Below are 57671 nucleotides of genomic sequence, written 5' to 3'. Positions count from 1 at the left end.
GGAATAAACCGAGCCTTTTTGGAAATAAGTTCATTTCGTCTATTTTATGTTTATGCTAATTGTGACCGTTTTGTGACAACTTTTTGTCTCTTTAGACGAAAAGTTGAAACAAAACTTTCAAAAAGGACAATTCTACATATCAAAAAAGGTTATGGAATGTTTCATCCATAACCTTTTTTCCTATATGTAACTAATAAATCTCAACCCTTTACTTAAAGACGTCGGCACAACAGATGCATGATTCTCCCCTTCAGCTTCATAAAACTTAAATTTAAGTTTATCGTGGTTTACTTGGAGAAGGCGCTCTGATAATTCATTTGCACCTACAACCATATGCTCTCGTTCTAGTGACCCAACTGTAAGGAACACTCCTGTTTCAAACTTAGCATTGTTTAATTCATTTATAAGGTTCTCTTCTTTTTCAAGTACGGATTTATTATTCCACCATATAGATGGACTACTAATAAAATAATTTTGAAAAGCATTTAAGTTTGTAAATAGTATATGGAGAGCAAATAATCCACCTAAAGAATGCCCAAATAACGTTTGCTTACCTTTATCAATCTCAAAATTCTTTTCAATTTGTGGTTTCAGTTCTTCTTCAATAAAAGTAAAGAAATTATGTGCTCCTCCTGTTTTAGGCCACGGTTTACCGTCTGGTTTTAAAGGGGCATCTTTTGAAATTACGCTAGGCGTAAAATCATAACATCTTTCTTCCCCTGAAAATGCGCCTTCAATTGGATAACCCACTCCTACTATAACAGCTGGTGAAACACCAGTTTTTTCCGCTCTTACTGATTGTATTTTAACTGCTTCATGAAATGTTTGAAAAAAGGCATTGCCATCTAATACGTAAATGACAGGATATCCTGAATCCGGTGCTGGTTGCCTCGGCTTTGAAATATGAATTTGATATTCCTTACCTTCTAATTTTGAATACATTTTCCACTGTTCTGTATTAGATATTATAATCTGCTGTTTTTCAACTGTAGTATTCACCCTATCCCCCCCTTTTTAACTTGTTACATATATTTCGATTTTTTCTTCTTGAGATACAACGCTATCATAACCGAAACAAACAGGAGCCCCGTTATACGGATCAATCATGACACGTGCATCAATATGAAATACTTCTTTTAATACTTCATTTGTAATGATTTCTTCTGGGCTACCAGTTGTAACAATTTCTCCTTCCTTCATTGCAATAATTTCATCTGAAAATCTTGCTGCATGGTTGATATCATGTAATACCATAACAACCGTACAATTATGTTCTTTATTTAACTTCTCCACAATTTGTAATACATCTAATTGATGAGACATATCAAGGTATGTAGTTGGCTCATCTAATAGCAACACTTCTGTCTCTTGTGCTAATGCCATCGCTAGCCATACCTTTTGTCTTTGACCACCTGATAAATTTGCAATTTGTCTCGTTCGAAATTCAGAAGTTTTCGTTATATTTAATGCCCAATCAATCATTTCTTTATCTTTTGTCGTTAACTTATTTACGTTATTTCGATGTGGATAGCGTCCATAAGAAATTAATTCTTCCACTTTAAGTTCACCTGGTGCAATTGGAGTTTGCGGGAGTAAAGCTAACTGCTTCGCAATTTCTTTCGTTGAAATTGTATGTAAATCTTGCCCTTGCAAATATACTTTTCCGCTTTTTTGTTTTAAAATTCTTCCCATTGTTTTTAACAATGTCGATTTACCGCAACCGTTTGGACCTATAATTGTCGTTACTTTTCCTTCTTGTATTTCCACATTTAAATCGCGAAACACTGTAAGCTTTTCATAACTTGTTTCTAAATTTTTTGCACTTAAAATACTCACTTTTATTCCTCCTCTTACGCTTTCGCCTTATAAAGTAAATATAAGAAATACGGTACACCGACAATAGAAATAACGATTCCAACTGGTAACTCTACAGGTGTGAAAACTGTTTTTGCAATAAAGTCTGAGGCAATTACAAGAAACATTCCGATTACGCCGCACGTAGGAATTATATACTTATGTTGAATACCGACAAGTCTTTTCGCTATATGCGGTGCCATTAAGCCAATAAAACCGATACTCCCTGAAACAGCAACACATGCACTCACAAGCCCGATACTGCTTAATAATAAAATCGATTTCTCTCTTTCTACTGAAACACCTAAACTTGTAATACTCGTTTCTTCCAATTGGAATAAATCTAATAAATAAGCTTTCTTTTGTATAAGTGGAATTAAGATAATAAGCCATGGTAACATAGCCACAATATACTTCCAGTTCGCACTATATATGCTTCCAGACACCCACACTGCAGCCATCTCGAAATCAGTTGACTTCATTTTGAGTGATAAGTACATAGAAAAAGCTCCAAATCCCGATCCAATTGCAATCCCTGTTAATAAAAGTCGCTGCGAATCTAATTTACCGTTTTTCCAAGAAAACAGATAAATGATGATAGCTGCACCTAATCCACCTACTAAACCAAACATTGGCATCATCATAATAGAAACCCAGTCTGTGCTTTTTAATTGTCCTTGAAAGAAAAACATAAAAATGACAATCGCTGTTCCCGCTCCGGCATTTACTCCTAAAATACCTGGGTCCGCCAATCCATTTCTCGTAATCCCTTGAATAACAGCACCTGCAACACCAAGGCCTAATCCTACTAATCCAGCAATTACGATACGCGGAAGACGAAACTCAAAAATAACTAAATCATGTTCTGGTACTGGATCAATTCTAAAAAGTGTTTTAAATACATCTGTAATCGTAATGTCGAACGTACCATTTGTTAAACTAATATAGATAGCACATAGTATTAAAAATATAATAATCCCCATCGTCATTCCGAAACGTTGACTTGAACTTTTAAGCATGTCTCTCTCCTCCTCTAGTACGGATTAAATAAAGGAAGAAAGGAATTCCAATTAAGGAGGTAACGACTCCAATAGGTGTTTCAAATGGATAGTTTACAAATCTACTCAAAACGTCACATAACGCTAAGAAAACGCCACCAATAACACCTGCACATGGCAAAATCCACTTATAATCTACCCCAATTATAAAGCGGGTAATGTGTGGAATAATTAAACCTACAAAACCAACTTTCCCCACTAAAGCAACTGCTGTTCCTGTTAAAAAAATTACCGATAAAATTGCCATCGCTTTAACTAGTTTTGTACGCTGTCCTAAATTAATAGAAACCTCTTCGCCTAATGAAAGAATGGTAATAGATTTTGATATTAACAATGCTAAAATTATTCCAATTATCCCAAACGGTATCGTGATTTTAATTATATTAGGATCTACTTGATCTAACTTTGCATTAAACCAAAAACTAACATTTTGAGAAATTTGGAAATACGAAGCCATTGCAGCCGATACACTGCTTAAAAATGTTCCAATAACTGTTCCTATAATCGCTAACCTAACTGGTGATAAGCCATTTTGAAGGAGCGAACCAAAACCAAACACGATACCGGCTCCGAGTGCAGAACCAATCATTGAACATATAACCATACCAATTGATGACATTCCTGGAAGAAAAATTATACAAAGTGTAATAACAAAGGCAGCACCATCCGTCACACCCATAATAGAAGGGGATGCAAGATAGTTTCTTGTCATCCCCTGCATAAGTGCTCCTGATATGGCTAGAAATGCTCCGACTAAAAGAGCTGCAACTACCCTTGGTAAACGTGAAGTAATAATAATATTATGATTTACATCACTTGAATCAAAATGAAATAATGCGTTCCACACTGTTTCAGCATCAATACTTTTCGCCCCATACAAAATCGAAAGTATAACTGTAAATAAGATGAGTATGGGTGCTATACATAATATAGTTACTGGTACTGCATTTGTTTTCTGCATATCATTCAACGCACCTTACTTATTGTATTATTTAGATAAATTTTTCACTGCTTCTTTTAAGAAGGCAGTTTTACTCCAAGCAGTACCACCTTGCGCCATTGGATCTACAACGTTTACAAATACTTTCTTTTCCTTCGCAGCATTCATACTTTGCCAAATTGGATTACTTTCAATTTCTTCTAACACTTTTGGATTTTTATTTTCACTTGCCTCATATTGTAAGAAAATATAATCTGGGTTAAGTTCAGCAAGTTTTTCAAATGAAATTTTCTCTTGTGCTTTTACAGTTTTCAATTGTTCTGGAGCAGTTAGTCCAAGATCTTTATAAATTACAGGGTTGAAGTATACTCCTTCTGGATATAGGAATAATTCGTTTGCTCTTAGTCTAATGACAAGTACTTTTTTATCTTTTAACTTATCTCCTAGTTTTGCTTTTGCTTTTTCAGCGTCTGAATTGTAGTCTTTAATAATTTTTTCTGCTTTATCTTTTTTACCAGTTAATTCTCCCATTAACTTTAAGTTATCTTCCCAATTTGTTGAAACGTGTGATACCGGGAATGTAGGAGCTACTTTCGTAAACTTTTCAGCTGTTTCTGCTGGGAATTTCGTACTTGATGTAATCACATCTGGTTTTAATTGTAGTAATGTTTCGAAATTGGGTTGCATTTTCTCACCAACAGATTTCGCACCTTCTAACTCTTTTTCCAGGTATTTTGGTAGTTTACCACCTACAGTAATGGCACCAACTGGTTTAATTCCAAGTACTGCCGCATCTTCCATTGACTCTAAACTAGCTGTCGCAATTTTATCTACTTTTGCTGGCACTGTATATTCTTTACCTAAATATGTAATTTTTCGTTTTTCATCTTTTTTCGTTTCCGTAGCTTTTGTCTGTTGTTTTTGCTCGCCTGAAGTTTTATCCGCACTATTACATGCCGCTAAACCTACACTTAAAACGGTAACCATCCCTAAAGTAAATAATTTCTTGTTCATCTTTATATGTCTCCTCTCAAATTTTCAAACTATATTCTCAATAGAATTTAACTATATGAATCTTATTCCATATATATATTTCATTAGATTAATAATTTTATCCAGAACTCATTCACGTTCACTTCCCCTAGACTATAATTCTTTTACGTCTTCATCACTTGATAATCATTTTCACTGATAATGATTATCGTTACTAAGTATATATTTAATATGAAATTATTTCAAGAATGATTTGAAAAATTTTAACAAACTGAATTAAAAAAAGAAGTATCTCCCTAATATTAGGGAGATACTTCTTTTTTTAGAAATTTATATGTAATTCAACTGGACAATGGTCTGATCCCATCACTTCACTATTAATTTTCGCTTCTGTCATCTGGTCTTTCATTCTTTCCGAAACAACAAAATAATCTAAACGCCATCCGATATTTTCACCTTTGTAATCTTGCTCTTACATTTATGAATACATACATACGCACTTTATTCAGGTTATACTAATTTCAGAGGTGATGTTCTTTGCACAATGAAGGAGTTACATTAACAAATGAGTATTGGCAAGCAATTATTCATAACGATTCTTCCTATGATAGCAAATTCTTTTATGCTGTGAAATCAACTGGAATCTTTTGCAGGCCATCATGCAAATCAAGAATACCAAATAGAAACAATGTACGAATTTTTCATCATGCAGAGCAAGCATTAAGTGAAAACTTTCGCCCGTGCAAACGTTGTAAGCCAAATGGGATCACTTTACCTAATGAAGAGTGGGTAGAACAAATTAAAGACTATATCGAAAAGCATTATGACAAATCCTTAACTCTCGACATGCTTGCGGGAATGTGTCACGGTAGCCCTTTTCATTTACAACGTACTTTCAAAAGAATAATAGGGCTAACTCCTATAGAATATATACAACAATTCAGGATTCTTAAAGCAACCAAATACCTTTTACACACAAATCAATCTATTAAAGAAATTAGTACTGCTGTCGGGATAGAAAACCCAGAGTATTTCGCAACTTTATTTAAAAAGAAAACCGGCTTTACTCCTACTGAATATCGAAAAAAGAACGAGATGAAAGAGGGATACGATAATGAATTCCTACAAAAATAATTATATATATTGGACGCTACTTACACATAAAAATTGGCGATTTCATATTGCTGCAACTGAAAATGGACTATGTTTCATTGGATCACAAGACGAAAACTTTGAAGAATTAAATATATGGGCTAGAAAAAAACTGCCCCAACATATATTGATTCATAGTCCAGATTACTTGCAAATATATACGCAAGAAGTTATCGAGTATTTAGAAAACAAGCGAGAAACTTTTACATTTCCTATCGATGCTTATGGAACTAATTTTCAATTATCTGTTTGGAATACGGTACGTGAAATTCCTTATGGAAAGACATATTCTTATACAGAAATTGCTGAAAGAATTCAAAAACCTAAAGCTGTGCGCGCCGTTGCTTCTGCTATTGCTGCTAACCCTCTCCTTATTACTATTCCTTGTCACCGCGTTATTGGGAAGAATGGGAAACTAACCGGATTTAGGGGTGGATTAGAAATGAAGAAAAAATTGCTTACATTAGAAAAGTTACAGGTGGAATTCATATGACAGCAGAATATAATAGCGCATTATCTATAGCAGTTCCAAAAGAATTTTGTTTCCAAGAAAATTTACGTTATCTATCACGTTCTAACAATGAATGTATGTTTCATATTGAAGATAACAAAATTTATAAAGTTATCCCTGTTCAAGATGTAAATCCTTTAGTTGAAATTAGTGTGAATACAGATGGCAATATTCAAATACGTTGTTTAGAAGAATCATATACATCTGAAAAATCGATACGTGAAGCTGTAGCTAACTATGTAAAAGAATGGTTTGATTTAACTACTGATTTAGCTCCCTTTTATACATTAGCTAAACATGATTTACTCCTTCAAGGACCAATTGAACAATATTATGGCCTTCGTAATTTAGGTATTCCAGACTTATTTGAGGCACTTTCCTGGGGAATTATCGGTCAACAAATTAACTTAACATATGCTTATACGCTAAAAAGAAGATTAGTTGAGCAATTTGGCAGTTATGTAGAATGGGACGGTAGAAAGCATTGGATATTCCCATCACCTGAAACAATTGCAAATCTACATGTAGAAGATCTCCAACAATTAAAAATGACGACTAGAAAATGTGAATATTTAATCGGTATTGCGAAGCTTATTACAGAGAGAAAACTATCAAAAGAGGATTTACTGCAAACACAAGATGTAAAGGTTGCTGAGAAACAATTAACCGCTATCCATGGTATAGGACCATGGACTGCCAACTATGTTTTAATGCGTTGTTTAAGATTTCCTTCAGCTTTTCCAATTGATGATGTTGGTCTGCATAATGCAATTAAATTTATAACAGGTTCCGAAAATAAACCGACTAAAAATGAAATAAAAGGTTTCGCGGCAAACTGGGCTAATTGGGAGTCTTATGCGACTTTTTATTTGTGGCGAGTACTATATTAAAAAAACCAAGTAGCACATTCGTACTACTTGGTTCTTTTTTAAGCTTGCTCCTCAAAACGTCTTGCAATTTCCACAATAACTTGAACGGCTTTTTCCATAGTATCTACCGAAACATATTCAAATTTACCGTGATAGTTTTCACCACCAGTGAAAATATTCGGCGTCGGTAATCCCATATATGATAATTGTGATCCATCTGTGCCTCCGCGAATCGGATGAATATTTGGTTCAATGTCTAAACTTTTCATTGCTTCATATGCAATATCAACAATTTCTCTCACCGGTTCAATTTTTTCAAGCATGTTATAGTATTGATCATTCATTTCTAAAACGACTGCATCTTCGCCATACTTTTCTTGCATAGTCTTCACAATATTTTTAACGTTATTTTTACGCGCCTCAAAATTTTCACGATCAAAGTCTCGAATAATATAATACGCTTTACTTTGCTCAACATCACCATTTAAAGAAAGTAAATGATAGAATCCTTCATAGCCTTCTGTATATTCTGGCGCCTCTTCTACTGGTAAATACCCGTTAAACTCCATAGCCAGTTTAGTAGCATTGCGCATTTTATTTTTCGCTGTTCCAGGATGTGTATTCGTTCCGTTAAACGTTAACTTAGCACCTGCAGCATTAAAACTTTCATACTCTAAACCACCTAATGGACCTCCATCCATCGTATAAGCGAATGATGCACCAAACGCTTCTACATCAAAATGCGCTGGCCCACGACCAATTTCTTCATCCGGTGTAAATGCTACTCTTATTTTCCCGTGCTTAATTTGCGGATTATGTATTAAATGGTTCATTGCAACCATAATTTCTGTAAGACCAGCTTTATCATCTGCTCCTAGAAGTGTTGTACCATCAGTTGTAATAATGGTATGTCCTTTATATGATGGTAATTCCGGGAACTGCTCTGGTGTTAACACAACATTTAGCTCTTCATTTAACGTAATTGCATTACCATCAAAATTTTCATGAATTTGTGGTTTGACGTTTTTCCCTGTAAAGTCTGTTGCTGTATCTAAATGGGCTAAAAATCCAATTACAGGAACATCCTTGTCCGTATTAGCTGGAAGTGTTGCCATTACATAACCATTATCATCCATCGTTACTTCTGTTAAACCAATTTCTTTTAGCTCTTCCACTAATAACTTACCAAACTCAATTTGTCCTGGTGTTGTTGGTACTGTATGGCTTTCTTCATTTGATTGCGTATCAATTTTTACATATCTCGTAAATCTTTCAATAAGTTCTTGTTTCAAGTTCATTCACTCCCTTTTATGTTTCTCCCTCCATTATAATCCTTAAAACGAAATATTTTAACTTTTTTGAATGTGAAGATGTATATTTCATTTACATTGTTAACACTTTTACATACTTTACATAACAAAAAGAAAATTAGTGAACATATTTAAAGTGCAGATTAATACAAATAAATCCACCCTATTTACGACTCTCACCGTAAATAGGGTGTTTCTGTTTTTATCTCGCAATTTAAGAATATATACTACTCATTTACAATAAAAGTATATACATCATCATAAATACAGCCATTTACTTTAATCACATACTTCCCAGGTTTATTAAAACTAATTGTGTATTTATTTAACTGAATTGCTTCTTTATCTCCAGAAAGAATATCAATACTTCTGCCACTTAATACATACAATTCATTTAGATTCATCGTTACATCAATTGTATTGAAATTTTCCACTCTCACTTGCTGTGCTTCCGCAACGCTTACACTTGGTTCTAAAAACAGTAGTCCACTTAATCCAATCGTCCCCGCTAAAGCAACTCCCGCAAACTTTTTAATCTGTTTCATTACAATGACCTCCTTATAGATTTTGTGTAAAGGCAATGTCCCCCTTACACCACAAAGCCTATATGTAATGAAATGAAAAGTAAACGGGGACTGTAAGACAAAATTCTACATCTTTTTCTCCTATTGAATATAAATCCAACGTTTGGAGTTTTGACACATTTAAAATTGTTTCCCTAAACCAATTTCTCCATAATTTATTCAAAGACTGAATAATTACTTATTTATTTAACATTCTAAAAATAGTTGATAAAGATGCTTTCTATTCAAAAAAAAGACTTTGCTATAAAAGTAACTTTTACAACAAAATCCATGCAACTAATTTTATTCCTCTTTCCATAATCTCTCTACATTCATTAATTGTTCTTCTTTAAACTCCATCTTATATATATCCGGTTTTGACGTATTCATTAAAAATTCAAAACCATATTGTTTATCAAAATAGTTCATCATTAATGTCATGACAAGCCCATGTGTACCAATTACAATTTTCCATCCTTGAAAATCCATTAAGATTTCTTTTAATACTTTCACTACTCTTCTCTGGCAATCTGCATATGACTCTCCTTCCGTTCGTGCAAAGTCCGGATTAGAGAACATCTTCTGTACAAGTGGATACACCTCTTTGTCTGATATAACCTGATCCTCACTTGAAAACATACACTCTTTAAGATTTTCATATACTACTATTTCTTTTTCATGGAAATTAGCTGACTCCTCTATCGTTAGCACAGCCCGATTATAAGGACTTGAAATAAAAGTATCAATCCTCTCCGCTTTTAATATGTCAGTTACTCTACGGGCATCCATATGTCCCCTCTCAGTTAACCCGCGCATTCTTTCATTTCCTTCTAGTTTTGGTGATTCACCATGTCTAACCATATAAATATATGTGCTCATAATTTCTCCTTAAAATTTTTTATAAAGTGAAACTTTAATTAGCCCTTACTAATCGGGCTTTTACAGGAAAATAGCGAGATAAGTTAATAAATCACGTTCATTTATCCCATTTCAACACTTAGGCGTAATACTACAATACTTTATAAACTGTGCTGATTTGTTCGTCTAATCCATTCTCCTACTAAACTCTCAAATAATTCAGGCTGCTCAATTTGCAAATTATGTCCTGCCATATCTAACACTGCTAATGTTGCCCTTGGATATTCTTCAATAATTTCTATAATATTTTGATAACCTACTGATATATCTTGTCTTCCAGTCAGTAAAAGAACGGGATTTTCATATTTTTTACGCTGAAAATCCATAGTAAGAGAGTAATTCTTTTGCAACCTTTCAATAAATTCATCATTAGCAACATCTAACCCAGGCTTAATTTCTTCTTTAAATCGCTTATATGTATATTCATTTGCTATTACAGCTAACTCACAAAATGCCTCTCTTTCTGTGGAAGTGAGCGTATTTAAAAATTCCTCATCTTGTACAATTACCTGTTTATCTGGAAGAATCCTTTTTTCTGGCTCCGCTACAACAACAGGACATACTAATAGTAATCCGCTAACTCTCTCAAACATCTTTGCAAGTATACCTTTGGCTAAATAGCCTCCATATGATTCTCCTACCAATAAAAATTTTTCAGTAGAAATGATTTCCTCAATAAATGTGATAAGCACTTCTACTATACGATCTGAACTATTTATCCAATTTGGAGCATTCGATTTTCCCATTCCAGGTAAATCAATATATATTCGCTTATAACCTTCATATTTCTGAAATACTGATTCCATACATTTCATCATTAACCTATGGTCAGGGGCGCAGCCATGTATGATAATGACCGGTTTACCCTCTCCCACAATTTCATAGTATATTTCTGCATCTTTAATTCGATATATCATAAAAAAGCCTCCCTATTTAGTGGCAATACTATTCCACTCTGTAAGAATACACGTTCTTATTTTACATCCTTTCTCAACATTTTCACAAATGTTAATTTTCAGATTAAAAATAAAAATCTCACAAAAAAAGATACTCATCATTTTATATGCAATTTTGCATCTCCACTTACAAATCACTAAAAAAACTTTACAATTCAAAGGATGACTAAATATACAATTTCTATTTAAAGTCTTGATACAGTCTATACTATCAACCGCAATATTTTTTTAACCTTAAGAATACTCACACTCTTTAACACTTTCCTTATAAACATGATTTTTATAAGGAAATCTGATACAATTCTTAAATAATATTATTATGTATAGATATAACGAACATAGTGCATAATTAAAGAAGGTGATTTCATTGAAATTAAATAAAAATTTACAATTATGTATATTAATCGGAACATTAATATGCTATTCAATCTATTTTATGTTTTTCTATCTATTCCCTACTCATTTTTCAAATTCAGATGTACGCTTCGCTTCACTTGTCGTTGAAGCCATTACATTTGTATCACTGATTTACTCTATATATTCTAAGAAAGTCAGTTCAAATCCGTTTTGGATATGTATTACAATAGCAATTGGTAGTTTTTTATTAGGAAAAATAGTATATACATATCAAGATAGCTTCTTCGAAATTCCAATACATCGTTTTACGGTTTCTGATGTATTTTACATGTTTTTTCTATTTTTCTGTCTTATCGCTTTCTGCTATAAAATCTTAAAGGAATGCAATAAATGGGAAAAAGCGTTCTTTATTTGTGATATATGCATAGTGCTTACTTCCATATTCACATTAGAATGGTATTTATTTAATCAACCAAATTTAAATATATTCGCTCTTTCACTAGGAGATGTTTTCCTTTCATTTTTATACCCAATTGCAGATTTATTATTTCTACTGCTAGGTGTTAGTCTCTTTTTCCGTCCAACAATTTTTAATTCCAAACGGAAAATTTATATCTTTATTTTTGTATTAATAAGTTCTGCAACTTTTAACTATATTTATTTTTACTTAAATAACCACTTATCAACTGAAACTATAATATTATTACGTCTTTTATATAGAATACCTATATTACTTATTGCAATAGCTGGCTCTATTTCAGAAGATCATAATACCCATAAAAATTATTTCCTTGTAAACCCTATAATAGGAAAAAAAGCTTTAGTTGTATTTCCCTATCTTGCTGTTGCAATACTAATCGGGTTTACATTAAAAGAAAAAACATCATCTTCAACTCTCATTACAGGAAATTGTATTACTTTTATTTTCGTACTCATTCGTCATTCTATCGTACGTATGCAAAACAATTCCTTAACAAAACGTTTGCAGGCATTTAATGCCCAACTAGAAGAAAAAGTTACTTTACGGACGTCTGATTTAGTTCATAAATCAGAGGCTCTTTCTCAAAAACAGCAAAAGTTTAAATCATTATATGAATATCATCCTGACCCTATCTTCACCATTGATTTAAATGGAATATTCTTAAATGTAAATAAGGCTGGGAGTGTACTACTTGGAGCACCAACGGATGAGTTACTAGGTGAAACTTGTTTTTCGATCATTTTAGATGAAGATAAGCATAAGCTAGCATTGGCATTAGAAAAAGTGAAACAACAAGAATCGGCATTCTTACAACTTAGTTCTCAATATAAAGATGGCTTTACTTATTTTTTATACGTTACAATCATTCCTATTATAATAGACGGACAAATTTCAGGAAGCTATATTATGGTGAAAGATATTACTGCACTAAAAAAACAGCAAGAAGAAATAAAATATTTAGCATTCCATGACACTGTAACGAAAATTGGGAACCGTGCCTTTTTCCATAAGAAATTAAAGAGAGTTATAAAAAATGCTAAAATAGCAGAAAGCGAGTTTGCATTATTATATTTAGATTTAGATCGCTTTAAAGCAATTAACGATACACTTGGACATTCATCAGGAGATTACATATTAGAAGAAGTAGCAAAGCGATTCCAATCATGTCTTCCATCACATACTCATCTTTCAAGAATCGGTGGCGATGAATTTACAATCATAATTGAAAACTATACTGACGAAGATTACTTATTCCAATTATGTAACCAATTATTTGAATGCATGAAAAAGTCATTTATCATACATGAGCATAAATTAACTTTATCACTGAGTATCGGCATCGCTATTTATCCACATTCCGGAATCGATACCGCTACACTTCTGAAAAACGCTAATGTTGCAATGTATGATGCAAAAGCAAAAGAGCTTAACTCTGTCTCTATTTATGACGATGTAATCGCTAAAAAAATTGAAAGACGATTACGATTAGAAAAAGATTTACCAAACGCACTACAAAATGAAGAATTGTTCCTTTTGTATCAACCTCAAGTTGATAGTGAATCTAATAAAATTATCGGTGCAGAAGCTTTAATTAGGTGGAATCATCCTGAATTAGGTATTATTTCTCCATACGAGTTTATTCCGATTGCAGAAGAAACACTACAAATTATTTCAATAGGAAAATGGACATTAGAGCAGGCTTGCAAGCAAATGAAACGTTGGCACGCACTCGGATATTCACATTTAAAAATAGGTGTAAATTTATCTGCTAAAGAATTTGAACAAGAGGATTTTGTAAAGTCTATTTCTTCTACTTTAACAAATACAGGTTTACCAGCAAGCTCTCTTGATCTTGAATTAACAGAGCGAATTGCAATGATGGATGAGCGAGAAACATTGATAAAACTGCGTACACTAAAAAGTTTAGGGATTCACATTTCTATCGACGATTTTGGTACAGGTTATTCTTCGCTAGCCTACTTACCTTTGTATCCAATTGATACGTTAAAAATCCCGAGAGAATTTATTACAATGTCTGAAACATGTGATGATGGAATGGAAATTATTAAAACGATCATCACATTAGCAAATACATTAGGAATGTCTGTCATTGCTGAAGGTGTAGAAACGAAAGAGCACGTAAATTTCCTTCAAAAAAATAAATGTCAGTTTATTCAAGGTTATTATTACAGTAAACCTATTCATATTCATGCATTTACTGAGCTATTAGAAAACGGCATTCACCGATAGTACATAACTAATTAGAATAAATAATAATGAATTTGAACAAATATAGTAAAAAGGAAAGAAAATACCTTCTTTCCTTTTGTTTTTCTATTTACATTTCTATTACTCCACCACTTCATTTATTATATCTATTATTTGATGAATTCCCTCATCATTTGTTTTCTTATATCCATTCATGTTTTGAATATATTTCTCCTTATTTGTATACAACTTATTTGCTGCATGTATAAATGTATTCGTACTTACTCTGTCTTGGAGTATAACTTCCGCATATCCTTGCCGTGAAAAATATTCAGCATTTAAAACTTGATCTCCCCTGCTGGAACTGTTAGTTAACGGGATAAGCAACATCGGTTTCTTCAAAAATAACAATTCAGAAATAGCAGTAGAACCCGCTCTGGAAACTACAACACTTGCCATATTTAGTATATGCGGCAACTCGTCGCCTATATATTCAAATTGCATATACCCCTCCATGCCAATAGATGGGTCTACCTTCCCTTTACCACATATATGAATAATATTAAAGTTTAATAGTATTGTATCTAAACATTCCCTTACCATATCATTTATCCACTTAGCACCTTGACTCCCACCCATAATTAATAATACTGGTTTATCTTGCTGAAATTCACAATATCTTCTTCCTCGTAATACGTTACCCTTCTCAATTTCTTCCCTTACAATTGGTCCTACATAAACCTTCTTCTCATTACTTACATTTTCTCCTGTCTGAGGAAATGTTGTGCATAGCTTTGTAGCAAAAGGTAATGCTATTTTATTGGCAAGTCCTAATGTGCTATCTGGTTCACGTATAATTATAGGCACACGATTTAACCATGCTCCTATAGCTACAGGAACTGAAACAAATCCTCCTGCTGAAAAGATAACGTCAGGCTTTGTTTTCTTAATTAATTTATAACTTTGTAAACAACCTCGTATAATTTTAAAAGGATCTTTAAAATTTTCCCAATCCCAATATCTCCTAAGCTTGCCCGTTGAAACACTATTGTATTTAACATTTTGCACTAATGATTTTTCAATTCCATTTTTGGATCCAATATACTCGACTCTCCAGCCTTTCTCTATAAATTTAGGAATTAATACAATATTAATCATAACGTGTCCGGCTGTACCGCCCCCAGTAAAAAGAATCGTTTTGCTCATAACTTATACCCACCTTTATTATTAAAAATCTAGCTTTATATTTACCTTTTAAATGTAAATAAAATTATTATTTTTTATATAAATCTTTAACTCCACCTCTATATCTTGTAAAAGATCTTTAATGAGTTCATAAAAATCATTTCCATACTCACTACACTCGTATTGAGCAAAGATTTGAATCACATATCTAGTTTCCGTCTCTAATGCTGACTTTATTTGATTAACCCTTTTTTCTTCTACATACGCTTGATATTTATGTATTGCCTCATAAAGACGCAATACATGCGCTTCTTCATCTCTCCAATCCAACGCATCAACAATTGAAAGAAATAGCGTATTTTGATTATCTATTATTTCATAATCATTCATATATTTTTTACACCCTTTTTTGTTTTTCATTGCATGCAGATGTCACTACACTTCGCATACTCAAGTACATCTTTTAATGATTGATGAAATTCAATTTCTGGGATCCAACCTAACCTTTTTATTTCCTCTATTGCTAAACTCTCATTTGAGTCGCTCCCACTTTTCTCTGTTTCCTCTATAAAAAAATTTAGCTGTGTTAATTCTTTATATTGTTCTAGTACATTTAACAAAGATCGTTTTACTCCTGATCCGATATTATATTGTTTTCCATTTATTCCATCTCGTAATAACACATGATACGCTTTAATCGCATCACGTACATCTAGAAAATCTCTACTATCTTTCAAACTGTTTACTTCAATAATGGCTTTACTTCTACCTGATTCTATATCTATCATTTTCTTTGCGAGAATCGAACAAATGCCATTCGATTCCCCTGGACCAATTAAGTTTGAGGGCTTTGCAATGATAATATTTGAATCCATTAATCCTCCCCAAGCCTCTGCAATAATAACTTGCATCGTTTTACTTAAACTATATGGATTTGAAATTTTTATTTCGTTCATACTATCTGCTTGCAAAGCAGATCCTATAACTAATGTTCTACAATGCGAGGCTTCTTGCTTAATTGCTTCTAATAAATATAATGTTCCTATTACATTAACCTCTATATATTCAAGGGCAGCTGTCCAAGATTCTATAACCGAATTCCTTCCTGCTAAATGCAATACGTAGTCTGGCTTTATTTGTTTCATTACCTTCATTACTTCGCTCTTATTAGTTAAATTACAAGTAATACCATTTCTAATTTTTTCTCCATATGCACGATTTTGAAACATAGGAATTACATGAAAGCCCTGCTGTAAAAAATAGTGGCAAGCATGGCGTCCTGTGAAACCATTTGCACCAGTTATTAAAAGGCTCGCATTTTTTTTCATCGCAAAAACCCTCCTTTTAATAGCATTTGTTTCACCTCATGTTTTGCAAGTAAATCTTGTTGAGAACTAAAACTCTTCACATCCACTAGAGGATAGCTTGAATAATATTGTTGAAGTCCTTGTATAGGAATAGTCGGTAGTACCACAAAATAATTTTGATCAAAACTTATACTTGTTTTACTCTCTACCTCAGATAGAAGCATTTCACTTAATTTTTCACCCGGTCTTATCCCTACCTCTTTTACCTTAACATTTTCTTTTCCGGAATCTTCAATTAATACTTCTGCTAAATCTGTTATTTTACATGCCGGCATTTTCATAACAAAGATTTCCCCGCCTCTACCTTGAGATACGGCTTTAAATAACAACCCAACAGCATCTTCAACTGTTAAGAAAAATCTAGTCATATTCGCATCGGTAATCCCTACTTGTGAAGATTTTTTAATTTGTTGTTTAAAAAGTGGTACTACACTTCCACTCGTTCCTAAAACATTTCCACCACGAACACAAATGAATTTTGTTTTCTTCGTTTGTATATTCGCATGAACCATTAATTTTTCACCAATTGCTTTTGTCATCCCATACGTATTTGATGGATCAGCTGCTTTATCAGTTGAAACATATATAACTTTTTCAACTTGCATCTGTATAGAGGCTTCAATTACATTTTGCGTACCATGTATATTGGTTTTTATAGCTTCATAAGGATAATACTCACATACTGGAACATGTTTTAAAGCTGCAAGATGGAACACATAATGTACACCTTGGCAAGCATAGACTAGTTGATCTTTATCACGAATATCTCCAATAATAAATTTTAACCTATCATCATTTATAAACTGTTGCTGCATTTCAAACTGAACCGTTTCATTTCTTGAAAAAATTCTAATTTCTTTCGGTGATTTTTCTAATAGTTGTTTTATAAGTTCATGCCCCCACGAACCTGTACCACCAGTAATTAAAATTATTTTATTTAACATTCTTCTTCCTCCTACGAAACATCTCAATTTAAATAATATTTATTGAATTATTTTCAATTGATTCAAATCATAATCGTCGTTTGTTACATTTAATTGACAAAATAAAAAAACAGAAACTATTAAACGTAGTTTCTGTTTTTCATTTCATCTCACAACAGTAAGATTTTTTATACTGTTTGCATGATAAATAAATTCCTTGTAAAAAAACACCGCTCATTTATTTCTTATACTCGTAATAAAATAAATAGAATGATTCATAGCCAATAATCATATTTAAATTTATGAAAAAGGGAGGTAACGGAATGGACCGAAGCAATTCAAATCATACATATAACGGACCTTCCAAAGCACTGCCTCTCTCCCTATTCGACGTAAAAAATGAATTGAAACAAAAAAGCAAACTTATTCCTTCTGACACCATGTATAAATTAACGAAAGAAGAACAACTCATCATCAACAAAATAAAAATACAAACAGAACAACTAAATAAAAATAATGTTACAAGAACACGCGCATACTACCAATTTTACATTCAATATCCAGAAATACATTGGGCACTGCTTGGGCATATGGTATCACGTAACGGCGGTTGGAATATGACTGATTTAAAGGGCGATTTATATACGAGAATTTTATCAGAGAAAGATCAATTCATATTTTTTTCTTTTTTAGAAAGAGGGAATTGGCTTATTTTCCAAGATGTATACCCTCAATTTTTACTTTACGAACAAAGTGTAAAGAGATCACAAAAGTTATTTCACCTTCTCCCTCACCTAAATGTTTCTACATTTATGGAAACGATGTGGAACCATTTTTGGAAAACAGGTAACAAAAAAACTTTAGCAATTGCAACTATTATTAATGAACAAAACTACTTAGAAAAAAGAGTAATTCAAAATGTACAATTTAAAAAGACTGTACTAAATAGTATTGGATTTAAACTCTTTGATTTCTTTCAGTTTAATCATATCCTTTTCCCATTCTACGAAAATGATAAGAAACAAAAAGTATTACTATTTGGTGATACAATGAAACATTTCACTTCCTTACATGAACGGATATTAATTGGAAAAAGATTGTACTCATTATTATTTCGAGATACACATGTTTTATCTCAAATAATAAGCTGGGCTCAACACCATCCACATACAGGATCTAGGAAAGATTACTGGCCCCATTTATTTTCAAGTGTAAATGAATCTTTTTCCCGTGAGTTTTATAAGCGCCGAATTAAGAAATGCCAGTTACGAAATGGCTCTTATCGTATATACAGCCCTGCACTCATCTATGCATGGCGAGATATGAAGCATGAAGAAGTTGACAGTGAAGATTGGTTTACCGATTGGCAAGTTGTAAATTACTTAGTTGATAAGGAGGAAAATATAAATGGACAAATTACAGAAGACTACTGCAAAACACTCGAAAAAATTGAAATCGCCATTCTCGCAAAGAAAAATGTCCTCCTCCGAGAAGAAGAATGAGTTTCTAGCATTAGTAGTTACAATCTTTCTCTCTTCTATTATTGCAACTTGCTTAGATGCCTTTTTTGTTCATAAACAAATATATTCCTTTCCGGCTAGGCCCTTCTCATCCACATTTTCTGTTAATATAGCTTTTACATTGTTCGTACTGCCGATTTTAACAGTTATCTTTATACACATTTCAAAAAAATTATCTAAAGTTTCTAGAATTTCATTTATTATTTCAATCGGTATTTGTGCTAGCCTTTTTGAACAGATTGCTGAAAGTTTAGGTTTATTTGTACATAGTGCGAATTGGAACCATACATATTCTTTATTTGGTTATATAATTTTTCATTCTTTTATTTGGAACGTATATAATTGGATAAAAAAATAAAGAGACCATTATAGGTCTCTTCTTAAGCATACTCTTCCGTTATTACTAATGGTGTCAATGTTTGAAGGCTTTTAGAGCGTAAACGATAGGCAACGACTTTCTTCTTATATTGCTTAATGACATCAACATGTTCCTCATAGCTATATAGCGAAAATCTAATCTCTTTACTCCCTTTCTTCGTATCAATGACTATTGGTGTCCCTTCTCCGTGCGGCGGGAAATAATGTTTATCTAAAAACAACGCCTCATTAAATTCATGAATAACTTGTAGTTTCATTTCTCCCTCTATATTTTTTCCATCTATCGATATAGAAGTATTTTCCGCCTCAAGCTTTTGATGCAATTCAAATCTACTAATAATTGATTCTACAACAGAAGTGGGCATGCTAGAAACTAATACTTTAATAGCTCCAAAAACAAATAATGTAACTATAAACCATGTTGTCATTGTTATCATCTCCATTACATTTAAAAAATAAATTTCGTTCCATACGGTATTAGTATACTAATAAGTATTCCAGTTACAATCATCGTTACCGAACCGATAGTCGCTTCTTTCTCGCCTTCTTTCACTAAACGACTCACACCGATAATATGTGATGCACAGCCCATTCCAACTCCTTTTCCAATCGTACTTGTTATACGGAAAAACTTAAGTACTGTTGGTCCGATCATAGCACCTGTTATTCCTGCAACAACTACAAAACTAGAAGTCATAGATGGAATACCACCAATTTGATCCGCTATTGAAAGGGCAATTGGCATTGTCGCTACCTGTGGTAAAGTAGTTAATATAAGTTCCTTATCTATATTTAAAATTCCGCCAATCACTACATTCATGCTCGTTACAGCCACTATACCTATCACTACTCCGATTAGTATCGATGAAAAATTTTTCATCAGTATCTTTCGCTCTTTAAATAGAGGTATGGCCAATGCTACAATTGCAGGGCTCAATAAGCTTGAAAGAATGTTTCCCCCATTTTCCCTATACTCATGATGAGAAATACCAAAAATCAAAAATAAACAAATCATAATTGCCGTAACTGTTAACACTGGTAACGTAAATGCAAACGTAAATTTTTTATATAGCTTTGTCGCCAAGAAATAAATTGCTACAGTAATAATAATTAAGACCATTTGAATCGTGCACCTTGTCGATTTTATTTTTTTGATGTGACTAATAATTGACTTATATACCCTGAAACAATCAAAGTTACTACAGTACTTGCAACTACTAAAAGGAATATAATACTTCCCTTACTGAAAAGAAAAGACCCGTATTCCATGAGCCCTGTTGTCGAAGGGATTAAAAATAACGGTAAAAATACGATTAACTTTTCCGAACCTAACTCAAACCATTCTAACGGTAAAACGCGAGTGGAAAGGAGCAGGAACAGTATTAACATCCCTATTAAATTCCCCGGTATTGATAGATGGAATATTTCCTGAATCCACGTACCCACTAGGCTAAATACATATAGCACGCCTACTTGAAGTAAAAGCGTCACGTACTTCATTTCTTTCCCTCATTTCACTATCACACATCCATATTATGAAATCTCATTTAGCGTGTCGGCAAACCGTTTAATTCCAAGTTGAATTTGTTCTATATTCGCTCTACCAAACGTAAATCGTATATATTCATTTTTCGAACCTAAAACACTGCCCGGAACAAATGCGACACCATTCCGTATAGATTCACCTAATAAGTGATATTCATCAAACTTTCCTGTTACTTTACACCATACATGTATTCCACCCTCTGGCACGAAACATTCAACTCGTTCTCCCAATGTTCCTTCAAGCTCTGCAATTAATTCATCTCTTCTTTGCTTCAATTGTCCACGAAGTATCGTAATATGTGTATGGAAATCCTTTGATTCTAAAAATTGATTTGCTACCCACTGCGTAAATACACTATGGCCAAAATCAACTTGTTGCTTTGCATCTGCTAAACGCTCAATTACGCGTGTAGGACCAATTACCCATCCAATACGTAATCCTGATGCAACAATTTTTGATAGTGAACTTATATAAAGAACATTTCCATTTTGGTCCATTGATTTTAATGTTGGGTTCACTTCTCCATTAAAGGAGATTAAACTATACGGATCATCTTCTACAATTGGTATACCGAACTCAGAAGACAGTTCTAAAATTTTTTTACGTCTCGCTAATGAAAGCACAGTACCCGTCGGATTCTGATAATCTGGATTCAAAAATACCATACGAATGCGATGCTTTTTGTGCAAATCGATTAAGTCATCTGGATTCATTCCATGCTCATCAACAGGTAAATGAAATATGTTTAAACCGGCCGATTTAAACATTGGAAGCGAAAAACAATACGAAGGATCTTCAATCGCGATCGCATCGCCAGGTTTTAATAAACATTGAACGATAAGATTAAGCGCCTGTTGTGCTCCTGACGTAATAAGAATAGAGCTTGAATCTGCTTCAATTTGTTTATATTGCTGAACATGTGCTGCAATTGTTTTTCTCAACATCTCATTTCCAAGTGGATGGTCATAACCGAGGTTTTCCATAAATGTTTTCTCCGACAAAATTGTTCGAAATCTATCACTTGGAATTAATTCTGGTGACAGTTCACCACTTGCTAAATTAATTAAATCATCTTTTTGTGTTTCCGTTCGAATTTGTTGAACGAGTGGTACGTTAGGTAAGAACGATCCATCCTCCACGTACCTACCCCAGTTCGGTATTCGTTTATGTGAGACACCCCATATGTCTGTATTCACCCGTGTTCCGCTTCCCTTTTGCCGTTCTACTACTCCAAGTGATTTTAATTCTTCATACGCAGCTACTATTGTACTCCGGTTCACCTGTAATTCCTTTGCTAACATACGCTCAGAAGGTAACTTACTATCAGAAGGAAATTCGCCTGAAGAAATACCTCTTTCAATATAATCAGCAATTTGTTTATATACAGGTGTCTTATCTGCACGATTTGGTTTCCATTCCATATAGTTCCCTCCTTTCAAAACGAACTATCCTCATTTTTTACTAACAGTATTCACCGTAAAAATAGTATTAATTAGTCACATTTTCTTATCCGTAAATGGATATATCCAAAATGGTTCTCTTTCTGATTACTCGATAGCTTCTAAAATTCCAACTTCATACTCTCATTTCAGTTCTTTTACAAACTATCAGATCATGACCGCATACCATGTTACCCCAACTAGTAGAACAAAAAGAAGAAGAATATAGATTGCAGATAAGTTTTTCACATTTCTTTTTGTAGACTTACCGTAATTCTCCTCCACGTTTCTTGCAACTAGTACAGTCCCAAATAGCGATACAATTACAATAATAACGACTAGTGAAATTGCAAAACTCATTGTCTTTTCACCTCTCTAAGACCCATCTATTTTAATTAAAGAACTTACATAAAAACCTTCCTCTTTAAAACGTTGATAACATACTACCTTTCTTCTCTTATCATAATAGATGTTTGCAAAAAGCGGACCAACCACTTTCGTGTTTTTTTGCTCATCCACTTAAAAAATAAAAAGCAACTGATCACTTAGGACCAGTTGCTTTTTTCACACAATAATTTTTCATTTAAAATTAATTCGATTTAAAAGTTTCGCCTTTTCATAATGAAACATCGACTGAGATAACTCAAAAATTGTTCCATTTACAAGATACACTGTATTTTCAATAAGAAGCGCCGGATCACCTTCATTTAATTCTAAAAACTGTGCATTTTCTTTATTTACTTTTTCACAACTAATAACTTTATCAGCAAAACCAATATTTAATCGTAAATCTTCAATGAAATAACTGTATACAGAGCTTAATGCTATTTCTTCGTTCAAATATGGAATAATATCCTTTTTGAAATAACTTACTTCAATAGAGAATGGTTTAGCATCTACAATTCTTAAGCGCTTCAAAAAATACAACCTAGTTCCAGCTTCGCATTGCATCTGCTTTGCTATCTCTTCGTCCGCATCTATTACTTCAAGCTCTAACACTTTCGTTTCAATATTTTGTGAAACAAGATTTTTCGTTAATCCACGTAAACTTCCTAAATTAATGTAATCTGTTACAGAAGTTTCGCGTAAAAACATGCCACTACCTTGCACTTGAAAAATATAACCTCTATTCACAAGCTGACTAATTACTTTACGTATCGTATTACGGCTTACTTCAAATCGATTCATCAACGCTTCTTCTGTAGGTAGTTTTTTCGTTTCATTAAAAAGCCCATCTCGAATGTTTTGCTCTAACACATCTGCAATTTGTTTATACTTTGCACTCATACACTTTCTCCTAAAATACTCTTTTATCTGTTATAACTCTTCCCCTCTCGTTTCGATCACACGTTTATACCAATGAAACGAAAGTTTCTTCTTACGTTTTAAGTTATCATTATGATCGACAAAAATAAAGCCATATTGCTTTTTATATCCATTTAACCAACTTAAAAGATCAATCACTGACCATGCATAATAACCTTTTAAGTTAATTCCCTCTTCAATTGCACGCTTCATTACTTTTAAATGCGCTTCAATAAATTTAATTCTCGGAACATCTACAATTTCTCCGTCAATGATCGGATCTTCATCACCAAGTCCATTTTCCGTTACATACATCTTTATGTCACCGTAACGTGCTTTCAACATATGCAATCCCTCTAAGAAACCTTCGGGAGATATTTCCCATCCCCATTTTGTATATGTTTTATCATCCATTTTAACTGTTCGATAAAAACCATCAAAAGAAGAGTTACCTGGAGCAAGCGTTGAGTTTTCTCGAGAATGTTCCTCACTCTTTATATCCATATCGTATCTTTCTACTCGTATTGGTTGATAATAATTCAAGCCAATAAAATCATTTTCTTCTGCATTTTGTTTAATGATTTCTAATTCTTCAACCGTCCAATTAGGAGTCCATCCTTTTTCCTTTAATTGTTGTACAACATAAGACGGATACTCGCCTTTTAAAATTGGATCATAATACCAATACGTTTCATATTCATTCGCATGATTTGCTGCTTGTATATTTTCTTTTTGATCATCCACACTATAAGCTGGTAAGAAAACATGTGTAATCCCAATTTCACCATATTGTTTCAGCTGCTTGTACACCGCAACTGTTTTCGCGTGTGCATAAAATACATAATGAGTAGCTTGAAAATACTTTGGAACATCATTTTGTATTCCTGGTGGATGTGCACCTTTTAAATAACCTAATCCACAAAACATTACGGTCTCATTAAAAGTAATCCAATGCTTAACTCTGTCACCAAATGCCTTAAAACAAGTTTCTGCATATTTTACGAAAGCCTCTGCTGTTCTTTTATTCGTCCATCCACCATCTTTTTCTAACGGTAATGGTAAATCCCAATGATATAAAGTGACAAACGGCACAATCCCGTATTTTAAACATTCATCAATTAAGTTGTTATAAAATTCAATCCCTTTTTCATTTACCTTTCCATCTCCAGTCGGCAATATTCTCGCCCAAGAAATAGAAAAACGATACGATTCTAATCCCATCTCAGCCATTAAGCGAACATCTTCCTTATATCGATGATAATGATCAACAGCTACATCACCATTTGTTCCATTGTATGTTTTGCCAGGAATTTTTGAAAACTCGTCCCAATTCGTAACACCTTTTCCATCTTCATTCCATGCACCTTCTACTTGATAAGAAGCTGAAGCAGCTCCGAATAAAAAATCATGTGGAAACTTCATAGTATATACCTCCATTTCATTACAACAAATCAAATTCAATCATACATATAAAATTTATAGGTACAAATTTTATATGTATGATTATATCTTATGTTTTTATTTTTTTCTATTATAAAAGTACAATTTATATTGTTGGTTATTGGAAAAGAAAAAGAAGCGATATATTTTATCGCTTCTTACTCTCATCATCTTTATTCTTTTATTAATGACTTATTCGCTCTTATAACTTCTTGATACAATAATGGTGACCACTTTTCATTTATGTAGTCTTGAATTACCCAGCCCACTCTCAAAGGATTCTTTTGTTTTATATAGTTTGCAATTTCAGGATTTATATAAGAAGCATAGTAATATGGACTATTCCATGCTGTACCACCAGAAGACAAGCTTGTAAAATTAATATATAGATGATTTAAATCCTCGCTATTGTTCATCGTTTCATCCATCGTATCTTTAATAGATTTTACTTTCTCATCATAGCTCACTTTATATTTATCTTGTACTGTTACATTTGCATTTTGGTTTACAGTTGTGGTAAACGTCTCATTATCTGGCCAATAAAAATTATTATATCCTCCAGGTTCATTACTACCACTATATCTTTTTAGTAGTACAATTTTCCCACGAGCATCTCCAAGCTTTATATTTCCTTCTGTTTTTAAAAAAATAGGATCAACAAAATATTTTTTTTCAAACGTGCTACTAAATGAATCTTCTGCCCCTTTCATATCCTCATACTCTTTTTTTAAAGACATAATAATTGTTTCACTCGGGTTATCTTTTAAAAATTGTTTCGCTTCATTTATGAATTCATGCAGTGTTACGTAAAGATATAATGGCCCATGATGAAGAACTATCGTATTATCATCTGTTAAACGTCCTCTTATATCAAAAATGCGAGCTCCATGGTCCATTTGATAGCGAAAATCATATTCTTGCGTCATTCCCCATACTTGCTTAATCGGATTTTGCAACTTGAACGTCCCACTATCGTGTGTTCCTGGAATTGAAATTCGTGCTAACGGGATATTATTAGGTATAGGTTGCATCCATTTTGACAAATTTTCAAGCTCATTAACAGAGCTAGCTGCAACTACTCTCTTATCATGTAAAGCAAATACAAATGTGATAAATATTGTACTACATATGAATAATTTCAAAATTAACTTCTTATTGCTCATTATTATCCCTCTCTCTTTCTGTTTTTATATCAAACTTATTGAATATAATATAAGCTAGCTCAGAAAAAATAAATAACATTTCATCAATATGAAATATTGCATAGAAGTAAAGTTAAAAAATCATTCACATATACTAAATTAGAAAAATTTAAAGGAACTTCATCTGAAGTTCCTTTTACTTATTTTATGTTCAATACGTATGAACCATTTTTATTCTCATATTTATAGACGTATAAATAATATTTACCTGGCTTTGCATTATAAGTTCCTTTAACTACATTGCCTTCATTTTCACCATATGCTACATAGTTATTTAAATCTGATTCATGATGAAGTACCCATGTCATTCCAATATTTTGTTCATTTAGTAGAGAAATATTAATATTTTCCGGCGAATCAATTTGGAAAGTAAATACATCTACTCTATCACTATTATGTAGCGTTCCTTTCACCGGTGTATGAAAGTTAACTTTATTTGCCTGTCTAGGCTCATTATTTGGTTCATTTTCTGTTACTTGTAATTCATTCCCACCGTTTGGTTTTCTTTGTTCATAGCCTAAGTTTGCTAGTATAGACTTCAAATCTGGTAAAACACCAATTTTATCTGCATATGGATCTTTAGATTTTGTTCCTGTGCTCTGGTTACTTAATATTGCTCTTAGTTCACTTGGTCTATATGGTTGTCCTAAATTTTCTTTAGCAATGCTTTGTACTAAAGTCGCTGCCCCAGCAATAATTGGCGAAGCACTAGATGTTCCGCTAAAGCTTGAAGTATAAAGATTTACAGCACTTCTACTTTGCTCGGCTGTAGTTGTATCTACATTTTCTCCCCATCCGTACACATCAATACGGCTTCCATAATTCGAAAACCACATACGTTCATGAGGGAAAGATGAAGAGCCAGCTCCTACCATAATTGCACCCGAATCTTTAAAATCTTTACTATTACGATTTAAGACTTGCTTACCTTTTCTATCTTTGAACTGGTCTAAATCATTCCACCCATTTGCTCCGGCCTCTATAATTACAATCCCTTTATCTGTACCAGCACGAATTGCATCAAAGATATCTGGTTGTACTTCAACAGGTAAATATTTATCACCATATCCATCGAAAGATGCTTGTGCCTCTAACAATAAAACATCCCCAGCTTCTAACTGATTTACAGCGCTTAATATTGCATCAGCCGTATTATACTGTCCATTATCTCTTATTTGAGAGATAACCTTTGCTTTCGCTTTTGGCGCAATCCCAATATTCCCAACTTCATTGTCCTCAGAGGATACAATTCCTAGTACAGACGTCCCATGACCGACATGCTGATCTATATTTCTTCCAGACATTAACTCAATTTTTTGATGTAATAAATCCTCATGATTTAATAACCATCCGTATTCCATATCAACAAAAGTGATACCATTTCCATTACCGCCTTGAATTCCCCAGGCGAAAGGCGCATTAATACCGTATGGGGCCGCTTCAAGATAACCTTGTTTTTTAAATCTAGGATTGTTACTAGGATTAAGAGCTACACTTGATGATTGCACTTCAGGTGGCATTATTTTCTCTTGTTTCTTCATATACGCATCTTCTATTAAAGAAGATGCCTTTAACTTATCTACTATTTCTTCTTCATACCCACTATTTTGATTTTGCAGAATATAGTAGTTTAATAAACTTGTAGATACATGATTAGGTGCTTTCACTTCAAGGTTTTGTATTTGTTCCGGGCTTACAGATGTGAATAAACGAGTAAATGTTACATCTGGATATTCTGTCAAAAGATCTTTTATTACTTTATCATTCGTTTGAGATTGTATTTGTTTTTCAATACCATCTTCATATGGCAAATCCAAATCCGCTTTAAATTTTACAATGATTTGCTTATCTGTTTCTTGTTCTATCCCTGATTTAATCTGCTGTTCTATAGAATCAGCATGTACACTATTGATAGTACCCCCTGTTCCTAAAAGTGTTGTAATGATTACAGTTGACGCACACATTTTTTGAAATATTTCCATTGCATTAATCCTCCTATTAATAATTAATCATTATATTAATCTATAATGATTTCGTTTCTATAACGTATTCCCTTTCTACTAAATAGATTATAGTAATCAGAAATATGAACTTCAATGTATTTTCATATGCAATATTTCATATTCGGACTCTACACTACACGAATATGAAACTTATAGTGATTATTTATTTTATATGTGCTAATATACTTACATTAATATATTACGCATATATACATTTCAAACTACATTACTTAATAGTTTCACCTTAATTTTTTCTTAGGAGGATTTACAATGAAATTACTAAAACTAAAACATATAATCCCTTTATCTGCAGCTGCAATTACATTCGTATGTAGTCAAAGCACAGCTGAAGCTTCTACCATTCATACAGTAAAAAAGAACGATACACTTTGGGGCATTAGTAAACAATACGGAGTTTCAATACAATCCATTAAACAGGCTAATAATAAAGGAAACGATCAAACCTTTATTGGCGAACAGTTACATATTCCAGGGTCCGTGAAATCAAATGAAATCACTGTTCCTCAAAACGCCAAGCCTGCGAACATTTCTGGACAAATTATTTATCAAGTACAACCGGGAGATTCATTAGAAACGATAGCAAGGCGTTACAATGTCACTGTCCAATCTATAAAACAAATTAACAATACAATCGGAAACAAGCTTTATACAGGACAACATTTAAAAATCAACTCAAGTATTTCACAAAAAGAAAAAGACTTAATGGCACGCTTAGTTACCGCTGAAGCAGGTGGCGAATCCTATAAAGGAAAAGTAGCAGTAGCGAAAGTTATACTAAATCGTGTAAATGCAAAAGGTTTTCCAAATACAATAACAGGCGTTATTTATGAACCTATTAAATACGGATATGCATTTACTCCTGTTACAGATGGAAGAATTAATCAGCCTGCAAGCGCAGAAGCAAAAATGGCTGTAGAAGAGGCTATCTCCACAAATGGAGTACATTCTGACTGGCTTTATTTCTACAATCCAAAAACATCAACAGACAAGTGGATTACGACACGTCAGACAGTAGCAGTAATTGGTAATCATGTGTTTGCTAAATAAGATTTAAAATCATTAACAGACCTCTTCACTTAAAAGGTCTGTTTTTTTTCTATGTAAGATGTTATTAATCATATGACATAGTTATTTTTTAAACTATTTCTTCTTTCAAATAAAAATTTTTGTATTTACTCCGCCACTCGTAGAAATTAATAAAGCATCAAGTTCAAAAACTCCCACTTTATTAATAAAAGCTATTTCTTAACTTCATAAAATTGTTATACACTAGAAAAATAAAAAACAAACTATTCGTTAGCAGGTGGAAGAATATGTATGATGTTACAATTATCGGCGCTGGAGTAAGTAGCATTTTTATGGCTTATTCACTAGCTAAAAGTAACAAAAAAGTTTTAATTCTTGATAAAGGTAAAGCGCTAGAAGATCGCCATTGTCCTTTAGACGAAGGAAAAGTGTGTAATTGTACTACATGTGATAAATATTTCGGGTTTGGTGGTTTAGGAAAATCTGAAGGGAAATTTAATTATACAAACGGATTTGGCGGAGAACTTGAGAAAAAAGTCGGTAAAGAGGGTTTTATACAACTCATGGCTGAAGTAGATGAAATTCTATGTCAGTTTGGTGGAAGTTCGGTTTCAAAATATTCTACTGAAAATTCAAGTCTCACTAAGAGAGCTGAAGCGTGTGGTTTACAAATGCTAACAACAGAAGTAAGACATCTTGGTACTACACTTTCCAGTAACATTTTTCAGCAGCTCTATGAATTTTTACTGACGAAAATAAAGATCCAATTTCATATAGATGTACAACATATTCTGAAACAGGAAGATCATTTTACAATAGAGACAAATCAAGGAACAGTTCAAACTAAGCAACTTGTATTTGCAACTGGGCGCTCTGGGGCCGATTGGTTAAAAGAAATATGCAGTTCCCTAAATATTTCTCAGGAGCAAACACGTGTAGATTTAGGAATTAGAGTAGAAATGAAAGAACATCAATTACGTTCTATATTAAAAGATACTTTTGAAACAAAACTTTCTTATCAAGGTGAGCATTTCACAGCAACTACTTACTGTATGAATCCACAAGGCCGCATCATTCGAAAGTACGAAGAAGGTTTAGTTATGCCTGACGGTCAAAATTTTCGGGAACAAGGAACTGGCACTTCTAACTTAAATTTCACTTTATTTATTCCTCGCTATTTTCCAACTCTCAAAGAAGCAAATGCATACGCAAGTTCAATTATTGAAGGCATTAACCAAGGACGAGATCGGATTGTTATACAGCGCTTAGAGGACTTACTAAAGAAACAACCTACGGTGGAAAACAGCATGGAGCATAATCGTATACAGCCTACACTACAGGGGGATTATGGAGATTTGAATCAAGAAATTCCTCAATCATATATTGAAGGGCTAAAAGAATTTTTATTACGCTTAGAACAATTTATACAGGAGCCTATCGATCAACATACTTTACTATATGGAATTGATGGAAAGTTCTATGCTCCTACGATAAAAATTAATAATCATTTTGAAACTAGTATACATGGGCTATTTTTAATTGGAGATTGTTCAGGCGTTACGCATTCATTATCTCAAGCAGCTGCAAGTGGTCTGTATGTTGGAAAGTACTTATCTGACATTTAATTTCTATCATTAAAATATCAGTCAAATATTTTCAATTTCAAAACACTTTACTTATATATAGTAAAAGTATATTAATAAGACCCCTATCCTTCCCTGCTAATGATTAACCGACAAAAAATCGGGATTTTACAAAATACATATGTAATATAACTGTATATTTAAAACGATTGGCATTCAATTCTAATAAATTGAATGTCAACAGTTTTAAAAGTCTCTATCCATTTTCACTTTTATTTGTTCGATATTTTGTAACATCATCATAGTGTTTAATATGGTAGGATGTCTATAAGTCAATTTCACTACAACTATGACTTTTTCTGCCTGTTTCTCAAAAAAGAGTTATATTTATGCTACTACGCTTTAAAAATCCCCATTGTATATATATGAATACTTCAAATTATTCCCTTTAGAAAACAAAGTCTAAATGGTTCATTACAGTCTAATAGTTATAAAAACATAATATATAACTTTAGTTAAATAAATTATATAAAGAAGGTGTAAAAATGAAGAACAAAATAAATTTACAAATGCAAAATATAAGTTTTGTTATAATAATGGCTTTAGCAGTATGGTTAAAAACATATCTTATTACGCGATTCAGTTTTGATTTAAAAATCGAGTCTTCAACGCAAGAGCTCATTTTGTTTATTAGCCCTCTAGCCGCATCATTAGCATTTGTTGGATTAGCATTATTTGCAACTGGTGAAAAGCGAAATTATATAGCGCTCTGTATTAATTTCTTATTAACAATCGTGCTTGTTGGAAATGTAATGTTCTATGATTTTTATAGTGATTTCGTTACATTACCAGTACTTGGACAAACCTCAAACTTTGGCCAATTAGGCGGCAGTATTATAGAAATATTAAACTACAAAATTATACTCGCATTCGTAGACATTGTTTTCTTCTTTATTTTATTAAAAAAGAAATCATTGGTCTTTAAAACAGAACGTGTAACTCATTCTACGCGCTTGTTATACTTTCTTTTAACGATTGGTGTATTCTTTGCGAATCTACATCTTGCAGAAAAAGAGCGCCCTGAATTATTAACAAGATCATTCGACCGAGTCATGCTTGTCAAAAATTTAGGCTTATATACTCACCAAGTATATGACTTAACACTGCAAGTAAAAGCTGGGTCACAAAAAGCACTTGCTGATAGTAGTAAATTACAAGAAACTGAAAACTACGTAAAAGCAAATCAAAGCGAGCCAAACCCTAATATGTTTGGTGCAGCGAAAGGAAAAAACGTAATTGTCGTCACTCTTGAATCCTTGCAGACCTTCTTAATAGGCGCATCAGTGAACGGGCAAGAAGTTACACCATTCCTAAATGAATTCATAAATGAAAGTTATTACTTTGATAACTTTTTCCATCAAACTGGTCAAGGGAAAACATCCGATTCAGAATTTCTAATCGATACGTCGTTGTATCCATTAAATCGAGGAGCTGTATTCTTCACACACGGTAACAATGATTATACTGCAACTCCAGAAATTTTACGTCAGCAAGGTTATTTCACTTCTGTATTCCATGCGAATAACGCAACATTTTGGAATCGTAATATCATGTACTCTGCTCTTGGTTATGATCGTTACTATAATGAGCTTGATTACAAAATTACACCAGAAACAAATTTAAATTGGGGATTAAAAGATATCGAATACTTTGATCAATCAGTAGATATATTAAAAACTGTTAATCAACCATTCTATGCTCGTTTCCTTACTTTAACAAACCATTATCCATTTACGTATGATGAAGATACAAAATTCATTGAACCATACAACTCTGGTAATGGCGTATTTGATCGTTACATCGTAACAGCACGTTACTTAGACGAATCCATTAAAAAATTTATTGAACGTCTAAAGGCCGAGGGGCTTTACGATAATTCTATTATTGTGTTATACGGTGATCATTATGGAATTTCCGAAAAACATAATCGTGCAATGGCACAGTTTTTAGAAAAAGATCAAATAACAGAATTTGATACTTTAAATTTACAACGTACACCTTTATATATTCATATTCCTGGACAAACAGAAGGTCAAACTATTTCAAAGCCTACGGGACAAATCGATATGAAACCTACGATTCTAAATTTATTAGGTGTTGATTCTACGAATGATATCCGTTTTGGCCATGATATGTTTTCAGATGAATATACTGGCTTTGTTGTTTTACGTGATGGTAGCTTCGTTACAGATAAGTATGCATACAAAAACAACACTTTCTACGACCGTATAACAGGTGAAATTGTAGATTTACCAAAAAAAGAAGCTCAAGCCCTCATTAAACGTGCACAAAATGAATTACGAATGTCTGACAAAATTATTGAAGGCGATTTATTACGTTTCTCAGAAAGCAATAAAATTAAAACTGGCGAAGTACAAACTAAAATTAAAGAAACAGAAAAATAATCTATATGAAAAAGGAGCAACTTATTACAGTTGCTCCCTTTTACTTTTATTCTACACTTGTTTCTAAAGCTACATCTGTATAGGTATTATCATCACCTATATTTAAAATTACTTCACATTGACGCAATCTCAATTCAAAGAGCATGATAGAATCATGATAAACTTCAGGATTTGATTTCATTTTATGTAACATCTCTTGTTTTTCTTGTATTTCTAATTGCGTATTTTCTACAGCTTGCTTTAAGGAGTTAAATGGATTCCTAAAGAATATATGAATATCCCTCTCTTGTGTGTTTTCAAACAGCTCAAATTGCAAGAAAAATTTCTTCATAATAGAAGCCGTTACTTCAGTATAATCTTCATTTTCTACATACTGTTTATATTTGTTATATAGCATAGATTTATTTTTAGGAAGAACTCCAAATAATTTACCGGCACTTTTTAGTAAAAATTGTGCTGGCGTAAATCGACGTAAAATATTTACTTCATCCATTTGTATTCTAGTCGTCATCCTGTCAGTATCTCTGCGCCAGTCATCAAGCACTTTAAAGTCACATTCTAACTGTATTTTATTTTCTCCAAATAGTGAATTAAGCCCTTCACTAAGTTCTTCTAAATACGTTTGACTTTGAAGAAGCTCATTATTAGAAGTTGCAATCCAATTTTGCATAGAAAGAGCAAGATTAGGTAATACAGTTTGTTCTAAATATTTATGCACTCTTTCATTCATTGCTTTATTTAGTTCCGTATCCATGTGCCCGAAATCACTTTCTTCACTAATTAAATTAGAACAGCTCTTTAATATCTTCGGAATATTTTCGGTAAGATCATTTGTAATTTCAGTCTTCATTGAACGATATGATTGTGTAATGAAATGAATTTTTTCCCTTTCAAATGCAGTAAGGTTATTAATGCTACCGTTTAGTTTCACTAGCATATCTTCATTCCAATTAATAGCATCCACCAGGTTATTTTCTTTCTCAACACGTTTATCCAAAAGATATGTAATTGTTTTTCGAATGAAAAATAATAACTTTTCAGTACGTTCTGCATCGATATTTTTATGATTAAAGTTAAAATGAATAAACTCAGTTAAACCATTTAATTGTTGACTACTTGTATATAACGAGGAATAAGGGAAAATTCTCGCATACGGGAAATATGTGTTTATTCTCGTTGCCGTATCATGTAATACCCTTTTCACTTCTGCTTCACTGTAAATGTTATCGATTTTATTTAATAAAAAATGAATTTGTAAATTTGGCGTATGTTCTTGAATACTTAATAAAATATCACGTTCTTTATCAGTAAAAGGTGAATCCGCATTCAATACGAATAGTAATTCGTCTACAGAATTTAAATATTCGAATATTTCATCTCTAGTGTCGTTATTTCTATTAAAGCCAGGTGTCACTACAAATGTAAGTTTATTTTCATTTAAAAATCTGCATGGTAATTTAAATTCAACACACGCTCTATCTCTATATGTTTGATGGTGCTGAGACATCATATTATGGTAATCAGAGACATCTTCCGTTGTTGTAATTGCTGAGTCTGTTATAGCGTTTATTTCTATATGAGCATCATTTTTTAAAACTACTACATTTGAAATTGATTTTTCTAATATATTTTCTCCTAATATAGAGTTAATAAATGTAGTTTTTCCGTTCCCTGAAGTTCCCGTTACTAAAATACGATTTGTTCTTAAATCTGCGAGCTCGTCAACTAACCATTTAAATCGGTGACCTATTTCTATATTCTGCTTTTGTGCCCACTGTGTAATAGATTCAAAAAGGTGTAAGCTGTACTCTAAGCCATTTACATGATTAATAGAATGTGACAGTAAGTTTTCCGCATGTTCTATATTTGCTGAATCTATTTTGGAAGGGAAAATCTCATCCCATGCCAATACAGCTGCAGATGGAAATACAGCATAAGATGGATTGACTACCTTTAACCAGTTTGCTAACAGATTTGGTATGATATCGTCTAATTGTCTAAGCGTATATTGACCTTGAATTAATGTAAAGTACGTTTCTTCGTAAAGAGCAGAAACTTTGTTCCATATATCGGACGAATGTATTTCAATATGTAAGAAAAATTCATTTATTGTATTAAGCCATAATAAATAATTTGGTTCATCTTTATAACTGTTCCAAAGTGCTGAAACCATTTGTGTAAATTGTACTTGATCTACATTATTTAATGTAGCTAATGCATCATAAAAATAGTCTGGTGAAATATGTTTAGTAAACCCTTTATCGATATATCCTTTTAACACCTCAAACCACGGATACGACTCTATTCGAATTAACTCATTCACAGCAAGCTCTACTGCACTATCAAAATCTTGCTGTTCCTCATAAAAGGAACGGGCAATTTTTGTGACGTTCGGATAATCAGGATTTAAAGAAACTGCTTCTTTAATAACACCGAAAGCTGAATCAAAATTATTTTGCTCAATGTAAAGAGAAAGTAATTGTAATCTAATTTCGGTCATCAATATTTTATTATCAGTAGTAATGGAAGTATAAATATTTTCAGCATATGGTAATTGATTAAGTTCGAAATAAGCATCCGCAATATTTTTTTGTGCCCATGGTGCTAATTCATTACTAACCTTCTCCCATTTAAAAATAGCTGCTTCAAAATCTTGATGACGATAATAAAATTCACCTTGTGCAAAACGAATATAAGACCCATCAGAAATCTCATTTTTTTCTTCGTTTACATAAGCTTGTCCAAGTACGTCAAGAGTTGGTTTTGTTTCATTCTCCATTAGGAACGTTTCATAATACATCTTTTTTATTAATTGTTTTTCTAATCTCATCTTTTCCCCCACTATATCTTGAAAATAAATTTTTAAGATATGTCAATGCTTTTTGTATGTATGCTTTTTATCTTAACAAAGAATATCTTTTGGAAAATTTCATTTTCCTTTCATTTTTCAAGTTAGATTGAATTTTTATGAGAAAAGTTTCAGTTTTTTTTCAATTCCCTTTCAGTTATGAAACAGCATTAGATGTTCCTAATAACCTAATAACACTATAATATTCCACATTATATTATCAGGAAAACCCCATATAAACCATATTATAAAAACAATCTATAATGAATTTATATGCACAATTCACTGTGCTGTTAAACAAAAAAATAACAATAGGAGCCAACATCTATCATACCATTTCTTTCTCAAATTGTTTTCCTTTAAAATGTTTCATTAGTTATGTAATTAAATTCCATTAACCTATATAAATAACTAGTCCAAAAAATATCTATATGCATATCATGTTATAGTAAAGAATTTAGGAGATCCTAAAAGGAGGCATTTTCATGTTTGAAGATAAATCTAAAATAAATTACCCATATGAATTTACTGAAACTACAACAGTTCCTCTAAAGAACCCCATTGACAAAAAATTCAAGAACGGCACAGGTACACATAACTTCCCAATTAAGAAGCACTATAAAGAGCAAGTTCTATACACTGAAAAAATTAATAATAATAAAAATAAGTAATTGTATAGATCCTTATGACAATTGGCTAAATAAGAAGCAACATTTGGCCATGCATAGTTATTTAGTTAGTAATGATACAATTCATGCACCTTTTAAAAAGTGCTGTATACAGCGCTTTTTTATACATAGATAAATTTAAGTTAACGCAACCAAGAAATACACTACAAAATTACTCCACCATATTCTCGTTTACAATTAAATCTACATATTAAAAGGGAGCAACAGTAAATGTTGCTCCCTTTTGAAATGTAATCTATTCACTCTACATAACCCTCTTAAACATCTTCTCCAACTCATAAGTAGAATGATGCACAAGAATTGGTCTTCCGTGCGGGCATGTGTACGGGTTTGTTGTTGTACGTAGTTCTTCCAGTAAAGCAAATATTTGATCGTTCGTTAAATATTGATTCGCTTTAATAGATGCTTTACAGCTCATCATGATGGCTGCTTCTTCACGTAACTTTTTAATATCAACTTTTTTTAGTTTAACAACTTGCTCCATCATTTCATCGATGATTTCTGTTTCTTGTCCTTTCGGGAACCATGTTGGATGCGAGCGGACGATAAAGGATTGATGGCCGAATTGTTCTAAAAATAGCCCGACTTTTTTTAGTTCTTCTAACTGCTCTTCGACACGTAAAAATTCAGTAAGAGATAGATCAATACGGTACGGTACAAGTAACTCTTGTACTTCTTGCGCTACTCTTCCTACTTTATCACGGAAGTATTCATAATTAATACGTTCCTGCGCGGCATGCTGGTCAATCATATATAATCCTTTATCATTTTGAGCGAAAATATATGTTCCATGCATTTGTCCAATTGGATAAAGCGGTGGTAAGTCATTCCCGTTCATCTCAATCTCTTTTATTTCCCGAACTTCTTCTTCTAATTCCTCTAGTTCAAAGTCCTCTTCATTACTGTCCCACGATTTCTCTTCTTGAATTGGCTCTTCGATTATCGGTTTAGTGGATGGTTGCCAACTTTGTTCTTCTCTCACGAGCGACTGTGGTGGTTGCCATTCTTGCTTCGGTGGTTGCCAAAGCTGCGCAGGCTGTTTCACAGCCTGCGGTTCTTCTTGTTTTGCATCCATGCCAGTCGGTAAAACGATGTCCGGCATAGATGGTTCTTTCGGCTTCGCATGCTCAAACTGGAACTGTTCTTGCACACTTTCGTCTTTTTCTTTTTTCTTCGTTGTTACACCTGCATCTGGAATAAGCTGTATTTTTTTAAATGCAGCTTGCAATGTTTCTTCGATCAGCTTTAGCAATTCTTGTTCTTTACTAAAACGAACTTCTAATTTCGCTGGATGTACGTTAACGTCAACTAGCATTGGATCCATTTCAATCGATAAGAAACCAATTGGATACCGGCCAACTGGCAGTAATGTATGGTATCCTTGCTGAATTGCTTTCATTAATACAAAGTTTCGAACGTAACGACCATTTACAATCGTTGACATATAATTACGAGATGCTCTCGTTACTTCTGGTAATGTTACATAACCTTTAATTGTAAAGTCTAAAGATTCAGCTTCAATTGGAACAAGCTTCTTCGCAACTTGAATACTGTAAATCGATGCAAGTACTTGTCTTACATCACCGTTACCTGACGTATGAAGCAATTTCTTTTCATTATGAAATAGTTTTAACGATACTTCTGGATGTGACATTGCAATACGATACACGATATCTGTAATATTTCCGAGCTCTGTATGAATGGTTTTCATATATTTAAGACGTGCTGGTGTATTAAAGAATAAATTTTGTACTGTAATATCTGTTCCTTTTCGGCTCGCAGTCTTCTCTTGCTTTATAATGTCTCCACCTTTAATAATAAGGTGTGTACCAGGCGCATCACCTGTGCTAGTAATTAATTCTAATTCACTAACTGAGGCAATACTTGGCAATGCCTCACCGCGGAAACCGAGTGTTCTTATGCGGAACAGATCGTTTTCATCTTTAATTTTACTCGTTGCATGGCGTTCAAAAGCGACGATACAGTCTTCTTCTGCAATACCATCACCATTATCAATGATACGAATTTTCGATAACCCAGCTTCTTCTAAGTGGATTTCAATAGATGTACTATTCGCATCGATAGAATTTTCCACAAGTTCTTTTACGACTGAAGCAGGGCGCTCTACTACTTCCCCTGCCGCAATTAAGTTAGAGAGTTGGTCATCGAGTTTGCGAATTTTCCCCATCTACTTACTCATCCTTTCTTTAACTTTTTCTGTAAGCGATACAATTCGTTCATCGCTTCTAAAGGTGTCATATCAAGTAAATCGATTTTTTTAATTTGCGCCAGTACTGCTGTTTCTTTTTGATCTAGCAGAGGCTTTTCTTGTTTCTTCGAAGACTGTTCTCCTCCAAAGAAAGATAGTTGCGATTCTTCTTCAGTCTCTACTTTCGTTTCCTGTATTTCTGCTATTTCTTCTTTTACAACTACAGGTTCTGGAGTAGCTTCTTGTACTTTCACTTCTACTCGTTTTGGAATAATAATTTCTTCCTGTCCTTCTAGCTGTGCTAACACTTCTTTCGCACGAGCGATTAGGCTATCTGGAAGCTCCGCAAGTTGCGCAACGTGAATTCCGTAACTTTTATCAGCTGCTCCATCTTGAATTTTATGAAGGAATACTACTTTTCCATTCTCTTCAATTGCTGAAACGTGTACATTTTTCAGTTGATTTAAACTCTCTTCTAACACCGTCAATTCGTGATAATGCGTAGAGAATAACGTTTTTGCACCAATTTGGTCATGAATATGTTCAATAATCGCTTGTGCAAGTGCCATACCATCATACGTAGATGTACCGCGTCCAATTTCATCGAATAAAATTAAACTTCTTTCTGATGCGTTTGCAATTGCATTTTTCGCTTCTAACATTTCGACCATAAATGTACTTTGACCTGAAATTAAATCATCCGCTGCACCAATTCTCGTAAAGATTTGGTCAAATACAGGTAATACTGCTTCTGTTGCTGGTACGAAACAACCGATTTGCGACATAACCGTTACAAGTGCTAATTGTCTCATATACGTACTTTTACCAGACATGTTCGGCCCTGTAATTAAAAAGACATCCATATTCTCTGGCATAATACAATCATTCGGTACATACAATTTCCCGTTCAATACTTTTTCAACAACAGGATGACGACCATCTTTAATAAAGATTTCGCGCTTCGTTGTCAGTACAGGTTTTACAAACTGTTCTTCTTCACTAACTGTCGCAAAACTTTGCAGTACGTCTAATTCACTAATTACTTTCGCTAAATGTTGTAATTTCGGAATAAATACTTTTACTTCTTCACGAAGTGCTGTAAATAAATCGTATTCTAGCTGTACAATTTTTTCTTCAGCTTCTAAGATTAACGTTTCTTTTTCTTTCAGTTCATCTGTAATGAAACGTTCAGCATTAGCAAGCGTCTGTTTACGCTCATAGCGACCTTCTGGAAGTGCTGCAAGATTCGCTTTCGTTACTTCAATGTAGTAACCGAAAATACGGTTGTATCCGATTTTTAACGATTTAATTCCGGTAATATCACGTTCTCTTTTTTCAAGCTCAGCAATCCACGTTTTCCCGTTTTTACTAACGTAACGATATTGATCAAGCTTGTCATTATAACCATCTTTAATAATATCTCCATCTTTAATCGAAAGCGGTGGGTTTTCTTGAATACTTCTTCCTAGTAATTCTGTTAAGCTTTCACATGGATCTGCACCTTGAATTAATCTCGATGCATAAGCGTTATCTAACAAACTAATTGCTTCTAAAATAGCTGGTACTTGAAGCAATGAACGTCTTAATTGTAATAAGTCTCTTGCATTTACGTTACCAAATGCAACTTTTCCTGCTAAGCGTTCTAAATCATATACTTCTTTTAACTTTTCCTTTAAATCTTCACGTAAGAAGTAATCATTTACAAACGTTTCAACCATTTCTAAACGCTCTTCAATTCTTTCTTTCTGTATAAGTGGACGTTCCATCCACTGTTTTAACATACGACCACCCATAGCTGTTTTCGTCTTGTCCAATAACCATAATAGTGATCCTGTTTTTTCTTTCGTTCGAAGTGTTTCTGTCAGTTCTAAATTTCGCTTTGAATGTACATCAATTTTCATAAATTGATTCGTATAATAAATTTCTACTGGTTGCAAATGATCTAAAGAACGTTTTTGCGTTCTTATTACATAGTTAAATAAACGTCCAACTGCTTTAATTAATTTTGCTTGTGAAACATTTTTCACAAGATGTTCTAATCCTTCCGGAATTGCCGTTGCATCTTCATACGAAATCGTCATTTTCAATGTTTCAGTTAACTTGTTTAGTTCATCTTTAGAAAATGAAGAATCAACAACAATTTCTTTCGAACCAGTTGCATACACTTCTAATAAAATATCTTCTACTGAACCAGTCAATAACGTTACTGTATTTTGTCCAGTCGTTAAGTCGTTACAAGCTAATGCATATGATCCATCTTCAAAATGTGTTAATGCGGCTAAGAAGTTATTTTCTTTCTCATCAATTGTACGCCCTTCCATCATCGTTCCTGGCGTAATTAATTGTACTACTTCACGACGTACTACACCTTTAGCTGTTTTCGGATCTTCTACTTGCTCACAAACAGCTACTTTATATCCTTTTTCAACAAGTTGTTCAATATAGTTTTTAGCCGCATGATACGGTACACCGCACATTGGTATACGTTCACTACTACCGCCATCTCGGCTCGTTAATGTAATTTCAAGTTCATGAGCTGCTTTTACAGCATCCTCAAAGAACATTTCATAAAAATCGCCTAAGCGAAAAAATAAAAAGGCATCTTGATAATCTGCCTTAACCTTTAAATATTGCTGTATCATAGGCGTATATTGAGTCATACTTTTCCTCCATAATTCTTACATGATAATCTATTTTCATATATGTCGCATTTCACGGACACTCTTATCTCCTATTTCAGGAGTCTTTCTTCATTATAACATATTTCATAAAGAATCATGTTCATTCAGCCCCACTTATGTAAAGTAAAAAGCTAGGAAGAACTTCTCCCTAGCTTTCTATTACTCTTCTTCTGCATCAACTATAAAGTTCGGATCTAATTCTTCAAATTCATCATCAGCAATTTGGAAATCATCATCTGATTCTACGCAGCCTTCAGGATTTACACTTACACAAATTTTCGTTTCTCCAACTACTTCTGTTACAAATTCACGTTCTACAGTTACAACAATTTTATTACCATTTGGTGATACAAGTGCTTCTAAACAATTTGGCGGCTGAATAACACGAGCAATAATTTCTAAATCGTCACCAGAAAAGTTTTTATCACGATAACCAATACTTACTTCGTCCGTGTAGTTCACACGTTCTGTTACAACTTCAGTCTTTGTATTTCCATCAAATGAATACCAAGTGTTCACATCATAGAAACCTTCAATTTCCACATGTTTTCCATTCTTTCTTGCTTCGTACGAGTGGTTAATTACCCAGCACCCTAAAATACTTGTTGGCTCATTATTCGATTCACATGTATGCGTTGACTTTGTATACTTACGTCCTTTTCCAACCACTGCTTTTGTAATAATCTCTCTAAATTCGGACATTCGTAACCCTCCTCAATCACTATTCACTTAATCATATGCGTGACAATAGCGGAATGTGTCATTCTTTTTTTGAGAAGAACTTACGTTTAATCCACAAAAAAAAAGAGATGTCAATATGACATCTCTTTAACAACCACAATTTCCTTTTTTACTTTCTACCGCTGCGCCAGTTTCACCCTTTAGTACATCGCCACCAGTTGAAATTAATATTTCATCTGTTACGTTGTTAGAAATTGTACTAGCAACTAACTGTAATAAGTCATTTACGTATGTTTGTGAAGATTTAAATTGTTGTACGACTGGAATACTGTCTAACTTATCTTGCAATGCATCAATTTCAGCTTCTACCTTTTTTAAAGCTTCCCATTTCCCGTAATGTTGCAAGTTTACTGCTTGTTTTTGCAGTGCTTTAATTTCATCGATTGCGCGCTTTACATTTTCATTTTTATGAATTTGCGCCTCTGCTTTCTTAAAAAAATCAACTTCTTCTGTTTCAGAAATCATTTTTGCTAATTCTTTCGCTTGTTCAACAATGTCATCTTTCGAATATACTTTCATCTATTATTTCACCTCAATCGGCTCTTCAACTAATTCCCCGTTAAGAGACCAAGTTTTTGCTTCCGTTATTTTCACTTTCACAAGCTGACCAATTAAAGATTTTGAAGCGACGAAGTTTACAAGTTTATTCGTACGAGTATAACCTGCAAGTACTTCCGGATTATTTTTACTTTCCCCATCAACTAACACTTCTACAATTTGACCTTTGTAACGACTATTCTTTTCAATTGCCAACGTATTTACTAGTGTATTTAAGCGCTGAAGACGTTCTTTCTTTACTTCCATCGGTACATTATCTTTCATTTTTGCAGCTGGTGTACCTTCGCGAGGAGAATAAATAAATGTAAAGGCAGTATCAAACCCTACTTCACGATATAACGACATCGTTTCTTCAAATTGCTCATCTGTTTCATTTGGAAAACCAACGATAATATCTGTTGTTAATACTACATCTGGAATTGCTTCTTTAATTTTTCTTACAAGTTCTAAATAATGCTCACGCGAATATTTACGTGCCATAATTTTCAGCATATCTGTACTTCCAGATTGAACTGGTAAATGGATATGTTCTACTAGGTTGCCACCTTTTCCAAGCACTTCAATTAAGTGATCATCGAAATCACGTGGATGGCTCGTTGTAAAACGAATACGGGCAATATCAACTTTACGAAGTTCGTCCATTAAATCGCCAAGACCGTATTCTATATCTTCAAAGTCTTTACCATATGCATTTACGTTTTGTCCAAGTAAAGTAATTTCTTTATAACCATTTGCAGCTAAATGACGAATCTCTTGGATAATATCTTCTGGACGTCTACTTCGCTCTTTTCCGCGTGTATACGGTACAATACAATACGTACAGAATTTATCACAGCCATACATAATATTTACCCACGCTTTAATATCACCACGACGTACTTTCGGAAGGTTTTCAATTACGTCACCTTCTTTTGACCATACTTCAACTACCGTCTCTTTCGAGAACATCGCATCTTTTAGAATATACGGTAATCTATGAATATTATGCGTTCCAAATACCATATCTACATGCTGATTTTTTTGCATAATTTTATTTACAACAGATTCCTCTTGAGACATACAACCACATACACCAATTAAAAGGTCTGGATTTCTTCGTTTGAGTGACTTTAAATGGCCTAGCTCACCAAACACCTTATTTTCAGCATTTTCACGAATTGCACAAGTGTTTAATAAAACTACATCTGCATCCTCAGTTGAAAAAGTTGGTTCATATCCAAGTGCTGTGAAAATACCTGCCATTACTTCCGTATCATGCTCATTCATTTGACAACCATATGTACGAATATAGAACTTTCTTCCTGTACCAAAATTGCGAAACTCTTCAGGTAAGCCAAAATCCCGTTCAATTTTAACTTCTTCTTTCCCACGCTTTTTCGCATCCTTTAAGGAAGGTGGTTGATATACACTTTCAAAGTATTTACTATAATCTTTCTCTTCTTTTTTCGTAGAGGAATTTGCTTGTTGACTTGCTAATCGTTGTTGCTCGTTCATCGGTAATCTCCTTTCACCCTTAACTATACACACTCTATAGTCCATTTTAATGCGCTTAGACTCACCTCAAAAATGGTTAGATAGCTTGAGAGATAACTTGTCCTTTGAAACTTGAGTAATCAATCTAATCATTCATAAGAATGAAGTCTTCCCCACGCAAATAGACATTCCCTTTTTATCATTTCTTGTTGTCCTACCCAAAAGCATATTGCTTTATCCCTATAAACATTACCATAGTACGACGTGTTTCGCCAATTTTAACAATAAAGAGGCCCTTTATTATCTTACATTTCATAAGCAATGAACTTGCCATTTTCATACAACGATTTATATATTATTTTATCATTCTGAATTTTCCAAGTAAATAAGACTACCCTATATTTTTGTATATAAAAAAAGGTTGCCAAATCGGCAACCTCCTCTTCTTACATTACATAAATTCAGCAACAAGCTCATCAAACATTTTCTGATCCATATTTAAATCAGATTTCACTAAAGGCTCTTCACTATAGCCTTTAACAAGTTCTTGATATGATGGTTGCTTAGTATTTTGATAAATTAACCCTGTTACTAAACCGTTATTTTCCATTAAAGTTTGCATAGCCATCATGCGATTAGATGGATCATATCCCTCTACTGTGCTTAGTTTCGTTAAGTTCTCTTTAAACCAATCGTAAGTATTTACTTTATTGTAAGTAACACATGGGCTAAATACGTTAATTAATGAAAATCCTTTATGGTTAATACCAGCCTCAATAATTTGTGTTAATTCTTTTAAATCACTCGAAAAGCTTTGCGCCACAAATGTCGCACCAGCTGTCAAGGCCATTTCCATTACATTTAGTGATGGTTCAATTGAACCTTGTGGTGTGCTTTTCGTTTTAAATCCAGCTTCACTACGTGGTGAAGTTTGCCCTTTTGTTAATCCATAAATTTGGTTATCCATTACGATGTACGTAATGTCGATATTACGACGAATAGAATGGATTGTATGACCCATACCAATCGCAAATCCATCACCGTCACCACCTGAAGCGATAACTGTTAAATCACGATTTGCCATCTTCACACCTTGTGCAATTGGAAGGGCACGACCATGAATACTATGCACACCATATGAATTAATATAACCTGAAATACGGCCTGAACAGCCGATACCAGAAATAACAGCAAGTTCATCTGGATTTAGGCCAACGTTAGCTGCCGCACGTTGAATTGCAGCTTGCACTGAGAAGTCTCCGCAACCTGGGCACCAGTTTGGCTTTACACTGTTACGAAAGTCCTTAAATGTTGCCATTTAATACAACCCCTTTTTTGCATTCGTTGTAAATCTCTTTCGGCAAGAATGGGTTTCCATCATATTTTAAAAGACTAGAAATTTTCTCACCATTACCAAGATTCATTTTCATAATGTTAGCAAGCTGACCTGTTGCATTGTTTTCTACTACTACAACACGCTTCGCCTTTTTCACAAGTGGATCGATTTCAGCTGTTGGGAACGGGTGAATTAAACGCACATGAGCATGGTTTACTTTCATACCCTCTTGTTCTAAACGCGTCATTGCCTCTTCGATCGCACCACGAGTTGAGTTAAATCCAACAAGCAATACGTCTGCTTCTTCATGCTTAACATTTTTATAAACAGGGGTATTAAACTTCAAGTTCTCCATTTTACGGAAACGTTTGTCCATTTGATCTTTACGGTTTATTGCTGATTCCGATGGTTTTCCAGTTTCATCATGTTCTACACCTGTAACATGGTGAACACCATTTTTCATACCAGGTAAAACACGAGGTGAAACGCCGTCTTCTGTTACTTCATAACGCTTGAAGTATGCTTTATTTTCACGTTCTGGTAATTCTGCTTCTAAATCAAGCTTACCACGACGAATTTCTACTTTATCTAATTTAAGTGGTTCTACTGTTTGTTTTCCTAACGAAAGCTGTAAATCTGTTAAGAAAATAACAGGAACTTGATATTCTTCAGATAAGTTAAATGCTTCTACAATGTCATAGAAAGCTTCTTCAACTGTACTTGGCGCCATTACGATTTTTGGAATTTCACCATGCGTACCGTAAATCATCGCCATTAAGTCAGACTGTTCTTGTTTCGTTGGTAATCCTGTACTTGGGCCGCCACGTTGTGTATCAACAATTACTAATGGGGTTTCTGTAATACCTGCTAAACCGATTGCTTCCATCATTAATGAAAGACCTGGACCAGCAGATGCCGTTAATGTACGAACACCAGCATAGTTTGCACCGATTGCCATTGTACAAGCTGCGATTTCATCCTCAGTTTGGATTACTGTTCCGCCGACTTTCGGTAATTTTTTAATTAAGTATTCCATAATTTCTGATGCAGGTGTGATTGGGTATGCTGACATAAAACGAGCACCACCAGCTACCGCACCAAATGCGATTGCATCGTTTCCAATCATAAACATGCGTTTTTTACCATCAGCTTTTTCAAGCTGCATCATGTTTACTTTCTCACCTAGTAATTCTTTCATATATTGAGAGCCGCGTTTAATTGCGTCCATATTCTTTTGAACGACTTGCTCTCCTTTACGACCAAAGATTTCTTCAACAACATCTAAATAAGCTGTTTCATCTAATCCTAATACTGCACTTGATGCTCCAACAGCAACCATGTTTTTCATTAATGATGTGCCTAATTCTAAAGCAATATCTGTAAACGGTATCACATATAGATTTACATCTGTATTGTCAGGTATTGTTGGATTAAATTTCGCATCCGCAACTACAATTCCACCTGGACGTAGTTCGTGGAAATTAAAATCGATTGTTTCTTGGTCAAAAGCAATTAAAATATCTAAATCATCTGAGATCGCTCGTACTTCTGTTGTACTTACACGAATTTTATTATTTGTATGGCCGCCTTTTATACGTGATGAGAAGTGGCGGTAACCGTATAGGTAATATCCTAATCGGTTTAATGCAATACAGAAGATTTCTCCTGTACTTTCAATTCCTTCACCTTGTTGGCCTCCAACTTTCCATGAAAGTTGACTAATCATCTCCTACACCCCTTTTGGCTGCATTCATTGTAGTGTATTTTTTTACAGTAATAGTTTAGCATTTTTTATGCAAATAAACTACAACGGACGCAAATTATGCCTCTTCTGATTTCCCTGAATCTTTAGTATAAAGCTATTTTGTTTTTCATTCTAGTATTAGGTCTTAAAAAAAGCAATAAAATCAAATGAATTAATTTTAATTTTTCTGAATTTTAAATCAGAATTTAAAAACTCATATGTTCTACAAAATTATCATATAAAAATCGTTCTACAGTAGATGCAGCATAGTGTTTACAAAGCTCATTCATTACATTTTCATAATCTCGATACGCTGATACATTTACAACTGTATCTACAATCCCATCAAAATCTGAACCAAACCCTATATTGTTTTCTCCACCTAGCAAGCAAATATATTCGATATGTTTTATTATATCTGCTACATTCGCTTGTTTTTCATTTGTTAGAAACTGCGGTACAAAAGTGACACCAATCATGCCATTTCGCTTTATAAGAGCTTTAAGTTGTTCATCGTTTAAATTACGTGGGTGCTCGCAAAGTTTCATACAATTTGAGTGGGAAGCAATAGGATTTTTTGCAATCTCTATAACATCCCAAAAACTTCTTTCATTCAAATGAGACACATCAGTCCATACATGTAACGTATTCAGTTCTTGTACAACATGTTTACCAAAAGTCGTTAAACCCGCCCCACGTGTCTCTAGCGCACCATCAGCTAAGAGATTGGCATAATTCCATGTTAGTCCAAAAGAACGTACTCCTAGGCGATACAACAACCGTAATTTCATTGCATCTTTTCCAATTGTTTCGCATCCTTCTATTGTTAATATCGCTCCAATCTCGTCCTGTTTTAATATGTTAATATCATCTTTTGTCTGAATAAACTTCACACCTTGTAGGGATAAAATTTCATTATAAAAAATATCTACCATTTGTAATGCTACTTCAAATCGGTTTTCATATGCCACTGTTTCTGGTACATATATAGCAAAACATTGTATACTTCCTTTTCTTCTCTTTAACTGTTCAAATGTAATATGTAATTGTGAATCATCTTTAAAATTCCTTTTCCCTTGTGCACTCCATAACTGAAGAAGCACGTCACAATGAGCATCAAAAATTTTCATTTTCATTCCTCCATTATAAAAACAACCTGTTTGCATACTGCAAACAGGTTGTTTAAACTTAACGAGGTTCTACAATTAATTTTATTGCTGTACGCTCTTCGCCATCAATCATAATATCTGTAAACGCTGGGATACAAATCAGGTCCAAACCACTAGGCGCTACAAATCCTCTTGCGATTGCTACTGCCTTTACAGCTTGGTTCAATGCACCAGCACCAATAGCTTGAATTTCTGCTGTTCCGCGTTCGCGAATAACACCTGCAAGTGCACCAGCTACAGAATTAGGGACCGACGTTGCTTTAACTTTTAATATTTCCATTCCGCGTTTCCTCCTCGTTTCTTTAAAAAGTATTAGCAATTATTTCACTTTAACTTATATTCACGAGGAATGGCGCGTATTCCTGCTAAATTTTCGTAATTTTTCTAAAAAATTAAAATATAATAACTTATCTAAAATTTGACGGAAATTTACTCAAAAAATGGTTGATCGTCATTAATTAAAATACGTTCAATTCTCTTTGCTTTTCCTGTATTTGGATCCACATCAATTAACACTGCACTTAATTGCGTTCTGCCATTTGTTACTTCAAATCGTACTGGTAAGTTTGTTAAAAACTTCTTCAATACTGCTTCTCTGTCCATACCTAATATTCCGTCATACGGCCCTGTCATCCCAACATCTGTAATGTATGCCGTTCCGCTTGGTAAAATACGGTTATCCGCTGTAGGGACATGCGTATGCGTACCTACTACTGCTGTAGCACGTCCATCTACATACCAACCTAGCGCTTGTTTTTCACTTGTAGTCTCCGCATGGAAATCAACAAATATAATATTCGTACGTTTTTTCGCAATATTAATTAATTCATCCACTTTACGGAATGGACAATCAATTGGAGGAAGGAAAGTACGTCCTTGTAAATTAATAACTGCAACTTCTGTTCCATTACAGTTCACAAAGATAAGTCCTTTTCCTGGAGTTCCTTCTGGGAAGTTAGCTGGTCTTGCAAGATATTTTGCATCATCGATGAATTCAAATACTTCACGATTATCCCAAGCGTGGTTTCCAAGTGTAACTGCCTGCGCCCCACACTCTAAAAAGTTTCGATATATTTTTTCTGTAATCCCACGGCCACCTGCTGCATTTTCTCCATTAATGATTGTTACTGTAGGTGTATATTTTTTCTTTAATGCCGGTACGTATTGTTGAATCATACCTCTACCAGGAGATCCTACTACATCCCCAACAAATAATATTCTCATATGTCTTACCCTTTCTATGTACTGCATTTTTTATTGCTATAGCATCAAGTAAATTCCTTATAATATCTTTATTATAAGTTTGCTTCACTTTTATGCTATATAACTAACTGTCTTTATTTTATCCAATTCCAACACAAAAAAATAAAGTGGTGTTTCACCACTTTATTTTGCGTATTCCACTGCACGTGTTTCACGAATAACAGTTACTTTAATATGTCCTGGGTAATCCAGTTCATTTTCAATACGTTTTCGGATATCACGAGCTAAACGATGAGCTTCTAAGTCATCGATTGTATCTGGTTTTACCAAAATACGAACTTCACGTCCTGCTTGAATTGCAAATGATTTTTCAACGCCTTCATAAGACTCTGAAATCTCTTCTAACTTTTCAAGACGACGAATATAGTTTTCAAGTGTTTCACTACGAGCTCCCGGTCTTGCAGCTGATAAAGCATCTGCTGCTGCAACTAAAACTGCAATGATAGAAGTTGGTTCTGTGTCACCATGGTGAGATGCGATACTGTTTATAACTACAGGATGCTCTTTATATTTCGTTGCAAGTTCAACACCAATTTCAACGTGGCTTCCTTCTACTTCATGGTCAATCGCTTTTCCGATATCATGTAATAGACCTGCACGTCTTGCTAGTTTTTCATCCTCGCCAAGCTCTGCCGCCATAAGTCCAGTTAAATATGCAACTTCCATAGAGTGTTTTAAGACGTTTTGACCATAACTTGTACGGTATTTTAAACGACCTAAAATTTTAATTAAATCTGGATGTAATCCATGAACACCCACTTCAAACGTTGTTTGCTCTCCTACTTCGCGAATATACTCGTCCACTTCACGTCTTGATTTTTCGACCATCTCTTCAATACGCGCTGGGTGAATACGTCCGTCCTGTACTAGTTTATCAAGAGCGATACGAGCTGTTTCACGACGAATTGGGTCGAATCCAGAAAGGATTACCGCCTCTGGTGTATCATCGATAATTAAGTCAATACCCGTTAACGTTTCTAACGTACGAATATTACGACCTTCACGCCCGATAATACGTCCCTTCATTTCGTCATTTGGAAGATTTACAACCGAAACGGTTGTTTCAGCAACATGATCAGCTGCACATCTTTGCATTGCAAGAGATAAAATCTCTTTTGCTTTCTTATCCGCTTCTTCTTTCGCGCGAACTTCACTTTCTTTTACCATAACAGCGATTTCATGAGAAACTTCATTTTCTACTTTACCAAGAATAATTGCTTTCGCTTGTTCGCGTGTCAGATTGGAAATGCGCTCTAATTCCGTTTGTTGCTTTTGAACTAACTCTCCCACTTTGCTTTCCAACTCTTCAATCTGTTGTTGTCTCGCTACAAGAGAATCCTCTTTCTTCTCTAACTGCTGCTCGCGTTTATCGAGCGTTTCGTCTTTACGATCAAGGTTCTCTTCTTTTTGCATTAAACGATTTTCTTGTTTTTGTAATTCGCTTCTACGGTCACGAATTTCTAATTCAGCTTCTGTACGAAGTGTATGAATTTCATCCTTTGCTTCTAAAAGCGCTTCTTTCTTAAGTGCTTCAGCCTCACGATTCGCTTCGTCTAGAATACGTTTCGCTTCATTAGCCGCACCATTAATCTTCGCTTCAGCAATAGACTTTCGAACAAAAAAGCCAACAACTGCACCGACTGTTGTTGCAAGCAAAATGGAGATGAGTATCCAAACTGTACTACTCATGATTTCACCTCCCCTTGCTATGAATGAAAAAAGACTGTCGGCATGTACATTGAATTACAACATACAGCAAAGACCGTCGTCCCGCTTTTTTTAAGGGACTTTCTTCATTTCACAATTAAAATGTCATATTATTATTTCGGTAAGATTTAAACCTTACTCCGAATATTACTTCTCTTCTTGAGAAGAGTATATCGTATATAAGAAAAAATATACATTCTCATTGTATCTATCGTAATTTTCATTGTCAAGCGTTGTCTACTTTTACTTTCTTTACCTTCAGCCTTGAATGTGACCTAAATTTAAAAAGTAAGGAGCCTATTATACTGGAAAACCTTAGTAATTCCCATTTCTTTACTTAAAATATTTAAATATCCTTCTTTACACAACCCATTTGAAGTCAAAAAATATTTTTATCTATAGTATTACGCTCCTTAATAGTAGATAAAAAAATAAAAGACACGAGACCGTGTCTTTTATTTTTTTAATCAAGAAGAGTTGAATCTTCTGCGCCCTCAGCACCAGAATCTTCACTAATTCCGTGATGCTCACGAATAAAAAAGGCAATTTCTTCTCTTAAATCTGTATTTTCTTTTAAGAACTGCTTCGAATTTTCACGACCTTGTCCTAGGCGTTCTTCATTATAAGAATACCAGGCACCGCTCTTTTGAACAATATCAAGCTCAGAAGCCATATCCAAGATTTCACCTTCTCTTGAAATACCTTCTCCGTACATAATATCAACTTCCGCAACACGGAATGGTGGTGCTACTTTATTTTTCACTACTTTTACTTTTGTTTTATTACCAACAATGTCGTTACCTTGCTTTAATTGCTCCGCACGACGCACTTCAAGACGAACAGTTGAATAGAATTTCAACGCACGACCACCTGGAGTTGTTTCTGGGTTTCCGAACATAACCCCAACTTTTTCACGAATTTGGTTAATAAAGATTGCAATTGTTTTTGATTTGTTGATTGCTCCTGAAAGCTTACGAAGTGCTTGTGACATTAAACGTGCTTGTAAACCTACGTGTGAGTCACCCATATCGCCTTCAATCTCTGCTTTCGGTACAAGAGCTGCTACAGAGTCAATTACGATAATGTCAACCGCACCACTTCGTACAAGTGCTTCCGCGATTTCCAATCCTTGCTCCCCTGTATCAGGCTGTGATAATAGTAATTCATCTATGTTAACGCCTAATTTTTGTGCATATACAGGATCCATTGCGTGCTCCGCATCAATGAATGCTGCTTGTCCACCTTGACGTTGTACTTCTGCAATTGCATGTAATGAAACTGTCGTTTTACCTGAACTTTCAGGTCCGTAAATTTCGATAATACGGCCACGTGGATATCCGCCTACTCCTAGTGCCACATCAAGTGCTAAAGAACCACTAGAAACCGTAGAAACTCTACGCTCCGCTTGTTCTCCTAATTTCATAATTGAACCTTTACCGAATTGCTTCTCTATTTGTTTTAACGCCATATCTAACGCTGCTTGACGATCACTCATTCAAAATTCCTCCTTAACTGAATTGCTAATCTTATTATACCTATTTTCAATTCAATTTGCCAACAAAAATCGAACATTTATTCGATTTTTTATTTTCTATCAAATAATATCTAAATTTAACCGTAAAAAAAACTAGAAGAAACTTATATCTCTTCTAGCTTTTTATATAAATGATAAAATCCATATTTTGCTGTTCGTTCTCTAATTTGTTGACGACTTCCGCTTAAATTAAGAGGAAAGACTACAGTTGGTTCATCCTTAATCGAAAGCCCAACAAATACTGTTCCTGGTTCTTTCTGTTCTGAAGCATCTGGCCCTGCTACCCCAGTGAAACTAATTCCGATATCCGCTTTTAATACATCCTTAACATTTTCAGCAAGATAACGAGCACATTCTTTACTAACTGCACCATCAGTATGCAACACTTCTTCAGGCACACGTAAAACATGTTGCTTCACATCATTATGATAACAAATGACACCGCCTTTAAATACAGAAGAAACACCAGCGTTTTCAGTTACTTGATTTCCAAAAAGACCACCTGTTAAACTTTCTGCACACGCTAAAGTTAACCCTTTTCTCTTCAATAACTCGATTGCCTTATAATGCAAAAATTCTTGGTCATATCCGTAGAAAAATTCTCCTACTCTTTCTAAAATCAAATCTTCCACATGTTGAATTAATTTCTCCGCTTCGCTAACATTTTGATGCTTAGCGGTTAAACGTAATGTCACTTCTCCATCATTTGCTAACGGGGCGATTGTTGGGTTTGTTTGTCCATCAATTAAATCTTGCACTTTCACCTCTAATTGGGACTCCCCAATACCGAAGAAACGAAGCACACGAGAATAAATGTTTTCTCCTGTTGTAAAATTACGTAAAAAAGGCTCTACGTAACTTACATACATTGGTTTCATTTCTTTTGGCGGCCCTGGTAATAAAATATAAACTTTTCCGTTCTTATTTACCCCCATACCAGGCGCCATACCGTGGTCATTTGCAAATACTGTTGCTCCATTTAAAACGAGCGCTTGCTTTTTATTATTCTCCGTAAATTCACGGCCTGTACGCTTAAAGTAATTACTTATTAAGGCTAATGCCTTTTCATCATACACAAGCTCTTCATCTAAACTAGCAGCTATCGTTTCTTTCGTTAAATCATCTTTTGTTGGTCCTAATCCACCTGTAAAAATAAGTATATCAGCACGTTCTTCCGCAGCTTCAATCGCCTTTTGCAATCGCTTATTATTATCACCAACAACAGTATGATAGTACACGTTAATTCCGATTGAAGCTAACTTTTCAGATAAAAACTGGGCATTTGTATTTGCAATTTGTCCAAGTAATAATTCAGTTCCAACCGCAATAATCTCAGCATTCATCCCAATTCCCCCATAAACTTCTATTTTGAGTTTACAAAAGCAGCTCTATTTTTCCAGAAATAATCCCATCCTGAAATAACAGTAAAGATTAATGCAATCCATATGAAGATATCTGCAACTGGAATATGGATTAAATTTAAAGGTACATCGTGTAATAAATATGCTGCAATTGCAATAATTTGTGTCCACGTCTTAATTTTTCCTAGCTGGTTTGCTGCAACTACTTCCCCTGTTCCAGCAAGTACAAGACGTAAACCTGTTACCGCAAACTCACGACTGATAATTACAATAACAATCCAAGCCGGTACATATTGCATCTCTACCAATGTAATAAGTGCTGCCGAAACAAGCAATTTATCAGCTAACGGGTCAAGAAACTTCCCTAAATTCGTTACAAGATTATACTTTCTTGCGTAATGTCCATCAATCCAATCTGTAGCTGAAGCAATGATAAAGATAAGTGCCCCCACTAAATGTTGAATTGGCAAATCAACATCACCAATTTTGTATGAACCCCAATCAAAGGGCGCTAACATAATTACCATAAAAATTGGAATTAAGAAGATTCTAGATATTGTAATTTTATTTGGTAAATTCACAGCTATTCCTCCATCATATCAAAAACATTTGTTCATCGAAAAAAAGTCATCGAAGCGATGACTGTTATTGTGCTGGTTGCTCTATCCCTTGGTTTTTAATCACCAATCTTTGGTGATATTCTTTTTGTGGATCTAACGGGAAAGCAAGCACTTGGCCATTCAGTTTAATTTCAACATTCGGTGCACTTCCAATATTAAGTCGTACTTCTTTTAATGTTGATACATCGCGTTTCTCTGTTTGACCGCTTTGTACTGTAGTGTTTAGAATTTCGTTACCCGCATCATCCTTAACATCTACATAACTTGTACCCTTAGCTGAAATTTCCAGTTCTAATGTTTTATTATTATGAATTTCCAAAGTAGATACCTTTCCAGTTGTTCCAACTACTTTCACTTCTTGCTGTCCAGTTGGTTGTGCTGGTTGCTCCTCTTTCTTTGGTTCTTCTTTCTTTGGTTCCTCTTTTTTTGGCTCTTCCGCTTTCACTTCATCTTTCTTCGTATCTAACGGAGAATCTTTCGCTTTTTGAACTTCAATTTTCTCACTTTGAGCGCTTGGAACTTTTTCATCATCTTTTCCAGTTAACGCTTGAAACACAAACCAGATTACCACTCCAACTGCGATGACTAACAGCGCAACTAAGATTTTCGGCATGTGATCTGCAATTGGCCATGATGAAGATTTTTGCATTGTTTCTTGTGTTTTTTGTCCCGTTGATACTTGTGGAACTTCACGCTTTTCAGATTGTGGTATCGTACTCTGATGTTCTACAAGCAGTTCCTCTCCATTTAATCCAACCGCATCTGCGTATTGTTTAATGAATGCACGCGCATAAAAAGCTCCTGGCAATACATCATAATTGCCTTCTTCAATTGCCACTAAATGGCGTTTTTGAATTTTTGTAATCTCATGCAGCTGATCAATAGACAAGCCTTTCGCTTCTCTTGTTTCTTTCAGCTTTTGTCCCAATTCCGTCACTACTAACACCTCAATATTTCTTTAAAAGTCAAACATAGAGAAATTATTTTGCGTACCTTGCTCAATTTCATCTACTAAATTATATTGTATTTCTTCATCATAATCGTTACGCAACTCGATAATATAATCAAAATCATCCAATGTGTATTCTGACTGACTCACAAATACATCAGGATGTTCCACAACTTTCGTTGCAGGCAATCTCATAATTTCACGAACGAGCTGCCAATGTCTTTCGTTAGCACGCTTCGTTGACACAATTCCATCTAGGATGAAAATATTGTCATCGCTATACTCATCTTCAATTAATTGACTGCGAACAGTTTGCTTAATAAGAGTAGATGATACAAATAACCACCTTTTATTTGCACAAACACTTGCAGCAACAATGGATTCTGTTTTTCCGACACGAGGCATTCCGCGTATCCCAATTAGTTTATGGCCTTCTTTTTTCATGATTTCTGCCATAAAGTCTACAAGTAAGCCTAATTCATCACGCACAAATCGAAATGTTTTCTTATCATCTGCATCTCGTTGTATGTACCTACCATGCCTAACCGCTAGCTTATCTCTTAGCTTGGGCGGACGATATTTCGTTACCGTTATGTTATCCATCGTATTTAAAATTGATTCAAGTCTAGAGATTTGCTCTTGATTATCACACATAAGAAGTAACCCACGTCGTGCATTATCTACACCATTAATTGTGACAATATTAATGCCGAGCATACCGATTAACGAAGAAACGTCACCAAGCAAGCCAGGTCGGTTTTTATGTATTTCATATTCAAAATACCATTCAATCATCCAAGATCACTCCCCTTGCTTACTTTACACCTACGTACTATATTATATGATTTCACCCTAATAGGGAAGCTAAATGTATAATCTATCCTGTGTAATTATTATACAAAAAAAGTAGAGAGGAGAATCTCCTCTCTACTTTTACTTATGTTGTACGAACTTAACCATTAAATTTGCAATTGTATGTTGCTCCTGTTCATCAGCAACTTTCCAAAGCTCAGCTAATAATTTCTCTTGGTCATTGCGTCCTTCTACTTCATTAGCAAGATAGTCGCCAACTCGAAATGCCATATCTGATACCGCACCGCCATCTAAACCTTTGTCTTGCGCTTGCTCTAAACGTTCTCCTAAAAAGCTCTTCCACTGATCAAAATTATCTAATACTGACATAATTAAGCACCTCACTATTGAGTAATAAAATCAT

General features: G+C 34.0%; 50 protein-coding genes and 1 pseudogene. 10 read left to right on the top strand and 41 right to left on the bottom strand.

The genetic code is table 11. From position 1 onward, the window contains the following. Window positions 1-180: 180 nt before the first annotated feature. The 6 genes and pseudogenes from QCI79_RS22135 to QCI79_RS22110 form a co-directional block, all read right to left on the bottom strand. The gene (locus QCI79_RS22135; RefSeq protein ID WP_001098697.1) at window positions 181-999 is read right to left on the bottom strand and encodes an alpha/beta hydrolase; all 819 of its coding nucleotides are present in this window, start codon (window positions 997-999) and stop codon (window positions 181-183) included. 15 nt (window positions 1000-1014) lie between these two features. After that, complete coding sequence (locus tag QCI79_RS22130) at window positions 1015-1836, bottom strand: ABC transporter ATP-binding protein (RefSeq protein ID WP_000025773.1); 822 nt, start codon at window positions 1834-1836, stop codon at window positions 1015-1017. Window positions 1837-1850: 14 nt separating this feature from the next. Continuing rightward, window positions 1851-2873: a FecCD family ABC transporter permease gene (locus tag QCI79_RS22125; RefSeq protein ID WP_000920450.1), complete on the bottom strand. Its 1023-nt coding sequence runs from the start codon at window positions 2871-2873 to the stop codon at window positions 1851-1853. Beyond that, a complete protein-coding gene (locus QCI79_RS22120) occupies window positions 2866-3873 on the bottom strand; it encodes a FecCD family ABC transporter permease (RefSeq protein WP_001173051.1) in 1008 nt (335 codons plus the stop codon). Before QCI79_RS22120 ends, QCI79_RS22125 begins: the two co-directional genes overlap by 8 nt. A 27-nt stretch (window positions 3874-3900) precedes the next feature. Beyond that, entirely contained in the window at window positions 3901-4866 is a 966-nt protein-coding gene (locus tag QCI79_RS22115; protein WP_001035506.1) for an iron-hydroxamate ABC transporter substrate-binding protein, read from the bottom strand. A gap of 301 nt (window positions 4867-5167) precedes the next feature. Further along, window positions 5168-5305, bottom strand: a pseudogene (locus QCI79_RS22110) (exodeoxyribonuclease III); the annotation flags it as partial. Window positions 5306-5382: 77 nt separating this feature from the next. On the opposite strand from QCI79_RS22110, the gene QCI79_RS22105 reads away from it, so the two are divergent. Genes QCI79_RS22105 through QCI79_RS22095 form a run of 3 tightly spaced genes read left to right on the top strand, consistent with a single transcriptional unit; the run spans window position 5383 to window position 7398 of the window. Next, a complete protein-coding gene (locus QCI79_RS22105) occupies window positions 5383-5979 on the top strand; it encodes a bifunctional transcriptional activator/DNA repair enzyme AdaA (RefSeq protein ID WP_000551325.1) in 597 nt (198 codons plus the stop codon). Next, window positions 5960-6490, top strand: a complete 531-nt coding sequence (locus QCI79_RS22100; protein WP_001089839.1) for a methylated-DNA--[protein]-cysteine S-methyltransferase — start codon at window positions 5960-5962, stop codon at window positions 6488-6490. Before QCI79_RS22105 ends, QCI79_RS22100 begins: the two co-directional genes overlap by 20 nt. Next, a complete protein-coding gene (locus tag QCI79_RS22095; RefSeq protein WP_000123507.1) occupies window positions 6487-7398 on the top strand; it encodes a DNA-3-methyladenine glycosylase 2 in 912 nt (303 codons plus the stop codon). The genes QCI79_RS22100 and QCI79_RS22095 overlap by 4 nt, the downstream gene beginning before the upstream one ends. 38 nt (window positions 7399-7436) lie before the next feature. On the opposite strand, the gene pepT is transcribed toward QCI79_RS22095, so the two are convergent. The 4 genes from pepT to QCI79_RS22075 form a co-directional block, all read right to left on the bottom strand. Next, complete coding sequence (gene pepT / locus QCI79_RS22090; protein WP_000807014.1) at window positions 7437-8669, bottom strand: peptidase T; 1233 nt, start codon at window positions 8667-8669, stop codon at window positions 7437-7439. Between the two features lie 245 nt (window positions 8670-8914). Beyond that, window positions 8915-9232 (bottom strand): hypothetical protein, encoded by a 318-nt coding sequence (locus tag QCI79_RS22085; protein ID WP_000809497.1) that lies wholly within the window; start codon window positions 9230-9232, stop codon window positions 8915-8917. Window positions 9233-9553: 321 nt separating this feature from the next. Then, window positions 9554-10129 carry a histidine phosphatase family protein gene (locus QCI79_RS22080; RefSeq protein WP_000109184.1) on the bottom strand — a complete coding sequence of 192 codons (576 nt, stop codon included), beginning with the start codon at window positions 10127-10129 and terminating at the stop codon, window positions 9554-9556. Window positions 10130-10269: 140 nt separating this feature from the next. Further along, window positions 10270-11085 carry an alpha/beta fold hydrolase gene (locus QCI79_RS22075; RefSeq protein WP_000640330.1) on the bottom strand — a complete coding sequence of 272 codons (816 nt, stop codon included), beginning with the start codon at window positions 11083-11085 and terminating at the stop codon, window positions 10270-10272. A gap of 406 nt (window positions 11086-11491) precedes the next feature. Here QCI79_RS22075 and QCI79_RS22070 point away from each other — a divergent pair, with 406 nt between their 5' ends. After that, window positions 11492-14212, top strand: a complete 2721-nt coding sequence (locus tag QCI79_RS22070; RefSeq protein WP_021727642.1) for a putative bifunctional diguanylate cyclase/phosphodiesterase — start codon at window positions 11492-11494, stop codon at window positions 14210-14212. Window positions 14213-14311: 99 nt separating this feature from the next. Here QCI79_RS22070 and QCI79_RS22065 read toward each other — a convergent pair whose 3' ends face one another. Genes QCI79_RS22065 through QCI79_RS22050 form a run of 4 tightly spaced genes read right to left on the bottom strand, consistent with a single transcriptional unit; the run spans window position 14312 to window position 17666 of the window. Continuing rightward, complete coding sequence (locus QCI79_RS22065; protein ID WP_000047554.1) at window positions 14312-15376, bottom strand: undecaprenyldiphospho-muramoylpentapeptide beta-N-acetylglucosaminyltransferase; 1065 nt, start codon at window positions 15374-15376, stop codon at window positions 14312-14314. A 48-nt stretch (window positions 15377-15424) separates the two neighbouring features. Beyond that, complete coding sequence (locus tag QCI79_RS22060; protein WP_002101267.1) at window positions 15425-15775, bottom strand: DUF6572 domain-containing protein; 351 nt, start codon at window positions 15773-15775, stop codon at window positions 15425-15427. Next, the gene (locus tag QCI79_RS22055; RefSeq protein ID WP_000739083.1) at window positions 15772-16683 is read right to left on the bottom strand and encodes an SDR family oxidoreductase; all 912 of its coding nucleotides are present in this window, start codon (window positions 16681-16683) and stop codon (window positions 15772-15774) included. The genes QCI79_RS22060 and QCI79_RS22055 overlap by 4 nt, the downstream gene beginning before the upstream one ends. After that, entirely contained in the window at window positions 16680-17666 is a 987-nt protein-coding gene (locus QCI79_RS22050; RefSeq protein ID WP_000932591.1) for a UDP-N-acetylglucosamine 4,6-dehydratase family protein, read from the bottom strand. Before QCI79_RS22050 ends, QCI79_RS22055 begins: the two co-directional genes overlap by 4 nt. A 302-nt stretch (window positions 17667-17968) precedes the next feature. On the opposite strand from QCI79_RS22050, the gene QCI79_RS22045 reads away from it, so the two are divergent. Next, window positions 17969-19147, top strand: coding sequence for a DUF2515 domain-containing protein (locus QCI79_RS22045; RefSeq protein ID WP_000376163.1), 1179 nt, complete (start codon window positions 17969-17971; stop codon window positions 19145-19147). After that, window positions 19122-19523 (top strand): CBO0543 family protein, encoded by a 402-nt coding sequence (locus QCI79_RS22040; RefSeq protein ID WP_033667178.1) that lies wholly within the window; start codon window positions 19122-19124, stop codon window positions 19521-19523. The genes QCI79_RS22045 and QCI79_RS22040 overlap by 26 nt, the downstream gene beginning before the upstream one ends. A 22-nt stretch (window positions 19524-19545) precedes the next feature. Here the strand turns inward: QCI79_RS22040 and QCI79_RS22035 are convergent, their stop codons facing one another. The 9 genes from QCI79_RS22035 to QCI79_RS21995 form a co-directional block, all read right to left on the bottom strand. Next, on the bottom strand, window positions 19546-19971 hold the full coding sequence (locus QCI79_RS22035) for a YfmQ family protein (protein WP_000214645.1): 426 nt from the start codon (window positions 19969-19971) through the stop codon (window positions 19546-19548). Between the two features lie 20 nt (window positions 19972-19991). Continuing rightward, a complete protein-coding gene (locus tag QCI79_RS22030; RefSeq protein WP_000242946.1) occupies window positions 19992-20663 on the bottom strand; it encodes an LrgB family protein in 672 nt (223 codons plus the stop codon). A gap of 23 nt (window positions 20664-20686) precedes the next feature. After that, window positions 20687-21043: a CidA/LrgA family holin-like protein gene (locus QCI79_RS22025; RefSeq protein WP_000878484.1), complete on the bottom strand. Its 357-nt coding sequence runs from the start codon at window positions 21041-21043 to the stop codon at window positions 20687-20689. Window positions 21044-21076: 33 nt separating this feature from the next. Then, on the bottom strand, window positions 21077-22510 hold the full coding sequence (gene pdxR / locus QCI79_RS22020; RefSeq protein WP_000454966.1) for a MocR-like pyridoxine biosynthesis transcription factor PdxR: 1434 nt from the start codon (window positions 22508-22510) through the stop codon (window positions 21077-21079). 186 nt (window positions 22511-22696) lie between these two features. Next, on the bottom strand, window positions 22697-22888 hold the full coding sequence (locus QCI79_RS22015; protein WP_000006459.1) for a hypothetical protein: 192 nt from the start codon (window positions 22886-22888) through the stop codon (window positions 22697-22699). 219 nt (window positions 22889-23107) lie between these two features. Continuing rightward, window positions 23108-23815, bottom strand: a complete 708-nt coding sequence (locus QCI79_RS22010; protein WP_001274908.1) for a GntR family transcriptional regulator — start codon at window positions 23813-23815, stop codon at window positions 23108-23110. A gap of 30 nt (window positions 23816-23845) precedes the next feature. After that, window positions 23846-25255 carry a glycoside hydrolase family 1 protein gene (locus QCI79_RS22005; RefSeq protein WP_000671630.1) on the bottom strand — a complete coding sequence of 470 codons (1410 nt, stop codon included), beginning with the start codon at window positions 25253-25255 and terminating at the stop codon, window positions 23846-23848. 191 nt (window positions 25256-25446) lie between these two features. Next, entirely contained in the window at window positions 25447-26436 is a 990-nt protein-coding gene (gene plcA, locus QCI79_RS22000) for a phosphatidylinositol diacylglycerol-lyase (protein WP_021727564.1), read from the bottom strand. A 179-nt stretch (window positions 26437-26615) separates the two neighbouring features. Further along, window positions 26616-28457 carry a S8 family peptidase gene (locus QCI79_RS21995; RefSeq protein WP_000402321.1) on the bottom strand — a complete coding sequence of 614 codons (1842 nt, stop codon included), beginning with the start codon at window positions 28455-28457 and terminating at the stop codon, window positions 26616-26618. A 291-nt stretch (window positions 28458-28748) separates the two neighbouring features. Between QCI79_RS21995 and QCI79_RS21990 the strand changes: the two genes are divergently transcribed. From QCI79_RS21990 to QCI79_RS21980, 3 genes are all read left to right on the top strand, one after another. Then, window positions 28749-29546: a cell wall hydrolase gene (locus QCI79_RS21990; RefSeq protein ID WP_000771173.1), complete on the top strand. Its 798-nt coding sequence runs from the start codon at window positions 28749-28751 to the stop codon at window positions 29544-29546. 266 nt (window positions 29547-29812) lie between these two features. Continuing rightward, complete coding sequence (locus QCI79_RS21985) at window positions 29813-31150, top strand: NAD(P)/FAD-dependent oxidoreductase (RefSeq protein ID WP_000272401.1); 1338 nt, start codon at window positions 29813-29815, stop codon at window positions 31148-31150. A 503-nt stretch (window positions 31151-31653) separates the two neighbouring features. Then, window positions 31654-33573: an LTA synthase family protein gene (locus tag QCI79_RS21980; protein ID WP_000791028.1), complete on the top strand. Its 1920-nt coding sequence runs from the start codon at window positions 31654-31656 to the stop codon at window positions 33571-33573. A 46-nt stretch (window positions 33574-33619) separates the two neighbouring features. Here QCI79_RS21980 and QCI79_RS21975 read toward each other — a convergent pair whose 3' ends face one another. After that, a complete protein-coding gene (locus QCI79_RS21975) occupies window positions 33620-36403 on the bottom strand; it encodes a dynamin family protein (protein ID WP_001235302.1) in 2784 nt (927 codons plus the stop codon). Between the two features lie 503 nt (window positions 36404-36906). On the opposite strand from QCI79_RS21975, the gene QCI79_RS21970 reads away from it, so the two are divergent. Continuing rightward, complete coding sequence (locus QCI79_RS21970) at window positions 36907-37092, top strand: hypothetical protein (protein ID WP_000461138.1); 186 nt, start codon at window positions 36907-36909, stop codon at window positions 37090-37092. Between the two features lie 262 nt (window positions 37093-37354). On the opposite strand, the gene mutL is transcribed toward QCI79_RS21970, so the two are convergent. The 17 genes from mutL to QCI79_RS21885 form a co-directional block, all read right to left on the bottom strand. After that, window positions 37355-39298, bottom strand: a complete 1944-nt coding sequence (gene mutL / locus QCI79_RS21965) for a DNA mismatch repair endonuclease MutL (RefSeq protein ID WP_000516463.1) — start codon at window positions 39296-39298, stop codon at window positions 37355-37357. Between the two features lie 8 nt (window positions 39299-39306). After that, window positions 39307-41979: a DNA mismatch repair protein MutS gene (mutS, locus tag QCI79_RS21960; protein ID WP_000196029.1), complete on the bottom strand. Its 2673-nt coding sequence runs from the start codon at window positions 41977-41979 to the stop codon at window positions 39307-39309. Window positions 41980-42159: 180 nt separating this feature from the next. Next, complete coding sequence (cotE, locus tag QCI79_RS21955; RefSeq protein WP_001288799.1) at window positions 42160-42702, bottom strand: outer spore coat protein CotE; 543 nt, start codon at window positions 42700-42702, stop codon at window positions 42160-42162. Between the two features lie 126 nt (window positions 42703-42828). Continuing rightward, window positions 42829-43260, bottom strand: coding sequence for a YlbF/YmcA family competence regulator (locus QCI79_RS21950; RefSeq protein WP_000870461.1), 432 nt, complete (start codon window positions 43258-43260; stop codon window positions 42829-42831). Window positions 43261-43263: 3 nt separating this feature from the next. Continuing rightward, window positions 43264-44793, bottom strand: a complete 1530-nt coding sequence (gene miaB, locus QCI79_RS21945) for a tRNA (N6-isopentenyl adenosine(37)-C2)-methylthiotransferase MiaB (protein WP_001005388.1) — start codon at window positions 44791-44793, stop codon at window positions 43264-43266. A 430-nt stretch (window positions 44794-45223) separates the two neighbouring features. After that, the gene (locus QCI79_RS21940) at window positions 45224-46090 is read right to left on the bottom strand and encodes a 2-oxoacid:ferredoxin oxidoreductase subunit beta (RefSeq protein ID WP_000190155.1); all 867 of its coding nucleotides are present in this window, start codon (window positions 46088-46090) and stop codon (window positions 45224-45226) included. Continuing rightward, window positions 46077-47834, bottom strand: a complete 1758-nt coding sequence (locus QCI79_RS21935) for a 2-oxoacid:acceptor oxidoreductase subunit alpha (RefSeq protein WP_021727563.1) — start codon at window positions 47832-47834, stop codon at window positions 46077-46079. Before QCI79_RS21935 ends, QCI79_RS21940 begins: the two co-directional genes overlap by 14 nt. A gap of 224 nt (window positions 47835-48058) precedes the next feature. Next, on the bottom strand, window positions 48059-48982 hold the full coding sequence (locus QCI79_RS21930) for a dipeptidase (protein WP_000688044.1): 924 nt from the start codon (window positions 48980-48982) through the stop codon (window positions 48059-48061). 58 nt (window positions 48983-49040) lie between these two features. Then, a complete protein-coding gene (spoVS, locus tag QCI79_RS21925) occupies window positions 49041-49301 on the bottom strand; it encodes a stage V sporulation protein SpoVS (protein WP_000404341.1) in 261 nt (86 codons plus the stop codon). Window positions 49302-49450: 149 nt separating this feature from the next. Continuing rightward, window positions 49451-50245, bottom strand: coding sequence for a TIGR00282 family metallophosphoesterase (locus QCI79_RS21920; protein WP_001221096.1), 795 nt, complete (start codon window positions 50243-50245; stop codon window positions 49451-49453). A gap of 162 nt (window positions 50246-50407) precedes the next feature. Then, a complete protein-coding gene (rny, locus tag QCI79_RS21915) occupies window positions 50408-51973 on the bottom strand; it encodes a ribonuclease Y (RefSeq protein ID WP_000099769.1) in 1566 nt (521 codons plus the stop codon). Between the two features lie 481 nt (window positions 51974-52454). Further along, window positions 52455-53486, bottom strand: a complete 1032-nt coding sequence (gene recA / locus QCI79_RS21910; RefSeq protein ID WP_001283860.1) for a recombinase RecA — start codon at window positions 53484-53486, stop codon at window positions 52455-52457. Window positions 53487-53629: 143 nt separating this feature from the next. Continuing rightward, complete coding sequence (gene cinA / locus QCI79_RS21905) at window positions 53630-54868, bottom strand: competence/damage-inducible protein CinA (RefSeq protein ID WP_000990688.1); 1239 nt, start codon at window positions 54866-54868, stop codon at window positions 53630-53632. Window positions 54869-54888: 20 nt separating this feature from the next. Then, entirely contained in the window at window positions 54889-55467 is a 579-nt protein-coding gene (gene pgsA / locus QCI79_RS21900; RefSeq protein ID WP_001052967.1) for a CDP-diacylglycerol--glycerol-3-phosphate 3-phosphatidyltransferase, read from the bottom strand. A 64-nt stretch (window positions 55468-55531) separates the two neighbouring features. Then, window positions 55532-56443 (bottom strand): helix-turn-helix domain-containing protein, encoded by a 912-nt coding sequence (locus QCI79_RS21895; RefSeq protein WP_000137491.1) that lies wholly within the window; start codon window positions 56441-56443, stop codon window positions 55532-55534. Between the two features lie 21 nt (window positions 56444-56464). Further along, window positions 56465-57250: a DUF3388 domain-containing protein gene (locus QCI79_RS21890; protein ID WP_000574107.1), complete on the bottom strand. Its 786-nt coding sequence runs from the start codon at window positions 57248-57250 to the stop codon at window positions 56465-56467. A 138-nt stretch (window positions 57251-57388) separates the two neighbouring features. Further along, on the bottom strand, window positions 57389-57637 hold the full coding sequence (locus tag QCI79_RS21885) for a DUF3243 domain-containing protein (protein ID WP_000114450.1): 249 nt from the start codon (window positions 57635-57637) through the stop codon (window positions 57389-57391). Window positions 57638-57671: the final 34 nt, after the last annotated feature.

Origin of the sequence: Bacillus cereus group sp. MG1, assembly GCF_040460035.1 — a bacterium.
In the GTDB taxonomy this organism is placed as follows: Bacteria; Bacillota; Bacilli; order Bacillales; family Bacillaceae_G; genus Bacillus_A; species Bacillus_A cereus.
Note: the sequence above shows the minus strand (reverse complement) of the source record. Positions and strands in the feature narration are given on the sequence as shown.

Bases quoted from the DNA above. Each gene is read 5' to 3' on its own strand.
- QCI79_RS22125 (WP_000920450.1), bottom strand. From the start codon at position 2,873: ATGCTTAAAAGTTCAAGTCAACGTTTCGGAATGACGATGGGGATTATT.
- QCI79_RS22120 (WP_001173051.1), bottom strand. From the start codon at position 3,873: ATGCAGAAAACAAATGCAGTACCAGTAACTATATTATGTATAGCACCC.
- QCI79_RS22115 (WP_001035506.1), bottom strand. From the start codon at position 4,866: ATGAACAAGAAATTATTTACTTTAGGGATGGTTACCGTTTTAAGTGTA.
- QCI79_RS22100 (WP_001089839.1), top strand. From the start codon at position 5,960: ATGAATTCCTACAAAAATAATTATATATATTGGACGCTACTTACACAT.
- QCI79_RS22095 (WP_000123507.1), top strand. From the start codon at position 6,487: ATGACAGCAGAATATAATAGCGCATTATCTATAGCAGTTCCAAAAGAA.
- QCI79_RS22085 (WP_000809497.1), bottom strand. From the start codon at position 9,232: ATGAAACAGATTAAAAAGTTTGCGGGAGTTGCTTTAGCGGGGACGATT.
- QCI79_RS22080 (WP_000109184.1), bottom strand. From the start codon at position 10,129: ATGAGCACATATATTTATATGGTTAGACATGGTGAATCACCAAAACTA.
- QCI79_RS22075 (WP_000640330.1), bottom strand. From the start codon at position 11,085: ATGATATATCGAATTAAAGATGCAGAAATATACTATGAAATTGTGGGA.
- QCI79_RS22065 (WP_000047554.1), bottom strand. From the start codon at position 15,376: ATGAGCAAAACGATTCTTTTTACTGGGGGCGGTACAGCCGGACACGTT.
- QCI79_RS22060 (WP_002101267.1), bottom strand. From the start codon at position 15,775: ATGAAAAACAAAAAAGGGTGTAAAAAATATATGAATGATTATGAAATA.
- QCI79_RS22055 (WP_000739083.1), bottom strand. From the start codon at position 16,683: ATGAAAAAAAATGCGAGCCTTTTAATAACTGGTGCAAATGGTTTCACA.
- QCI79_RS22050 (WP_000932591.1), bottom strand. From the start codon at position 17,666: ATGTTAAATAAAATAATTTTAATTACTGGTGGTACAGGTTCGTGGGGG.
- QCI79_RS22045 (WP_000376163.1), top strand. From the start codon at position 17,969: ATGGACCGAAGCAATTCAAATCATACATATAACGGACCTTCCAAAGCA.
- QCI79_RS22040 (WP_033667178.1), top strand. From the start codon at position 19,122: ATGTCCTCCTCCGAGAAGAAGAATGAGTTTCTAGCATTAGTAGTTACA.
- QCI79_RS22035 (WP_000214645.1), bottom strand. From the start codon at position 19,971: ATGACAACATGGTTTATAGTTACATTATTTGTTTTTGGAGCTATTAAA.
- QCI79_RS22030 (WP_000242946.1), bottom strand. From the start codon at position 20,663: ATGGTCTTAATTATTATTACTGTAGCAATTTATTTCTTGGCGACAAAG.
- QCI79_RS22025 (WP_000878484.1), bottom strand. From the start codon at position 21,043: ATGAAGTACGTGACGCTTTTACTTCAAGTAGGCGTGCTATATGTATTT.
- pdxR (WP_000454966.1), bottom strand. From the start codon at position 22,510: ATGGAATGGAAACCAAATCGTGCAGATAAGACACCTGTATATAAACAA.
- QCI79_RS22015 (WP_000006459.1), bottom strand. From the start codon at position 22,888: ATGAGTTTTGCAATTTCACTAGTCGTTATTATTGTAATTGTATCGCTA.
- QCI79_RS22010 (WP_001274908.1), bottom strand. From the start codon at position 23,815: ATGAGTGCAAAGTATAAACAAATTGCAGATGTGTTAGAGCAAAACATT.
- QCI79_RS22005 (WP_000671630.1), bottom strand. From the start codon at position 25,255: ATGAAGTTTCCACATGATTTTTTATTCGGAGCTGCTTCAGCTTCTTAT.
- plcA (WP_021727564.1), bottom strand. From the start codon at position 26,436: ATGAGCAATAAGAAGTTAATTTTGAAATTATTCATATGTAGTACAATA.
- QCI79_RS21995 (WP_000402321.1), bottom strand. From the start codon at position 28,457: ATGGAAATATTTCAAAAAATGTGTGCGTCAACTGTAATCATTACAACA.
- QCI79_RS21990 (WP_000771173.1), top strand. From the start codon at position 28,749: ATGAAATTACTAAAACTAAAACATATAATCCCTTTATCTGCAGCTGCA.
- QCI79_RS21985 (WP_000272401.1), top strand. From the start codon at position 29,813: ATGTATGATGTTACAATTATCGGCGCTGGAGTAAGTAGCATTTTTATG.
- QCI79_RS21980 (WP_000791028.1), top strand. From the start codon at position 31,654: ATGAAGAACAAAATAAATTTACAAATGCAAAATATAAGTTTTGTTATA.
- QCI79_RS21975 (WP_001235302.1), bottom strand. From the start codon at position 36,403: ATGAGATTAGAAAAACAATTAATAAAAAAGATGTATTATGAAACGTTC.
- QCI79_RS21970 (WP_000461138.1), top strand. From the start codon at position 36,907: ATGTTTGAAGATAAATCTAAAATAAATTACCCATATGAATTTACTGAA.
- mutL (WP_000516463.1), bottom strand. From the start codon at position 39,298: ATGGGGAAAATTCGCAAACTCGATGACCAACTCTCTAACTTAATTGCG.
- mutS (WP_000196029.1), bottom strand. From the start codon at position 41,979: ATGACTCAATATACGCCTATGATACAGCAATATTTAAAGGTTAAGGCA.
- cotE (WP_001288799.1), bottom strand. From the start codon at position 42,702: ATGTCCGAATTTAGAGAGATTATTACAAAAGCAGTGGTTGGAAAAGGA.
- QCI79_RS21950 (WP_000870461.1), bottom strand. From the start codon at position 43,260: ATGAAAGTATATTCGAAAGATGACATTGTTGAACAAGCGAAAGAATTA.
- miaB (WP_001005388.1), bottom strand. From the start codon at position 44,793: ATGAACGAGCAACAACGATTAGCAAGTCAACAAGCAAATTCCTCTACG.
- QCI79_RS21940 (WP_000190155.1), bottom strand. From the start codon at position 46,090: ATGGCAACATTTAAGGACTTTCGTAACAGTGTAAAGCCAAACTGGTGC.
- QCI79_RS21935 (WP_021727563.1), bottom strand. From the start codon at position 47,834: ATGATTAGTCAACTTTCATGGAAAGTTGGAGGCCAACAAGGTGAAGGA.
- QCI79_RS21930 (WP_000688044.1), bottom strand. From the start codon at position 48,982: ATGAAAATTTTTGATGCTCATTGTGACGTGCTTCTTCAGTTATGGAGT.
- spoVS (WP_000404341.1), bottom strand. From the start codon at position 49,301: ATGGAAATATTAAAAGTTAAAGCAACGTCGGTCCCTAATTCTGTAGCT.
- QCI79_RS21920 (WP_001221096.1), bottom strand. From the start codon at position 50,245: ATGAGAATATTATTTGTTGGGGATGTAGTAGGATCTCCTGGTAGAGGT.
- rny (WP_000099769.1), bottom strand. From the start codon at position 51,973: ATGAGTAGTACAGTTTGGATACTCATCTCCATTTTGCTTGCAACAACA.
- recA (WP_001283860.1), bottom strand. From the start codon at position 53,486: ATGAGTGATCGTCAAGCAGCGTTAGATATGGCGTTAAAACAAATAGAG.
- cinA (WP_000990688.1), bottom strand. From the start codon at position 54,868: ATGAATGCTGAGATTATTGCGGTTGGAACTGAATTATTACTTGGACAA.
- QCI79_RS21890 (WP_000574107.1), bottom strand. From the start codon at position 57,250: ATGATTGAATGGTATTTTGAATATGAAATACATAAAAACCGACCTGGC.
- QCI79_RS21885 (WP_000114450.1), bottom strand. From the start codon at position 57,637: ATGTCAGTATTAGATAATTTTGATCAGTGGAAGAGCTTTTTAGGAGAA.